Source organism: Marinobacter sp. DUT-1, assembly GCF_050379415.1.
In the GTDB taxonomy this organism is placed as follows: Bacteria; Pseudomonadota; Gammaproteobacteria; order Pseudomonadales; family Oleiphilaceae; genus Marinobacter.
The window spans coordinates 398,245-455,299 of the sequence record NZ_JBNRLS010000004.1 but is presented as its reverse complement, the minus strand read 5'-3'; the positions used below and the strand labels follow the sequence as shown (position 1 = coordinate 455,299).

Genomic DNA, 57,055 nt, shown 5'->3' with positions numbered 1-57,055 from the left:
CCACGGACAGCATTTCGCCCCTGGAAACCCGGTCCGGGTTGTATCGGGTCAGCAACAGGTGCTCCTTCACCGGGTCCATACCCATTTCCGCCCGACGGGACTTGCTCTGGAGAATGCCCAGGATGCGGTCGGAGTCACGCACGGAGGACACTTCCGGGTTGGTCACCACGATGGCCTCGTCGGCATGGTACAGGGCCATGAGGGCGCCGTGCTCAATGCCGGCTGGAGAGTCGCAGACGATGTAGTCGAAGGTTTCCGAGAGCTCGTTGATGACCCTCTGCACGCCTTCGCGGGTCAGGGCCTCTTTTTCCCGGGTCTGGGAGGCGGGGAGGATGTAGAGCGTATCTACCCGCTTGTCCCGGATCAGGGCCTGGTTCAGTGAAGCTTCGCCCTGGATGACGTTGACGAAGTCGTAGACGACCCGGCGCTCGCAATTCATGATCAGATCCAGGTTGCGCAGTCCCACGTCGAAGTCGATAACGACGGTCTTGTGACCGCGCTTGGCAAGGCCGGTGCTGATTGAGGCGCTGGTAGTGGTCTTGCCAACGCCGCCTTTTCCTGAGGTTACGACAATGATTCTAGCCAAGGTTCAGTTCCTGTTTCGCGGTGGATTCGTCGTGTCTTCTTGGTCGTTATTGTTGGATGTAAACATCAGGCCTTGTCCAGTGGCGTTACCACCAGCAGGTCGTCCCTGAGCTGGATCTGCACAGCGTTTTTCCAGCCGTTGTCCTGAAGATCTTCGGAGATTTTATAGTGTCCGGCGATGGACACAAGCTCTGCTTCCAGTGACTGGCAGAAAATCCGGGCGGATTCGCCGCCGTGGATTCCGGCCAGTGCACGGCCCCGAAGCGGGCCGTAGACATGGATGTTGCCGGCCGCCAGGATTTCCGCCCCGGCCTGAACCGGTCCGAGCACGATCACGTCGCCTTCCGGGGCATGGACCTGTTGGCCCGAACGGACTGGATGGTTGATGATCCGGGCCGGTGCCGGGCCGGTGGGCTGCCCGGTCTGCGTTTCGCTCTCGGGTTCGGTAGCCGCCTCCGGTTCCTGGGGTTTTTCCCGCTGGCCGGAGCCCGGCAGCAGTGCCAGTGACGCCCCCCGGGCCAGCCGGCGTTGGTCCTCATTCCCGCCACGCACGCCGATCACCTGGATGTTGTGCCGGCGGCAGGTACCGATGATCTTGAAGAAGTCCAGTTCGCTGTCCAGACCCTCATACTTCTCCAGGCTGATGATCAGCGGGATATCCTTGAAAAACCCCGGGGCCTGGTTGATCTTCTCCCGGAGGTTGGCCTCGAACTCATCGTTATCGAAGTAATAGAGCTCAAGGGCTGTCAGTGAGACGTTCGCGCTCTTGAACTGGAAACTCTGTTGTACCCCGGTGCTGGCGGTATCGGTCATGAAGGTGTCTCTTCCTTGGTATCGGGCGCAGTGTGAGGTCGCAGTGGTTCGCCTTCAAAGCGGATGCCGGACCAGCCGGTGCTGATGAACTGACGGATATTGCCGTGGCTGTCACCGGCGGGTTCATCCAGAACCTGCTGGTAATGCTGGGCAAACAGGCGCAGGGTTTCGGATTCACCGAGATTGCAGTGGCGGCCGAGCCCGAACACCCGGCAGGAACCGGCGTTCTCTCCGGCGGCGTTGAACAGCGGGCCGTTGTAAAAACCGGTCGGCTGGTACTCGAAGTAGCGTTCGATCAGCGCCAGGGTGTCATCGAAATCGCTACGGCCGGCCTCCAGCGCTGCCAGATGGATTCGCACCGCCTCGTTCACGTTCATTACTTGTGATCCTGCTTCGGGCCGACCTGGTAGCGGTCTTTCCATTCCTCATAGGGCATGCCGTAGATTTCTTCCCGGGCGTCCGGATCGGAAATCTCGAAACCGCGGTCCTCGGCCTCGGCCCGATACCATTTTGACAGGCAGTTCCGGCAGAACCCGGCCAGGTTCATCAGATCGATATTCTGCACCTCGGTGTTGTCCCGCAGATGCTTGACCAGACGGCGAAAGGCCGCCGCTTCAATTTCAGTGCGTTCGGATTCGGGGATCGGGTTGCTCATGGAGCCCTCGCGGTAGTCCTGGCTAGTGTTATTGGGGTTCCCTGACATTCTCGGCATGTTAGCGTAATATACAAGGCTGTATATATGTACAGATTGTGGACGCGAGCCCCCTGACCATGCCCCAGCGCAAGATCATCCATGTGGATTGTGATTGCTTTTACGCCGCCGTGGAAATGCGAGACGATCCCGGTCTGCGGGATGTTCCCCTGGCCGTGGGCGGCGAGGGTGGTCGGGGCGTGGTAACCACCTGTAATTACCGGGCCCGCGCCTTCGGGGTCCGCTCGGCCATGCCTGGTAGCGAAGCCCGCCGGCTGTGTCCCGGCCTGGTGACGGTGCCGCCGGACATGGGCAAGTACCGGGCGGTCTCCCGGCAGGTGATGGATATCCTGCGGGAGCTGACCGACCTGGTGGAACCCCTGTCCCTGGATGAGGCCTTTCTGGATGTCTCGGATGTTGCCGACCACAAGGGCAGCGGTACTCTCATGGCCCGTTATCTCAGGGAGCGCATCCACCGGGAAGTGGGCATTACGGTTTCCGCCGGGGTGGCGCCCAACAAGTTCCTCGCCAAGATTGCCAGCGACTGGGAGAAACCCGACGGCCTTTTTGTCATCACCCCGGACCGGGTACAGGAGTTTGTCCGTGACCTTCCGGTGGAAAAGCTGTTCGGGGTGGGGCAGGTGACCGCCGCCAAGCTCCATGCCCTTGGTGTAAAGACCTGCGGTGACATGCAGGCGCTGGGAGCGGATGTCCTGCTGGACCGGTTTGGCAAACAGGGCTATCGCCTGCACGAGATGGCCCATGGCCGGGACGACCGGCCGGTGGTGGTGTCCCGCATCGCCAAGTCGGTGAGTGTCGAGCGTACCTTTTCCCGGGATTTGCCGGACAAGAACGCCTGCGAGTCGGTCATGCCCGCACTGGTGGCAGACCTCAACTTACGGCTCAGCCGCAAGGGCCGCAACAAGCCGATTCACAAGTTGTTTATCAAGATCCGTTACAGTGATTTTTCCACCCATTCCCTGGAGCGGGTCCGTGAGCACGTGGCCGAGCCCGAGGTTGCCGATTATCAGCCTCTGCTGGATGAGTTGGTCACCAATACGGACCGGCCAGTCCGGTTGCTCGGGGTGGGGGTGCGGTTCCGCAATGATGATGCGCCGGTGACCCAGCTCAGGTTGTTCGACTGATCAGCCGGTGATTATTGCCTTGGCCGCCCCCAATAGCTGGTGGACTGACAGGTAACCGATAGTGCCCCCGATCAGCGCGCCGGCAATCACGTCTGTGGGATAATGCAGGCCCAGAACCACCCGCGAGGCGGCAACGCTCAGGGTGAAAGGCAGGATGTACAGCGCCAGTCCCGGCAGCTCGGCCAACAGCATGACCTGGAAGCAGACGGCATGGAGGGTATGGCCGGAGGGGAAACTGTAGCGATCCAGGGGTGGCGTGCCGCAGTTGATGGACGGGAAGGATATGAACGGCCGTTCCCGGATCAGCCAGCGCTTAAGCAGCTTGTAGGTGATTGTGCAGGTCAGGCCGGTTATGGCCATCAGCAGGGCCAGGCCGGGTCCTGCAGCCGGTTCAAGCAGTGGTAGTGACAGGATCAGTGCATACCAGAACCAGCCATCCCCCAACCGGCTGACGGTGCTGAAATAGCCCAGCACCGGCCGGAACCGGACCGATCGGTTGATGGCCTGGCACAGCAGGTATTCCCGCTGGTCGGCCCGCTCAAAGAATCGAGATGCTTTGCTTGTTGATGGCATGGTATCCCGCCTTGTTATCCGGATTCAGGACCAGCTGTTCGAACTGTTCGATCTGGGCTGACCAGTTGAGTTCCAGTGCATCGAGTCGGGCCTGGTTGCGCAGGCGGCCAAGCAGCGTCGGCTGGTCGGCCAGTCTCAGGGCGCAGTCGACAAAGCCCTCATCATCCTTGAGGTCGACTTTTAATCCGTTCTCCTCGTTCCGGATGTGTTCGCTGGCCGCGCCATCGTCAAACGCCACTACCCCGAGGCCGCTGGCCATAGCTTCCAGTACCACGTTGCCGAAAGTGTCGGTTTTGCTCGGGAACAGAAACAGATCGCCGGATGCATAGAATTTCGTCAGCTCCTCACCTCGCCGGATACCGCAGAACAGGTACTCGGGATGACGTTCGCTCAGTTCCCGGCGCAAAGGGCCGTCGCCTACGAGAATGAACCGGGAATTGGGGTGAAGGCCCCGGATCCTTTCGTAGCAGGCCACAGCCAGTCGGAGGTTTTTCTCCGGGGCCAGGCGGCCAACATAGATCACCGCCCGGTCGTTCGGCGCCAGCCCCCATTGTCTGCGTAGCTCGTTATCCCGCTTGTGGGGGGAGAACCGGTGACAGTCAATGCCCCGGCTCCACAGGCCGGTGGCCGGAATCCCCATGGCACGGGTCGCCCGCTGCATCTTGCGGGTAGGCACGAGAGTTACGTCTGTGCGGTTGTGGAACCAGCGGCCGTAGGCGCAAAGCACCCGTTCCAGGGCTCCGATGCCGTAGTAGCGGCTGTACTGGTGGAAGTTGGTGTGAAAACCCGAACTGACCGGGATGCCGATCCGTCTTGCCGCGCTGACGGCCGCCACCCCCAGAGGCCCCTGGGTAGCAACGTAGACCGCATCCGGGCGTTCCTCCTTCCACAGGCGCGTCAGCCGACGGGAACTGCTGATGCCGAAACGGAGGTCGGCATAGCCGGGCAGTGGCAGTCCCGTAACCACGACCTCTTCATTGAACAGGGCATCCCCGGCGCTGGCCACGGAGCCGGTGAGCTCGTGACGCTGCCGGGGCCTGACCACGCTCACCCGGTGGCCCCGCTGCATCAGCCCCTGGCACAGATGTCTCAGCGTATTGGCCACGCCATTGATTTCCGGCGGAAAAGTCTCGGAAACAATGGTAATGTGTTGCTGGCGCCGGTTGGGCTGGGTGGTCTGGGTCACGGTGCTTCCTGTGGTTCCTCTTACATGTGTTCACTATGGGAAGCGCGCATGACAGTTATGCGACACTCCCGTGACATTCCCTTTACCCGTGCAATGAACTGAATCGGAGACGATATGCAGACGCGAAAGTTAGGTAATACCGACATTGATGTGAGCCTGATCTGCCTCGGCACCATGACCTGGGGCGAGCAGAACACCGAGCAGGAAGCCTTCGAACAACTGGATTATGCGACGGGTGAGGGAATCAACTTCATCGACGCGGCGGAAATGTACCCGGTGCCGCCGAAACCGGAGACCCAGGGTCTGACGGAAACCTACCTGGGCAACTGGCTGGCCCGGCGCGGCCGCCGGGACGATCTGGTGATTGCCTCGAAGGTGGCAGGGCCGGGCAATGGCCTGAGCTATCTGCGCAACGGCCCGCGACTGACCCGGGACCATATTCGTCAGGCCTGCGAGGACAGCCTCAAGCGCTTGCAGACGGATTACATCGATCTTTATCAGGTGCACTGGCCGGACCGGAACGCCAACTTCTTCGGCAAGCTCGGCTATGTCCACAAGCAGGATGAAGACGCCACGCCGATCGAAGAAACCCTGTCAGCGCTGGATGAACTGGTCCGGGAAGGAAAGGTGCGTCATATCGGTCTGTCCAACGAGACGCCCTGGGGGACCTCCGAGTACCTGCGCCTGTCCCGGGAAAAAGACTGGCCCCGGGTGGCCAGTATCCAGAATCCCTATAACCTTCTGAACCGTTCGTTCGAGTTGGGGCTGGCGGAGTTCGCCCATCGTGAGCAGACCGGCCTGCTGGCCTATTCGCCCCTGGCTTTTGGCATGCTGTCGGGCAAGTATCTCGGCGGAAAGTGGCCGGAGAAGGGGCGGCTCACGCTCTATGAACGCTTCAGCCGGTATACGTCGGATCGTGGCATGGATGCAACCCGCGCCTATGTCGAGCTGGCCCGCCAGAACGATCTGACGCCGACAGAGCTGGCCCTTGCCTATGTGAATAGCCGGAGCTTCGTCACCAGCAACATCATTGGCGCAACGACGATGGACCAGCTTCGGGAGAACATCGGCTCTGCCAACATCACACTGGGCGAGCAGATTCTGGAGGCAATCGAGGAGATCCACCGGGACTTTACCTACCCCTGTCCCTGACTCTCGATTCAGGCAACGCCAGCTTCGGGCTCGGGCAGAGCTCGAGGCTGCGTTTACATTCTGAAAAATCAGGGATTATTTTTTGACAAAAAAGAGGCTAAAAATTGACAAAAAGTCGGCGTGATTGTGTGCAAAGTCACATCTTTTCCGGGATCATTCATTAGACTTTAGCCTAGGTCATCGAACATTATTTATCCCGGTTTACAGGTCTTTGTCAGTGTCATGATTATTCGCATTTTTGTCGCCCTGCTTGCCCTCAATCTCGTCGCCTTTGTCGTCCGCGCCGATGCAGCGGAGCGTCCTTTTGGCGAGGATCCGGAGCCGGTGAACACCGTTCAGGAGCTCTATCAGATTCAGGAGCGGATGGTGGGAAACTTCGAGGATGACAGTTCCGAGGCTATCACCGAAATCGGCTCCCGACTGCTCAGTCTCTCGCTTACCAGGTCCCGTCCGGACGATAAGCAATACGCGTCCGATCCTGCGCAGGCGGACCATGGTATCGCCCTGCTGAATGAGGGCGCCTGCCTCAATCTGAAGTGGAACTTCTGACTCTGAAGCGCGCCTGAAATTTCCGGTTGCCCTGTCTTTACCTTCCCCGTCTGTCCCTCCTTTCCATCTCCAACTAGTCTGGTTACTGATCTGGCGCATTGTCTGGGCGGCCCTCCCGTGTGATTATCTGCCTATAACCCCGTTGTGGTCCGGAGAACAAGAAGGAGCTTGGTGATGTCGGAAAGCAGTCAACGCCTGCAAGACGTGGATGCCTGTGTGGATGAGGTGATTCGCCGGGTCGGCAAGGAGATAACCCTCGGCCTTCCCCTGGGGCTGGGCAAGCCGGTCCGCTTCGTGAACGCGATGTATGAGAGGGCGAAGCAGGACCCGGAAATCCGGCTGCACATCGTCACCGCTTTGTCGCTTCTCGCGCCGAAGGGTAGCTCCTCCCTGGAGCAGCGGTTCATGGGGCCCTTTGCCGATCGGCTTTATGGTCGGATACCGGAACTGACCTACGCCCGGGACGTGACCAAGAACCGATTGCCGGAAAACGTCACCGTATCCGAGTTCTTCTTCAAGGCCGGCTCCTTTCTCAACAATCGCTCGCAGCAACGGCATTACGTGTGCAGCAATTACACGCATGCCGTTCGGGATCTGATGGGCCAGGGCGTGAATGTTGTGGCACAAATGGTGTCGCCAGGCGACAACGTCGACGCTCCCGGCAAGGTGAGCCTCAGCTGCAACCCGGATCTGACCCTGGATCTCATTCCCCGGTTGCGAGAACTGGAAGCCGGGGGGACACCGGTGGCGCTGGTTGCGGAGCTGAACGCCAACCTCCCGTTCATGGGCCACCATGCAGAGATCGAGGAAAGTCGTTTTGATCTGGTTCTGGATCAGCCGTCGACCGATTATCCGCTCTTCTCCGCGCCACAGATGGCGATCAGCCCCGAAGACCACCTGATCGGGTTCTATGCCAGTTGCCTGCTGAAGGATGGCGGCACCTTGCAGGTCGGTATCGGGTCCCTGGGCGCGGCTCTGGTGCACAGCGCCATTCTCCGCCATCAACACAACGAGGCATGGCGGGCGGTTTTCGACCATCTCCGGGTCAGTGACGAGTTTCCTGTGGTGCATGAGATTGGCGGCTACGGTCGGTTTGATGAAGGGCTCTATGGTTGCAGCGAAATGATGGTGGACGGCTTCCTGTACCTGATGGAGGCCGGCATCCTGTCCCGGGCGGTTTATCACCATGCCGGCCTGCAGGAGCTGATCAATCGGGGCGAGATCAATACCACACCGAGCCTCGCCATGTTGGACACGCTGCGCGAGTCCGGGCTGATTGATTCCCCGCTGCGGGCACGGGATGTGAACTGGCTGGTGAGTTGGGGGATTTTCAGTCCCCGGGTCGAGTTCAAGGGAGGCCGCCTGACGGCTTCGGAGCAGTCGGTGGACGGCGATCTGGACAGCCCCGAAACCCGGCAGGCAATCGAAACCGTGATGCTTGGCGAGCACCTGAAAGGCGGCATCACCATGCACGGGGGCTTCTATGTAGGCCCGGAAAATTTCTACCAGTCGCTCCGGGAGATGCCTAAAGCCGAGCGGGAACGCATCTGCATGACCAGCGTCAACTTCATTAACCAGCTCTACGACCACCCCTTCGGCGACCAGAGACTGAAAGTGGCGCAGCGCAGTCATGGCCGTTTCATCAATTCGGCGATGATGTATACCCTGAACGGGGCGGCGGTCTCTGACGGTCTGGACGATGGCAGGGTAGTCAGCGGCGTGGGCGGACAATACAACTTTGTGGCCATGGCCCACGAGTTGCCCGGAGCCCGCTCGATACTGACGATGAGGGCCACCCGGAAATCGAAAGGCAAAACGCTCTCCAATATTGTCTTCAACTACGCCCACTGCACCATACCCCGCCACCTGCGGGACATTGTGGTGACCGAATATGGCATCGCGGATCTGCGTGGGCTGTCTGACGAACAGGTCTATCTGCGCCTGATCCGCATCGCCGACTCGAGGTTCCAGCAGGAGCTGCTCACGCTGGCCCAGAAGGCTGGCAAGGTGGATCCTTCTTTCAGCTTGCCGGCTTCCTGGTGCAATAACACGCCACAGGCCGTGCGCTCGGCGCTCGCCGCAGCCGGAACCGGTGATTGGTTCCCCGCCTTCCCGTTCGGCCGGGACTTCACGGACGAGGAGCTGACGTTAGGGAAAGCCCTTAAAGGCCTCAAGGCCGCAACGGCCACCCGCCGTGGTAAACTGTCGACCCTTTGGCAGGCTGTCCGGGCCAGTGATGAGGAAGAGCGCTACCAGCACCTTCTGAAGCGAATGGGGCTGCAGAACCCCCGTGGCTTGCGGGAAAAACTGGACCAGCGACTTGTTATTCACGGCCTGCACCAGCTTGAAACACCACCGGATACAGGAAGTTCGAAAACCTGATGCAAGTACCCGATACCAAACCCGATGTCTTTACCGTTCACTACGTCCTGAAAAACAAGGCCGGGGAGCTCGTCGACACCTCCGAGGGGAGTGAGCCCCTGCACTTTGTCTATGGCAGCCCCGAAATCATCAAGGGCATCCAGGAAGCCGTGAAGGACAGAAATGTCGGGGATTGCCTGGAAGTGACCATTCCGCCCGCCATGGCTTATGGCGAGCATCGGGAAGATCTGGTGCGCAAGGTTCCACGCTCTTTGTTCGAGGGCGTGGAGAATCTCCAGGTCGGCATGAAATTTCAGACCAATACCGGTGATGAAGCCCAGGTAGTCCAGGTGGTGGGTATAGACGGCAATCTGGTGAAGGTGGATGCCAACCATCCCCTGGCCGGTTTTACCCTGTATTTCGATCTGGAAATTGTCGGCCGCCGTGAGGCTACCGAAGACGAGATAGCCCAGGGGCGGCCCCTGTTCTGACAGCCTCCATTCCCGGATCTGCCTCGCCGGCGTGCAACAGGCGTAAACCATCGAGGACTGTCTCCTGAAGCTGGCCGGCCAGTTCCGATGACTTGAGGTCACCCGTGGTTGCCAGCGGCTCATGGAACAGAACGTCCACCCGGGAGGGCGGATTTCTGAGCAATCTCACCAGATGACCATGGAAGGTATCGTCGCCAACAAACGGAGCCACATGGTCCGGACGGCCGTCCCGCCGGTAGCAGATGGTCGCCGGCTGGATCATCACGTTTGCCTCCCGCGCGGCGCCCAGTAACAACCCGTGAAAGGGGAGGACAGTGAGGCCGGCACTGGTTGTACCCTCCGGGAAGATCAGCACGGATTCCCCGGACGCCAGGGCAGACCGGATGGTGGACTTCACCTGACGCGCCTGACCGCCTCCGCGCCGAATGAACAGAGTGCCGGCCTGTCTGGCCAGCCAGCCGATCAGCGGCCATTCCGCCACCTCGGCCTTGGACAGGAATCGTACTTGTGCAAGCCCACCGAGGATCGGAATGTCGCACCAGCTGATATGGTTGCTGACCACCAGAGAGTTGGCCTGTGGTGCCGGCCCATGCCAGCGTATGTGCAGACCCAGGCAACGGCAGGCGCCACGGAAACACCGGCCTGCCCAGGGCGTGCGGTCCAGTTGCTTCCCGCTAATGACATCCCCGATCCTGAGTGCCAGGGCGAGGAGGGCAATGGCCGCCAGAAACAGGGTGAAAGTGGCCAGGCGAATAGCCAGCCGCAGTGAGCCGATCATCAGAGTGGTGCTACCCGGCTCACGACGCCCTGCCCATGAAATGGCGGCTGTAGCGGGCGGCCAGTCTGTCCACTTCAAGCAGCACCAGCAGATCAGCACACCGGAATTCCGGATCCCAGCAGGGCGCACCGCAGACCCTCGCGCCCAGCCGCATGTAGGCGCGGATCAGCGGTGGAACATCGACGGGCCGGTCCGTGGTCGGGGTGTTTGTCAGGTGCGGCAGTTCCCGCAGCGGTGTGACCCGGAAAGACTCGTTGGCCAGGTAAGTGTCCTGCAGGTGATTGGCGATGCGCCAAGCCTTGTGGCCGCCGTCGGACATGCCGATGCTGGCGCAGCCAATCAGGTAGTCGATACGATGCTTGATCAGGTACTCCGCCAGGGTCGCCCAGAGCAGGCTGATGGTGGCTCCGTTACGGTAGTCGGGATGGACACAGGTTCGACCCAGTTCGGCCATGCTGCCGGGCAGAGAGGCCAGGGCGGAGAGGTCGAATTCCCCCGATGAGTAGAATTCACTGACGTCCCTGATCCGGCTCTGGGGCAATACCCGGGTGGTGGCAATCAGGTTGCCGGTCCGGCTGTCGGTCACGATCAGATGATCGCAGAGGGGATCGTAGGCGTCGGCGTCAATGCCGGGTGTGGTAGCGCCGAGGTCACTGCCGTATTCTGCGGAGAAAACCTCGTAACGAAGGCGCTGGGCCTGCTCGATTGTTGCCGGGTCACGGGTGATAGCGGTCTTGAGCTGTCGTGAGCCTTGCCGGGCTTTCGCGGTTTGAGCGGTCATGGCGTGGTCTCTTTGTGTCCATTTACCGACAAGGCTATGAACCGGCTGTGACATTGGGGTGACTGTCCAATGACCGCTATATGACAGGCGTTGTCCGTGCGGGCCCATTTGTCACGGGGTGTAACGGCGAGGCGCTTCCATGTATATTTCTGAATTGCATGTATAATTGCTGTTACAGCAGGTTGCCTGTATTGTCAGGGGTTGTAAGCACCCGAAACCGGAATAACAAAACCAGAGATGGATGGCGTGGAACAGACGAACGAAAGTTGGCGAATTCTCATTGTTGAGGACGACGAACGGCTCGCAGAGCTGACCCGTGAATATCTTGAAAGCAACGGACTGATCGTAAGCCTTGAGGCAAACGGTTCGGCTGCTGTTGAGCGGATCCGCAGCGAGCAGCCGGATCTGGTGGTTCTGGACCTGATGTTGCCCGGTGAAGATGGCCTGTCGGTCTGTCGCAAGGTCCGTCCGTTCTATAACGGCCCGATCATCATGCTCACTGCCCGTACCGATGACCTGGACCAGGTTCTCGGGCTGGAGATGGGCGCCGACGACTACATCAGCAAGCCGGTCAAGCCCCGGGTCCTGCTGGCCCGTATCCGTGCCATGCTGAGACGGGTAACCGAGGCCGGTCAGGGTGGTGGTGAAGATGCGGGCGGTGAAGAGCCCGTTCGACTCCAGTTCAATGACCTGATCGTGGACCGCTCCATGCGGGAAGCCTGGCTCAATGACCAGAGCATTGACCTGACCAGCGCTGAATTCGACCTGCTCTGGTTGCTGGCCAGTAACGCCGGTCGCGTGCTGAGCCGTGAAGAGATCTTTACCGCCCTCCGGGGCATTGAATACGATGGTCAGGATCGCTCCATTGACGTCCGGGTGTCGCGGATCCGTCCGAAAATCGGTGATGATCCCATCCATCCGCGTCGGATCAAGACCGTTCGCAGCAAAGGCTACCTGTTTGTGAAGGAAGCCTGACGTTCCTGTTGCCGGCTCCGATTCCCCGGGCAGTAAGGGGTGTGGGACCGGCCTGCCAGGATTCCTGACATGTCCCTGAAGCTTTTCCTCAAACTGTACGCCCGTCTTGCCGGTGTGGCCGCACTGGTCGTTCTCCTGTGCATTGTTCTGTTCAATGGCCTCAATTCGGTCCGGCATCAGTTCTGGCTGGAGCGCTTTCCCGAGCCGCTGATGCGGTGGCTGGCCGCGACACCGTCCCCGGAGCAGCAGTATCACTGGCTGGCTGCCTGGTATAACCTGAAAAACCTCCCCCCCGAAGAAATGGAATTGTCGCCGGTGATCCGCGAGCGCCTGAGCTATGGACAGGTCGTAGCGGAAGAAGCTCCGATTGGCTTCCGGCTGATGGTCGAGACCCCGGCCGGGACGATCCTTCAGATGCGCTTTGAGGAGCCATACCTGGGTGTTTCCAGGGCTCTGGCTCTGGTTGTGAGCTGGCACCTGGAGTCGGTGAACAGGGCAGGGCGGGAGGACATGGCAGTACGCCTGGCCAGTCACCTGGGAGTGTCCATCGCCTGGTTGGATGAGGCCGGGATGTTGCCCACCGATCCGGTGTTGCAGCAGATTACCGAGCAGGATGTGGTGTTGTACGGCCCGGAACACGGAAATCGGCGCGACGCCTTGTTGAGACTGAGTGACGGCGCCCTGGTGAATGTGGGGCTGCCCGGGCCGTTCTCGCCCTATGGATGGCCGGTGATCACTCTCCTGGTATTACTCGTTGGCGGCGTTCTGGCGCTGGCTCTGTGGTTGGCGATCAAGGCCGTGGACAACAATCTTCGGCAGGTGGAATCGGTTGCCATCCGGATTGCCCGGGGTGAGATGGGAGCGCGCGTGGACACAGGCACCGGCACCCTGGTGAGCCGCCTAGCAGCGGCCTTCAACGGGATGGCAGAGCATATCCAGCGCCTGGTGCAGGTTCAGCGGGAAATGATCCATGCCGTCTCCCATGAACTGCGTACACCGGTGGCCCGGATCCGTTTCGGGGTCCAGATGATCGAGGATTGTCAGGATCAGGACATGCTGCAGAAGCAACTGGAGGGGATTGATGGCGACATCCAGGAGCTGGATGAGCTGATCGACGAGATTCTTACCTATGCCCGTCTGGAGCAGGGAGGACCGGTGTTCTCGTTGCGGGAGCACTCGGTAACGGAGGTTGTGCGCCAGGTGGTGTCCGAGCAGCGGTTGATTCGCCCAAGCCTCACCATCGAGAGTGATATAGACGAAGACACTGAGCGTTGTTCCCTGTCGGATATCGAACCAAGGTACATCCACAGGGCGATCCAGAATCTGGTGGGTAATGCCGGACGTTATGCCAACGGCCGCGTGCTGGTTCGTTGCCGGATTGATGAGGACAACTGCCGGGTGGATGTGGAGGATGACGGCCCGGGGGTTCCCGAGGAAGACTGGGAAAAGGTCTTTACCGCGTTTGCCCGGCTCGACGACAGCCGGACACGGACCTCCGGCGGCTATGGTCTGGGCTTGTCCATTGTTCGCCGAATCCTCTACTGGCATGGTGGTCAGGCCTTTGTCAGCCGGAGCGAGGAGCTCGGCGGTGCGCGCTTCAGCCTGGTCTGGCCGAGGCGGAAGCCGGCGGACTCTGTTTTGTGAACCAGGCCTCACTGCCTCACCTGATGTAACAAAGCTGCTACATAACGCCAACTGACGGTGTTTCCCCGGATGCCCATAATTAAAAGTGTAAGGGATGACTTTTGAGGTTGTAGTTCTTACGAACTTTCCTTGTTTCATTCGTCATTTAAGGGCCGGTTTTTCCGGCCCTTTTTTTATGCCCTTCCTCCCGTTTCCGGTCCCTGCGCCTCTCCTTCAATGGTTTCTGCTGGTAGACTTGCGGAAAACAAAGGAGGCTTGCCATGACCCGCTACCTGCTTGCGATTGACCAGGGAACCACCAGCTCGCGCGCGATTATCTTCGATCCATCCGGTACCATCGTGGGCGTGGCCCAGCAGGAGTTCCACCAGTACTTTCCCCGTGACGGCTGGGTCGAGCACGATGCGCTTGAAATCTGGGACAGCACCCTGACTGTCTGTCGCGCTGCTCTGGAAAAGGCAGGGATCAACGCGACAGAGGTTGCAGGCATCGGGATCACTAACCAGCGCGAGACCACGGTTATCTGGGAACGGGCGACCGGAAAGCCCATCCACCACGCCATTGTCTGGCAGGATCGCCGAACCGCCTCCTGGTGTACCAAGCTCAAGGAGGATGACTTTGAGAATGTGGTGGTGGAGCGGACGGGCCTGGTGATTGATCCCTACTTTTCCGCCACCAAGATTTCCTGGATCCTCGATCATGTTGAAGGGGCCCGGCAGCGGGCGGAAGCTGGCGAGCTTGCCTTCGGGACGGTGGACAGCTGGCTGCTCTGGAACCTGACCGGTGGCCGCTCCCATTACACCGATGCCACCAATGCCTCCCGCACCGCTCTGTTCAATATCCACACCCAGAGCTGGGACGACACCCTGCTGGACCTGTTCCGCGTGCCACGTCAACTGCTGCCCGAGGTGCTGGACTGCGCTGCGGATTATGGCACAACCGATAGGGAGTGGTTGGGCGCCGAGCTTCAGGTGGCGGGTATTGCCGGCGACCAGCATGCCGCCCTGATCGGCCAGGCCTGCTTTGAGCCGGGCATGGCCAAGAGCACCTACGGCACGGGTTGCTTCCTGATGCTGAATACCGGCGACAGGGCGCTGCGGTCCGAGAACCGGTTATTGACCACCATGTCGTACCGGCTGGACGGGAAGCCAACCTATGCGGTGGAGGGCAGTATTTTCGTGGCCGGGGCCGCAATGCAGTGGTTGCGGGACGGTCTCGGCCTGATTGGTGATGCCGGCGAGTCCCTGGCTCATGCGGAGCGTGTGGGGGTGGAGAACGCGGTTTATCTGGTTCCGGCTTTCACGGGCCTGGGTGCCCCCCACTGGGATCCCCACGCCCGCGGGGCGATCATGGGGCTGACCCGTGATACCGGCATCGGGGAGATTGTGACGGCAGGGCTTCAGTCCGTGTGCTACCAGACCAAGGATCTGGTGCGGGCGATCCAGAATGACGGTGCCCGCCTGGAATCGCTGCGGGTGGACGGCGGCATGGCAGTGAACGACTGGGTCATGCAGTTCCTGGCGGACATTCTCAATGTCACCGTGGACCGGCCCCGGATTACCGAAACCACTGCCCTTGGCGCCGCCTACCTGGCCGGTTTGCAGACCGGCGTCTACAGCAGTCTGGAGGAGATTTCCCGTCTCTGGGAGTGCGAGCGACAGTTCCGTTCCGACATGAGGCCGTCTCTGCGGGAGTCACTGTACGCCGGCTGGCTGGATGCGGTTGACCGGGTGTGTAACCGCTGAGAAGCCTCAGCCTGTGCGTTCGAAGGCAATCAGGTGGTCGGCTTCGACCCGGACCGGCACCTGCTCACCGAGGTGGAAGTCCAGATGGCTCCGGAACAGGGCTTCGAATTCGGTTTCCTCGGAACAGCGGAAACGGTATAGGGTCGAGGTACCGGCAAAGGTCTTTTCCACCACTTTCGGGCGCAGGTCCGAGGCTTCGTCGTAGACGATGTCGTCCGGCCGGATCAGCACATCCACCAGCGTGCCCGGTTCCCACTTATAAGCCCGGTTGCCGTGGATGATACCCAGCTCTGACTCGATGGTGTCTGGCCCCAGGGCCTTGCCCGGTATGAACCCGCCCTGGCCGACGAAACTGGCCACAAACCGGTTCGCCGGCTCGTGGTACAGGTTATAGGGCACATCCCACTGGAGCAGCTCGCCACCTTTCAGTACCGCGACCTGATCACACATGGCAAAGGCTTCCTGCTGGTCATGGGTCACCAGGATGGCACTGATGCCAAGGGTCTTGAGAATTTCGCGTACATCCAGGCTCAGGCGACGGCGCAGGTCCGCGTCCAGGTTGGAAAAGGGCTCATCCAGCAGGATCAGGGTCGGCTCTGGCGCCAGCGCCCTGGCCAGTGCTACCCGTTGCTGCTGACCACCCGAGAGTTCGTGGGGGTAGCTGTCTGCCAGGTCCTGAAGATGCACCACTTCCAGAAGTTCCATGACTTTTTGGCGCTGTTCCGCCTTGCTCATGCCCTTCAGGCCAAAGCCGACGTTATCGGCAATGGTCAGGTGCGGAAACAGGGCGTAGTCCTGGAACACCATACCGATCCGGCGCTTTTCCGGTGCCAGGGTGCGACCGGGAAGGCTGATGGTCTGTGATTCCAGACGAATCTCGCCGCTGTTCAGGGGCAGAAAGCCGGCCAGTGCCCGCAGGATGGTGCTCTTGCCACAGCCGCTGGGGCCAAGCAGGCAGCCGATATCGCCATGGCTGAGCGCGAAATTGACCCCCTTGACCACGGAGTCAGCACCGTAGCCGCAGGAAAGGTTGTTGACTTCAAGTAACCAGTCCCCGGCGGGGGAAGCGGGCAAACCCATAGATCAGTCCAACCGGTTGAGAATAAGAAACTCGAGCAGGGCTTTCTGGGCATGCAGGCGATTCTCTGCCTCGTCCCAGACCACTGACCCGGGATGTTCCATCATGTCGACGGAAATCTCCTCGCCGCGATGGGCCGGCAGGCAGTGCATGAACAGGGCATCCTTGTCCGCCACCGCCATCAGTCCGGGGTTGATCTGGTAGTCCCGGAAAGCCTTCTCCCGTGCTTTCTGCTCATCCTCCTGGCCCATGGAGGCCCAGACGTCGGTAACCAGCAGGTTGGCACCTCTCGCTGCTTCGGCCGGATCCCGGACGATGGAGACACGGTCCCCGTGCTCTTTCATCAGGGTTTCATCGGGCTCGTAGCCCTCCGGACAGGCCACATTCAGGTGGAAGTCGAAGCGGGTGGCAGCGTTGATGTAGGAATGGCACATGTTGTTGCCATCGCCAATCCAGGCCACGGTTGCGCCGCGAATACTGCCGCGGTGCTCGCGGTAGGTCTGCATGTCGGCCAGCAGCTGGCAGGGATGGAAGTCATCGGTCAGGGCATTGATCACCGGAACACGGGATGCTGCCGCAAAGCGCTCGACCGTCTCATGGGCAAAGGTGCGAATCATCACTGCGTCGACCATGCTGGAGATGACGATTGCAGAGTCCTCGATCGGTTCGCCGCGCCCGAGCTGGGTGTCCCGGGGAGACAGGAACAGGGCTGAACCGCCAAGCTGGGTCATGCCGGCTTCAAACGACACTCGAGTGCGGGTGGAGGACTTCTCGAAGATCATGGCCAACACGCGGTTTTTCAGAGAATCGCGTACCTTGCCCTGCCGCCACTCGTTACGAAGCTTGCTTGCATGGTCCAGCAGCTGCTCGAGCTCGCCGGTGGACATGTCATTCAGTGTCAGAAAATGTCGTGCCGCCATGAAATGGCCCTTACCTCAATGAAACCGCGACTCGCGGGGTTCCTGATGTCTGGTTGATGGAAAGCTGTGCCGGGAAAAACGGGGCATCAAGTCTAGCCCTTCGGGGGAGGGATGACAACGCTGCCTACCCCATCCGGGGTGTTTGGTGGCCGGTCCCGGACACGTGTACAATAGAGCCAGCAGATTGCCCGAGGGCGATTCCGTTTTCAATCAGAGGTGAATGTTCATGGACATCAATGAAACCATCAAGAGCCAGCTCGAAGAAAACCCGATCATTCTGTACATGAAGGGCACCCCGCAGGCTCCGCAATGCGGTTTCTCCGCCAAGACCGTGCAGGCGCTGATGGCCTGTGGCGAGCGTTTCGCATTCGTCAACATTCTGGATAATCAGGAACTGCGCGAAGGGCTGAAGGTCTACTCCAGCTGGCCCACCTATCCGCAGCTCTATATCAACGGCGAGCTCGTGGGCGGTTGCGACATCGTTCTGGAGATGTCCGAAAGCGGTGAGCTGGCCAAGATGGTTAAAGAAGCGGCCAAGCAAGCCGAGGCCTGATTTCCGCCCGGGGACTTAAAGGCGCTTCGGGGAGAACACCAGTTCCACCCCGAAGCGGTCCCCGGTTCCACTGTCCGCAGGCGGTTCCGGATAGGGGCTTGCCGCAAGGGCCGCGCGATAGGCGGCTTCGTCCACCGTCTGAATCCCCGTCGATTTCACCACTCTGGCCCGGGTCAGGGCACCATTCTTCATTAGCTGAAGCTCGATCTCCATCCTGGCGCTGTCTGTCAGCCGGGTAATGGCTGGCAGCCGCAGCCGCTCAAGTTCCTTGGCCAGATGGACCGCGAGCCGGATCAGGTAGGGGTCCTGCTGGCTTGGTGACCGGGTGATGCGGGCCAGCTCCGTGTTTTCAGCCTCTTCCTTTATCCCCTTGGGCTTGCCAGCCTGGCTGTCGACACTGGCAGGCTTCGATGGGGTGGCCTGCTGTTCTGCCGGTTCTTGTCTGGTGTTGTCGGGCGCCGTCGGGTTGTTCCTCTGTGACGGTTCGGGGACAGTCCGGGGCGACAATGTCGAAGTGACCGGCGCGGGCGCTGGCGATGTTGTTTCGGCAGATTCTGGTATCTCGAACCGGGGATTTCGCTCGCCGGGTTGCTCCCGGGGCCGTGTGACGGCGGGTGTCGTCGGCTGGCTGGAAGTGGCCGGGGTAGAGCCGGAAGTCAGTAGCTCAAGCATCAGGCGGTGTTGTTTTTCCGGGGCATCCGGTTGCGGGAACGGGAGCCCGGAAAGGAACAGTGTGTGCAGGAGGAATGCAATGGACAACGCCAGGGCTATCCGGTAGCTGTCCGGTAGCCCTTTTGCCGAAGGTGAGGGCACTGACATTGGCGTCAGGCGGTCTTGCTCCGCAGTGAGCCGACAACGGCGTCGAGTGCCCGGTCAATCAGGGCACCCTGTTCCAGCAGGGTGAGCCGGCCGCGCCGCATCTCGTGGGCCAGTTCCAGACGGGTCTTCTCGATCACCTTGAGGCCCATGCGGTTCACGAAGACAAACGAATCCGCCTCTTCGATAATGGCCGAGAGCTTGCACCGGAAGCTGGCACCGTTAACCAGGCGGAATTCCACCCAATCGCCGATTTCGATGCTGTCGATCTGGGTGACGAATTCGGCGATGGCTGCGTCTTCCAGTTCCTGCTGACGTTCAACCGCGCTTTTCTGGATGCCGGGCAGCTCGTCTTCTTCCCCGTTTTCCGCCGTTGCCTCGGAAAATTCCTGCACGGTCTCCGCGACAGCGTTGGTGCGGAAGGCTTCTGCCAGTTCGTGTTTGAGCTGGGCCATGGTTTCGTCAAGTCGCGACGAGTTGTAGGAGACTTCCTCAAGGCCGGCACGCAGGGTCTTGAGCAGGCCGGGAACGACCCGGACCCACTGGTCGCGTTCGTCATCCCCGTTATGGGGGTGCAGGCACCAGATCAGGTCGTCGACCACCTTGACCGACTCCTGCCACCGGTGCTCCACGTCATCCCGCAGGTAAGCCAGGAACATGAAGCGGCTCCAGCCATGGACGAGGAGATCACGGACGACGTCCGGGAGGCGGTGCCTGGCGAGCTTCTTCCGGAGGATGGTGTCAACGGTATGTTGTGCCTGCTGGGATTTGATCCGTCCACGCTCGGACTCCCGGGTGCGCTGCTCGACCAGGGACGCCTTGCGGTTCTCCCGTTCGAGGAACTGTTCAAACTCCCGGTTCAGGGTGTCGAACAGGCTGATATCACCGTCAAACTCGTTGAGAATTCTCTGGACTGTCTCGTGGATCTGGTTGTAGAGCTTGTCCTTGGCTTTTTCGTCGCTCTTGCTCCAGCCAATGCCGGCCCGGGCCAGCGAGTTGAGCAGCTTCCTGGCCGGGTGGGAGGCCTGGCTGAAGAACGATTTGTCCCGGATAACCACTTTCAGGATAGGAATCTGCAGGCGACTGATCAGCACCTGGACCGGTGCCGAAAGGTTGTAGTCGTCCAGAATGAATTCGAACAGCATCGACACGAGGTTGATGAGATCCTCGTCTACCTCATTAAGGGCGGGTTTGCGACCGTCCTCCGATTCCGTCCTGGCCAGCAGTTGCTCGACGATGGCGCGGAGGTCGACAGTCACCGGCTCGCCCTCGCTCAGGTCCCCATCCGGTGAATAGGAGTCGGCAAGGGGTAGGGCGCTCAGAAGGCTGGCCAGCTCAGTATGGCCGACAACCCGGATCTGGGTATTGGATGAGCGGGAAGGAATGCCGGCATTGGCTCTCTGCTGCGCCAGCATCTGCCGGATCTGCTCGAAAACGGGGCTGGCTTCCTCGCCAGCGGCTGCTCCGCCAGTGCCAGGTCTGTCTGCCGTCGACTGCGAGGCCGTGGTCGATGCCTGGGTGCTTTTCTTCTCCGCCTGTTGTCCGGACTTTCCGTGGTACCGGAAATTGGGAATGATGCCCGCCTGGATCAGAATACGGTTGGCCTCGTCCAGGAGCATGCCGAGGTTTGAAACCACATAGCGGTCGAACTGTTTGAGCAGGATGAGCCGTTCCCGGATCTGGATTTCCAGTGCATGGATGGCCTCGATAAAGGCACCGCAAAGATGCTCCGGGGCCATGGGGTTGACCGGAGCCTCATCGCTGGCGTCCGGGTAAACCTGGCTGAATCGGGCCTGAAGCTGAAGCAGCGGCCCCTGGAAGTGGGCTTTGGCCTTGCCGATCATGGCATTGAGGGCAACTTGTTCTTCGAGGTCTTCGTCACCGACCAGCGACAGCGTATCGGCACTGGTACTGTAAGCCGGGGTTTCCCCTTGGGTCTGGCCAGTGCGGGGGGGATCGGCAAACAATCCGGCGACAGAATTCTGGAACTGGCGCTCCACGCCCTTGCGCTTGATGCGGATTTCCCGCATCGCCTCGAAGTAGCGATTCTGCTCGTTGTTACTGCGGGCATTGTTGGCCAGTTCGAACAGGGAGTCGTCGACGGCGTCAAAGGCTCCCTGCAGCAGATCGCCCAGTCCGGCGACCACCGTGTCACGAATACGCGTAACCTCTGCAGGAACCGGTTTGCTGCTGGCTGCTGGCTTGGGGTCGCGGAGGTAATGTATGCCGGACTGCTTATTCATGGCCTTCTCCTGTCTACGCCTTAACCGGATACATGACCGAGCTGGAACTCCATGTGTTCTCGTTATTGGTTAAATTTACCGCAATTCGCCGTAGATTAACATGAATAAACGTCATCCTGAGAGCCTTGTCAAAAAAATCAGCGACTGCCGAGGTGCAGCGAGCGCTTCTTCCGCTTGCGGGGGTGCACTATAGCCGCTTTGACCACGTTGTCCTTGATCTGGAGCACTTCCACCCGATGGCCATCCACTTTCAGGCATACGTTGGTGTCGGGGATGTTTTCCAGGGTTTCAGTGATCAGGCCATTGAGGGTTTTCGGCCCGTCTGTCGACAGTTTCCAGCCCAGAGTCTTGTTGATCGTCCGGACCGCTGTCGTACCATCGATAATAAAGGTGCCATCGTCCTGGGGAATGATGTCCGGGCTGGTGGCAGCGTAGTCAGTAGTGAATTCCCCGACGATTTCCTCAAGGATGTCTTCCAGTGTTGCCAGGCCGAGCACATCGCCGTATTCGTCGACGACAATGCCGAAGCGGCGCTTGCCTTTCTGGAAGTTGATCAGCTGCGTATTCAGCGGAGTGCTCTCCGGGATGAAGTAGGGTTCCTGGCACAGCTGCATGATCATTGCCTTGTTGATCTCGTCCTGCTGTACCAGCTTGGAAGCGTTGCGCAGGTGCAGGATGCCCTGGATGTTATTGATGTCTCCCTTGAAAACCGGTAGCCGGGTGTGCTGGCTGCTTCGGAGCTGCCGGAGGATGGTGTCGGTGTCATCGTCCAGGTCGACACCAACCACTTCGTTCCGGGGCACCATGATGTCGTTCACGGTCACCTTTTCCAGATCAAGGATGCTGACGAGCATATCCTTGTGCTTGGCGGGAATCAGGGCACCGGCCTCGTTAACGAGGGTTCTGAGTTCTTCCCGGCTGAGATGTTCTGAGGCGGCGTCCTCCGGAGACACTTTGAGCAGTCTGAGAATCAGGCCGGTGAAGAGATTGACGGCCCAGACAATGGGATAGAGTAGCTTCAGCAGCGGGCCAAGCACGTAGCTGGCCGGAAAGGCGATCTTTTCGGGGAACAGGGCGGCCAGAGTTTTCGGGGTCACCTCGGCAAAAATAAGGATGACGATGGTCAGCAGGAGGGTCGCGATGGCAATACCTGCATCCCCCCAGATCCGGATGGCAATAACCGTGGCAATGGAGGATGCCAGGATGTTAACGAAGTTGTTGCCGATGAGGATGACACCGATCAACTGGTCGGTTCGCTGGAGCAGACCCTGGGCGCGTCTGGCGCCTTTGTGGCCGGTCTTCGCCATGTGTTTCAGGCGGTACCGGTTCAGCGACATCATGCCGGTCTCGGAGCTCGAGAAGAAGGCCGACAGGCAGATGAGGGCAACAAGGAGGATAAACAGCGCGGAAAGCGATGTTTCGTTCAAAGGAAAAGGTCCTTAATTTACTGACAAGTTGGGAAAATAGGTTTTGTTCCGGTCAGGTGTCAAGCGGATGGTGCCGGCTGGCCTTTTAACCCCCGCGGTGGAACACCAGTTCAAGGACAAACTTGCTGCCATAAAAGGCCAGCATCAGGAGGATGCAGCCGGCCAGCGTCCAGCGACTGGCAGTCATGCCCCGCCAGCCCTGGGTATAGCGGCCGATCAGCAGGGCCACGAAGACCAGCAGCGACAGCAGGGAGAACACGGTCTTGTGGGCGAGGTCCTGGGCAAAGAGATCCTCGATGAACAGGGCGCCGGTGACGATCGCCAGCACCAGCAGCACGACCCCGGCCCAGACCATCTCGAACAGCAGGGATTCCATGGTTTGCAGCGGTGGCAGATTGCGCACCAGCAGGCTGTTGTAATTGTGTTTGAGCTGGCGGTTCTGGAAGTACAGCAGGATGGCCTGGATGGCGGCCAGCGTAAACAGGCTGTACGCTGTCACGGATAACGCGATATGCGACAGCATGCCGTAGCTTTGTTCTGAGACCAGTCGGGAAGGCGTGTGGGTGATCAGCGCCAGGATGATGGTCAGTGCCGCGAGCGGGTAAACGCCAAGAAACAGACTCTGGACTGGTTTTTTGAGGTTAAGGCCCAATAAAAGGAAGGCGATCAGCCACGAAATCAGGAGTGAGCTTTTGAAAAAGCTGAAGTCAAAGCCGCCATCGTGGTGGACCGTCTGGGCGATCAGAAGGCCGTGACTGGTCAGGGCCAGAATCCCGATAAGGGTGGTGATGGCCAGATTGCTTTGTACCCGTCCACGGAAATGGAGCGCCTGCAGCGCGGTACCAACGCTGTATAAAAAGAGAGAGGTGACCGCGAGAATCAGCGTTCCCATGACTTCCTTATTACTACTCTACTGGCTGGATAAGCGGCTGTTTGTCAGCCGATTTGACCGGGTTGGTCGTTTCAGGGCGATAGTCTGGTTATAATGTCGCGATTATGCAACAGGAATCAAGGAGGCACGTCTGGCTCCTTGATTCGGTATACATTTTATTTCCGGGGTACGGAAGAGACGCATGTTTGAAAATCTCCAGGACCGGCTTTCCGGCAGTTTGCGCAAAATTACCGGTCAGGCGCGACTGACCGATGACAATATCAAGGACACCCTGCGCGAAGTGCGCATGGCCTTGCTCGAGGCGGATGTTGCCCTCCCTGTGGTCAAGGACTTCGTGGAAGGGGTCCGCAAGCGGGCGGTTGGTCAGGAAGTCCAGCGCAGCCTGACGCCGGGTCAGGTCTTCGTCAAGGTTGTCCAGCAGGAACTCGAACGGGTCATGGGCGAGGGCAACGAGTCCCTCAACCTCTCGGTCCAGCCGCCTGCCGTGATCATGATGGCGGGTTTGCAGGGTGCGGGTAAGACCACCACGGTGGCCAAGCTCTCCCGCTTCCTGAAAGAGCGCCAGAAGAAATCGGTCATGGTCGTCAGCGCCGACGTGTACCGGCCGGCCGCGATCAAGCAGCTGGAAACCCTGGCCGGAGAGGTGGGGGTCGAGTTCTTCCCGAGCACGGCGGACCAGGACCCGGTGGATATCGCCGAGGGCGCAATTGGTGCGGCGCGCAAGAAGCATATAGATGTGGTCATTCTCGATACCGCCGGTCGTCTGCACGTTGACGATCAGATGATGGACGAGATTGGTCGCTTGCATCGCGCCGTGAAACCGGTCGAGACCTTGTTCGTGGTTGACTCCATGACCGGTCAGGATGCCGCCAATACCGCCAAGGCTTTCAACGATGCCCTGCCGCTGACCGGTGTCGTACTTACCAAGACTGATGGCGATGCCCGGGGTGGTGCTGCCCTGTCAGTGCGCCACATTACCGGCAAGCCGATCAAGTTCCTTGGTGTCGGTGAGAAATCCGATGCCCTGGAGCCGTTCTATCCGGATCGGGTGGCCTCCCGGATTCTCGGTATGGGCGATGTGCTGTCGCTTATTGAAGAGGCCGAGCGCAAGCTGGACCAGAAGAAGGCTCAGAAGCTCACCAAGAAGATCAAGAAGGGCAAAGGGTTTGATCTCGAGGATTTCCGGGATCAGCTGCAGCAGATGAAGAATATGGGCGGCGTTGGCGGTCTGCTCGACAAGCTGCCGGGAATGGGGCAGATGGCCCAGATGGCACAGCAGCAGGTCAATGACAAGTCGCTGGGTCAGATGGAAGCCATCATCTGCTCGATGACGCCGAAGGAGCGCCGCTACCCGGATGTTATCAACAACTCCCGCAAGCGTCGTATTGCGGCGGGCTCCGGTACGCAGATCCAGGATGTGAACCGCCTGCTCAAGCAGCACAAGCAGATGTCGAAGATGATGAAAAAGTTTGGCAAGAAAGGCGGAATGGCCAACATGATGCGTGGCATGGGTGGTATGATGCCGCCCGGCGGCGGTGGCGGGATGCCCCCGTTTGGCCGTATGTAAAAAGCCTTATGCCGAAAACGGGGAAACAGCTGGTTTCCCTGTTTTCTTTGGCGCTTTTTTAGCATAGAATAGCGCCCCTTTCGAGTATGGGTCTTCGCGTCAGCCGTCTCCGGCGGGCGTGAATCGTACAAAGTTCGTACAACAGAACAGGATATTGGTCGAAATGGTAATAATCCGTTTGGCTCGTGGCGGCTCCAAGAAGCGCCCGTTCTACCATCTGACAGTCACCGACAGCCGCAAATCCCGCGACGGTCGTTTTATTGAGCGCGTTGGTTTCTTCAACCCGGTCGCACGCGGCCAGGAAGAGCGTCTGCGTGTTGATCGTGATCGTGTCGAATTCTGGCTCGGTCAGGGCGCACAGACCAGCGAGCGCGTTGCCCAGCTGCTGAAGGCTGCTGAGTAAGACAGTACTGAAGCCGGGGTTTATGGCATGACACAGAATTCGCAGGAAACTGTGATCGGCCGGATTACCTCGGTGTTTGGGGTCAAGGGATGGCTCAAGGTCTATTCCTACACCGACCCCAGGGAAGGGATCCTCAACTACCGGGACTGGATGCTGGTCCTGGACGGCAAGAGGATTCCGGCCAGGCTTGAGGAGGGTCGCCGCCAGGGGCAGGGGATCGTCGTCAGGCTTAAAGGTATTGATGACCGTGAAGTTGCGCGCACATACAGTGGCGCAGAGATCCTGGTCCCGACGGCAGAGTTGCCGGAGTTGCCCAGTGGCGAATACTACTGGTACCAGCTGGAAGGCCTGGAAGTGTTCACGGTTGAGGGGTTGAACCTGGGCAAGGTTCATCACCTGATGGAAACAGGGTCCAACGATGTCCTCGTGGTGCGCGCCACCCGGGACTCGGCAGACCAGCGCGAGCGGCTGATTCCCTATCTGCCGGATCAGGTCGTCCGGGAAGTGGATCTGGCTGGCAATCGGCTGGTTGTTGACTGGGATCCGGAGTTCTGACGGGTGTGGATTGGCGCTGTCAGTCTGTTCCCGGAAATGTTTCGTGCGGTTACCGATTACGGGATAACCGGTAGGGCGGTTCGGGAAGGTCTGCTGACCTTTGAGAGCTGGAACCCCCGGGAGTTCACCCATGATCGTCACCGCACGGTAGACGACCGGCCATACGGTGGCGGTCCCGGTATGCTGATGAAAATACAGCCGCTGCGGGATGCCATTCATGCGGCTCGGGAGGCGGCACCCGGTAAAGCCTGTGTGGTTTACCTGTCGCCCCAGGGAGAAACCCTGACTCAGTCTGTTGTTGAATCCCTTGCGGAGGAGCAGCAACTGATTCTGGTTTCGGGGCGCTACGAGGGTGTTGATGAACGCCTGATCTCGACGGAAGTCGATCGGGAAGTGTCACTGGGTGATTTTGTTCTTTCCGGTGGCGAACTGGCGGCCATGGTCGTTGTTGATGCGGTGACACGCCTCATCCCCGGAGCGCTGGGTCATGCGCAGTCGGCAGAGCAGGATTCCTTTGCCGACGGATTGCTGGATTGTCCGCACTACACCCGGCCCGAAGTTTACGAAGGTCAGGCGGTGCCGGAAATTCTTTTGGGCGGTCACCACGAGCAGATCCGGCGTTGGCGGCTCAAGGAGTCGTTAAGGCGAACCCGGGAGCGGCGCCCCGACCTGCTGGAGAAGCGGGTGCTTACGGACGAAGAGCGTGAGCTGCTGGAAGAAATTTTGAATGAACCGGGTGTCTCTGAGTGATCAGGGCATTGAGAGATTGGGTATCAGGAGCATTACGATGAGCGGCAAGAACAACATCATCAGTCAAATTGAAGCAGAACAGATGACCAAGGAAATCCCTGCATTCGCGCCGGGTGACACCGTGGTCGTTCAGGTTCGCGTAACCGAGGGTAACCGTGAGCGTCTGCAGGCGTTCGAAGGCGTGGTTATCGGCAAGCGCAACCGTGGCATGAACTCCTCCTTCACCGTGCGCAAGATTTCCTACGGTGTTGGCGTAGAGCGTACTTTCCAGACCTACTCCAAGCTGATCGACAGCATCAGCGTGAAGCGTCGTGGTGACGTACGTCAGGCCAAACTGTACTACCTGCGTGACCTGTCTGGTAAGGCAGCTCGCATCAAGGAAAAGCTGGGCTGATTGACGAATCGTCAAAGGGCCAGTTAAAAAGGCAGCCTCAAGGGGCTGCCTTTTTTGTGCCCGGGAACCGGTACCGTGAGACCTGACGACGACGCTATCATCCGTCGGTTTACCGACGCGCTCTGGCTTGAAGATGGCCTGGGAGAGAAAACCCGCGAAGCCTATCGGGGGGATCTTGCGCGCCTGGCGCAATGGCTGGAGCAGCAGCCGGGCGCCCCGCTGCTCGTGGCCGCCAGGCGCACGGATCTGTTGGCCTGGATGGCCCGTGGCCTGGCTGACGGAGTCAAGACCTCCACCGCAGCACGTCGCCTGTCCGGGGTGCGACGCTTCTACCGTTTCCTGATGCGGGAGGGGCTGATCGCAGAAGATCCGACCCTGAGGATCGACAGCCCCAGACTTCCTCGCCGGCTACCTGACTCCCTGACCGAGGAAGAGGTCGAGGCCCTGCTGTCTGCGCCGGATATTTCAATTCCGCTGGAGCTCCGTGACAAGGCCATGCTTGAGATCCTTTACGGGTGCGGTTTGCGGGTGTCGGAGCTGACCGGATTACGGGTGGACCAGGTCAATGTCCGCCAGGGCGTGACCCGGATCACCGGCAAGGGCGACAAGGAACGGCTGGTTCCCCTGGGGGAAGAGGCGGTGGACTGGTTGCTCCGGTACATGCGGGAAGGTCGTGCCGAACTGCTCAAGGGGCGACCGTGTGATGCCTTGTTCCCGGGTAACCGGGCTGCTGCCATGACCCGGCAGACCTTCTGGCACAGAATCCGTCACTACGCCTTGCGGGCCGGTATCCACAAGCACCTGTCTCCCCACACCCTGCGCCATGCTTTTGCCACCCACCTGCTCAACCATGGTGCGGATCTCCGGGTGGTGCAGATGCTGCTGGGGCACTCGGACCTGTCCACGACCCAGATTTACACCCATGTTGCCCGCCAGCGCCTGCACGCCATGCATCGGGAACATCACCCCCGAGGCTGAGCCTTGGCGAGGCCCGGGTATGTGTTATCCTCGCTGAACTTTTGTACCGGCCCTTTGTCGCAATGAGGGTTAACCCGGTCCGTCAATGCCATGCGGACCCAACGCTATAAGACTGGAATCATTTATGTTCACCACCAAGAGTATCAAGTCACTGGGGGTTGCGGCCGGACTGGTCGCAAGTCTCTTTGTTGCAACCGCAACGGCGGGTGAGGTCGAGGATCGTATTGCCGAGCGTCTGGCTGAAGCCGTGCCGGGACTCAAGGTATCCTCTGTTCGCGCGTCCGAGGCCAAAGGTCTGTATGAGGTGCAAAGCAATAATGGTGAGACCATCTACACCACGGAAGACGGCCAGTACCTTCTGACTGGCGACCTGCTGAAAATTACCGCCAACGGAATTGCCAATGTGACAGAGCAGGGCAGGGCTGGTCAGCGCCTGGCGGCGATGGACGAGTACGGCTCGGAGGGTCTGATAACGTTTCCGGCCAGCGGTGACGAGAAGGCGGTGATCAATGTGTTTACCGATATCGATTGCCCTTACTGCCGCAAGCTGCACGATGAGGTGCCCCAGCTCAACGACTATGGAATTACCGTCAATTACTATGCCTTCCCGCGCTCTGGTCCCGGAACGCCCTCTTTCAAAAAGTATATTTCGGTATGGTGTGCCGAGGATCAGCAGGCTGCCATGAATGCCGCCAAGTCCGGCAAGCCGGTTGAATCGACCAGCTGCGACAACCCCGTGCTTGAGCAATACCGCCTCGGTGGCCGTGTCGGGGTAACCGGTACTCCGGCGATTTTGCTGGAAGACGGAAATATGGTGCGCGGCTATGTGCCGGCGGACAACCTGGCAAAGGGTCTCGGCCTCCTCTAGGCTGCCGGGCCGGGTAACAGGTCCGGCCCTGTTTCTTTTGCATGCCTCCTGACCGATTCAGGGCTTATTCAGCCGCCCCTGAATCGGTATACTATGCCACTTCATTGCAATCCATCAGCACCCCTTCGGGATCAGAGGTGAGAGTTTGAAAGACGTCAGTGTCGGAATCTGCGGACTGGGAACCGTTGGCGGCGGTACATTCAATGTTTTGACCCGTAACGCCGCGCTTATTGCGGGTCGTGCCGGTTGCAACATCCGAATTACCCGGGTGGCCAGCCGTCGCAGTCGCGACGACCTGGCTCTGGGGGATGTGCCGTTCACCACCGACATTTTCGACGTCGTGAATGACCCGGCAGTCGATGTCGTGGTCGAACTGATCGGTGGCTATGACACCGCCAAGGAGCTGGTACTCGCAGCGATCCGCAATGGCAAGCACGTTGTGACGGCCAACAAGGCCCTGATCGCCGTACACGGCAACGAAATTTTCGAGGCGGCGGAAAAGGCCGGCGTTGCGGTTGCATATGAAGCCGGTGTGGCCGGCGGTATCCCGGTGATCAAGGCGGTCCGGGAGGGACTGGCTGCCAACCGGATCGACTGGATCGCGGGTATCATCAACGGCACTGGTAACTACATCCTGACCGAGATGCGAGCCGGCCGGGAGTTCGGTGAAGTGCTCAAGGAAGCCCAGGACCTGGGCTATGCCGAAGCCGATCCGACCTTTGACGTCGAGGGCATCGATGCCGCCCACAAGCTGACGATTCTGGCCTCCTCCGGCTTTGGCGTACCCCTGCAGTTCGAGAAGGCCTACACCGAGGGGATTTCCTCCATCACCCCATACGACATTGCCCACGCCGAGCTGCTGGGCTACCGCGTCAAGCACCTGGGTATTGCCCGGCGCCGTGAAGACGGAATCGAGCTTCGGGTCCACCCCACACTGGTTCCCCGCAGTCACCTGATTGCCCAGGTTGATGGCGTCCTCAATGCCGTTCTGGTGGATGGCGATGCCGTCGGTCAGACCATGTACTACGGCCCGGGTGCCGGTGACGAAGCAACCGCCTCTGCGGTGATTGCCGATATTGTCGATGTGGCCCGTGCTGTATCCACCGAGAGCGCCCTCCGGATTCCATACCTCGGTTTCCAGCCGGATGCCATGGAGGATCTGGGTGTCTTGCCGATGGAGGATATCCAGTCCGCTTACTACCTGCGTATCCAGGCGTTCGATCATCCGGGTGTGCTGGCCAAGATTGCGTCCATCCTGAGCGAACACGGCATCAACATCGAGTCCATCATGCAGAAGGAATCGGAGTTCAAGGACGGCCGGATTCCGGTCATCATCCTGACGCACACCGTCCAGGAGCGCCAGATGAACCTGGCGATCGAGGAAATGGAATCGCTGTCGGACATCGACGGCAAAGTCGTCCGCATCCGCGCCGAAAACTTCAACTGACAGGTACGAAAGTGAGATACATCAGTACACGGGGTGAGGCACCCGCCCTGGGCTTTGAAGACGTCCTTCTGACCGGTCTGGCCAGTGATGGCGGGCTTTACGTTCCGGAGTCCCTTCCGCATTTCAGCCTGGAAGAGATTCGCAGCTGGCGTGGGCTGTCCTACAGCGAGCTGGCGTTCAACGTCATGCACCCGTTCGTGGATGATGCCATCCCCGCAGACGATTTCCGTCAGATGCTGGATGAAACCTACGCCGGTTTCGCCCACCAGGCGGTGGCTCCGCTGGTCCAGCTGGACACCAATGAATGGGTTCTGGAACTGTTCCGGGGCCCGACCCTGGCGTTCAAGGACTTCGCACTGCAACTGCTCGGCCGCCTGCTGGACTATGTGCTCGAGAAGCGCAACCAGCACGTGGTGATCATGGGCGCAACGTCCGGTGATACCGGTTCCGCCGCCATCGAGGGCTGCCGCCGTTGCGAGCACGTGGATATCTTCATCCTGCACCCGTACCAGCGGGTCTCCGAGGTGCAGCGCCGGCAGATGACCACCGTGCAGGGTGACAACATCCACAACATCGCGGTGAAGGGTAATTTCGACGATTGCCAGCGCATGGTGAAGGAGAGTTTTGGCGACCAGTCTTTCCTGGGCGGCAAGACCCAGCTGGCGGCGGTGAACTCCATCAACTGGGCCCGGATCATGGCCCAGATCGTGTACTACTTCCAGGCATCCCTGGCCCTTGGTGGTCCGGATCGGAGTATGGCGTTCTCGGTCCCGACCGGTAACTTCGGCGATATTTTTGCCGGTTATCTGGCAAAGAAGATGGGTTTGCCCATTTCCCAGCTGGTGATCGCCACCAACCGCAACGACATCCTGCATCGCTTCATGAGCGGTAACAAGTACGAGCAGCACAAGCTGGAACATACCCTGTCGCCGAGCATGGACATCATGGTGTCCAGCAACTTTGAGCGACTGCTGTTTGATCTCCATGGCCGCGATGGGGCGGCGGTGAAGGAGCTGCTGGAAAATGCCGCCAGGGGCCCGGTCAGCATTGAAGATTACCGCTGGCGCCATGCCCGCAAGCTGTTCGACAGTGACGCGGTGGACGACAAGACCACCTGTGACACCATCCGCGAGATCTATGAGCGTAACGAATACCTGCTGGATCCGCACACGGCCATCGGTGTCCATGCGGCACGCACCTGCCGCCGTGATCCGGCGGTGCCGATGGTTACCCTGGGTACGGCGCACCCGGCCAAGTTCCCGGATGCGATTGCCGAATCCGGTCTCAGTGTGAAGCCGGAACTGCCGGCCCATATGGCCGATCTGTTTGAGCGGGAAGAGCGTTACACAGTGCTCGACAACGATGTCGCCGGTGTCCAGGCATTCATTGCCAAACACTGGAAAAACGCCTGACCCGGTATGACACCGAAAAAGATCCTGCGTCGCCCCCGGCCGGACACCGCAGCGGCCTGGGGGCAAAACCTGCCTCCCCTGCTGCGCCGCCTCTACGCCGCCCGTGGCGTAACTTCGGATGAACAGCTCAGTTATACCCTGAAGCATCTGGCGTCACCCCTTCAGTTGCGTGGCATTGACCGTGCCGTGGAGCTGCTCGCGGAGGCCATCGGCCAGCAGCAGAAGGTGCTGGTGCTGGGGGATTTCGATGCCGATGGCGCCACCAGTACCGCGGTGGCTATGCTCGGTTTGTCCATGCTCGGGCTTGGCGCCATCGATTTCCGTGTGCCCAGCCGGTTCTCGGACGGTTACGGCCTGACCCCCGGCATCATTGATCGCCTGAAAGAAGAAGGGCAATTGCCCGACCTGCTGGTCACCGTGGACAACGGTATCTCGGCTGTCGAAGGTGTCAAAGCAGCGCGGGACATGGGGGTCCGGGTCGTGGTCACCGATCACCACCTGGCCGGCGAGGTGCTGCCGGACGCAGATGCCATCGTCAATCCCAACCAGCCGGGCTGTCCGTTCCTGAGCAAGAACGCTGCCGGGGTAGGGGTGATGTTCTATGTGCTCACCGCCCTGCGCAAGCACCTGAGGGAGGTTGGCAAGCTGCCACAGCCGGAGCCGAACCTGGGCTGCCTGCTGGATCTGGTGGCCCTGGGCACGGTCGCCGACGTGGTGCCGCTGGACCACAACAATCGCATATTCGTTGAACAGGGCCTACGCCGGATCCGGCAGGGTGAGGCGAGGCCGGGCATTCTCGCGTTGCTGGAAGTTGCCGGACGGGACCATGCCCACATCAGTTCCACCGATCTCGGCTTTGTCGTCGGGCCGCGGCTCAATGCCGCCGGCCGTCTGGACGACATGAGCGTGGGTATTGCCTGTCTGCTGGCGGACAATCCGGACGAAGCCCGGCGCCTGGCCCGGGAACTGGACACCTTCAACCGGGAGCGCCGCACCATTGAGCGGGACATGAAAAGCCAGGCCCAGGAGTTGCTGGCATCCATGTCCCTGGAGATTGAAGGTCTGCCCTGGGGACTGGCCCTGTTCGATCCCGACTGGCACCAGGGCGTGATCGGCATCCTGGCGGCCCGGATCCGTGAGCAGACGCACCGGCCCACCATCGCCTTTGCACCGGATGACGATGGTCAGCATCTCAAGGGTTCTGCCCGCTCCATCCCCGGTCTGCACATCCGCGATGCCCTGGCGGTGGTGGACGCCCGCCACCCCGGATTGCTGAAGAAATACGGGGGCCACGCCATGGCTGCCGGCATGACCATTGCCAGGGAAGACCTGGATGCCTTCAGCGACGCGTTCGACAAGGCCGTGCGCGATGCGCTCACTCCGGAGGACCTGGAGGCGGCTATCATTACCGATGGCCCGCTGGGTAGTGATGAACTGAACCTGGATACCGCCTACCTGCTGAAGCGGGCCGGCCCCTGGGGGCAGCATTTCCCGGAGCCGGTATTTGATGGTGAATTCCGTGTGGTGAGCCAGCGTATCGTCGGGGAAAACCATCTGAAACTGGTGCTGCAACCGGCGGATGGTGGCGGGATCATTGACGGCATTGCCTTCAATACCGGGCGGGAAGTGCCGGATTACACCCGCTCGGGCGCGCGCGTGGTGTACAAGCCGGATGCCAATACCTTTCGGGGGCGGACGAATCTGCAGTTGCTGGTCGACTACATTGAAGCCCTGTGAATGAAAATGGGGTCGGACCCCGTTCGGGGTCCGACCCCTGCGTTATCGTCGCAATTCCCTATCACGGCTGATTTACACTTGGAATTCCGGTAGAATTCCGCCTCTGTTTTACACCCCATTTGCCAAAGCGAGAAAGGGTTTCATGGAAATCAATCCCATAGTGACGAAGATCAAAGAGCTTCGCGAGCGCACTGAAGCGCTGAGGGGGTATCTTTGACTATGATCAGCGTAGTGAACGTCTGGTCGAAGTAGAGCGGGAACTCGAACAACCCAGCGTCTGGGACAATCCCGAGCGGGCCCAGGGCCTGGGTAAGGAGCGGTCGGACCTTGAACTGATCGTCCACACCATCGACAACCTCACCACCGGCCTCAGCGATGCCGAAAGCCTGCTGGAGATGGCGGTTGAGGAAGACGATGAAGGCACTGTTGACGAGATCCAGTCTGATCTGGATGCGCTCGATGGCGAACTGCAGAAGCTGGAATTCCGCCGCATGTTCTCCGGCGAGATGGACGCCAACAATGCTTACCTGGACATCCAGGCCGGCTCCGGTGGCACCGAAGCCCAGGACTGGGCCAACATGCTCCTGCGCATGTATCTGCGGTGGGCCGAGCGCCGTGGCTTCAAGGCGGAAATTGTCGAACTGCAGGAAGGGGAAGTGGCCGGCATCAAGAGTGCCACTGTCCATATCCAGGGTGACTATGCCTATGGCTGGCTGCGCACCGAAACCGGCGTGCACCGTCTGGTCCGCAAGTCCCCGTTCGATTCCGGCAACCGTCGCCACACCTCGTTCTCTTCTGTGTTCGTATCTCCGGAAGTGGATGACAGCTTCGAGATCGAGATTAATCCGGCGGACCTGCGTGTGGACGTTTACCGTGCCTCCGGTGCCGGTGGTCAGCACGTAAACCGGACCGAGTCTGCCGTGCGACTGACCCACAACCCGACCGGTATCGTGGTGGCCTGTCAGGCTGGCCGAAGCCAGCACCAGAACAAAGACCAGGCCATGAAGCAGTTGAAGGCCAAGCTCTTTGAACGCGAGATGCAGCTGCGTAACGCCGAGAAACAGAAGGCGGAGGATGCCAAGGCCGATATCGGCTGGGGTAGCCAGATCCGTTCCTACGTCCTCGATGACAGCCGGATCAAGGACCTGCGCACCAAAGTGGAAACCAGCAACACCCAGGCGGTTCTGGACGGCGATATCGACAAGTTCATTGAAGCCAGTCTGAAGATGGCGCTGTAACCGGCGCCATTCTCGTCCAACCCGACTAAACCGGACAATCCGAATCCTAGTGAGCCAACATGACTGAACACACCCAACACGCCGCACAGCACGAGGACAACAAGCTGATTGCCGAGCGCCGCGCCAAACTGGCTGACATGCGCCGCCACGGCCATCCGTTCCCCAACGACTTCCGTCGCGATGCCACCGCTGCCGAGCTGCAGGAGAAATATGGTGACAGGAGCAAGGAGGAGCTGGAGCAGCTTGATATCAAGGTGGCCATCGCTGGCCGCATGATGCTCGACCGAAAGGCGTTCAAAGTGGTTCAGGACATGACCGGTCGCATCCAGGTCTACGCCACCAAGGATGTCCAGAAGGAGACCAAACACTGGGATCTGGGTGACATCATTGGTGTCCGGGGCACCCTCTCGAAGTCCGGCAAAGGTGATCTTTACGTCACCATGGACGACTACGTGCTGCTGACCAAATCACTGCGGCCGCTGCCCGAGAAGCATAAGGGCCTGACCGACATGGAGGCCCGCTACCGGCATCGCTATGTGGACCTGATGGTCAACGAGGAAACCCGCAAGACCTTCCAGATCCGCACGCGACTGATCAACAGCATGCGCAACTACTTCAATGCCCGTGGTTTCATGGAAGTGGAAACCCCGATGCTGCAGGTAATTCCTGGTGGCGCCACGGCACGCCCGTTCGTGACCCATCACAACGCCCTGGGCATCGACATGTACATGCGCATCGCGCCGGAACTCTTCCTCAAGCGGCTGGTGGTTGGCGGTTTCGAGCGGGTGTTCGAGATCAACCGAAACTTCCGTAACGAAGGCCTCTCCACCCGGCACAACCCCGAGTTCACCATGGTGGAGTTCTACCAGGCGTATGCCGATTACAACGATCTGATGGATCTGACGGAAGACATGCTCCGGCAGATCACCAAGGAAGTGCTGGGCACCACCACGGTGGTCAACACCCGTGAGCTGGCCAACGGCGAAACCGAGACCGTGGAGTACGATTTCGGCATGCCGTTCAAGCGGATGACTGTGGTTGAGGCAATCCTTGAACACAATCCGGACATCCAGGCCGGCCAACTGGGCGATGAAGCCAGTGCCCGCCGGGTGGCCGATGAGCTCGGTATCCAGCTCAAGGACACCTGGGGTCTGGGAAAGGTGCTGGTGGAGATCTTCGAGGCAACGGCCGAGCACCTGCTGGTGCAACCGACGTTCATTACCGATTATCCGAAGGAAGTGTCGCCGCTGGCACGCTGCAAGGACGATGATCCGTTTGTCACCGAACGGTTCGAGTTCTTCGTGGGCGGTCGCGAGCTGGCTAACGGCTTCTCCGAGCTCAATGACGCCGAAGACCAGGCCGAACGTTTCCACGCCCAGGTGGCGGAAAAGGACGCCGGGGATGACGAGGCCATGTTCTATGACGAGGACTACGTCATGGCGCTGGAGTACGGTTTGCCCCCTACCGCCGGTGAGGGCATCGGTATCGACCGCCTGGCCATGCTGCTGACCGATTCGCCGTCCATCCGCGACGTCATCCTGTTCCCGCACATGCGCCCGGAGCACAAGGTCGAGCATCAGCAGGCGGAAGACGAAGAGTAACCGCTCAACCCGGCGGATGTCTTCCAGGACGGGGTCAGATGAAAGCTTTCATCTGACCCCAACTTTAACCAACCCAGCGATTCCCCAGGAGTCGGCCATGCACCCCGCCCAAACCCTGGCCAGCCAACTGAAACCCGGACGTGGCTGGGACGACCATCTCACCGGCGAATTCAGCCAGCCCTACATGCAGCAGCTGGCGGAGTTCCTGGCGGCGGAAGAGCAGGCCGGGAAGGTGATCTACCCGCCCAGCACCCACTGTTTCAATGCCCTGAACAGCACGCCGCTGGGTAAGGTGGAAGTGGTGATCCTCGGCCAGGACCCCTATCACGGCCCCGGCCAGGCGCACGGCCTGTGTTTCTCCGTGCGACCGGAGGTTCCGGTTCCGCCCTCGCTGGTCAATATCTTCAAGGAAATCCGGGATGATCTGGGGATCGAGCCACCAGACCATGGCTGCCTTCAACCCTGGGCGGAGCGCGGGGTGCTGTTGCTGAACAGTGTTCTGACGGTAGTGCAGGGCCAGGCCGGTGCCCATCAGGGCAAGGGCTGGGAAACCTTTACCGACAGGGTGATCGAGACAGTCAACCGGGAACGCGAAGGCGTGGTGTTCCTGCTCTGGGGTAGTTACGCCCGGAAAAAGGGCCGGCACATTGATCGTAACCGGCATCTGGTGCTGGAAGGTCCGCATCCCTCGCCCCTCAGTGCGTATCGGGGTTTCTTTGGTTGCAAACACTTCTCACGGGCCAACGAATGGCTCCAGGGCAACGGACAGTCGCCCATCGACTGGTCGCTGCCCGCCAGGGCGGAGCTGATTGCCCGCTATCGCAAGCCTGCGTCAGCCGGCTGAAGATTCCTGATCACCCCCTTGCTCGCGCTCCGGCACGGCATAGGGCAGGGGCAGGGCAGTCAGGTTGTTGCCCTCCACTGATAATGCCTGGTCTGCGGCATCGTGGCGAATCACCGCCAGCAATTCTACTGAACCATCGCTGAAGGGCACCCGGTTGACCACCGTGCCAACGGTCCGGTCGCCCTTTTTGACATCGGCGCCGGGCGTGACGTCGCCGGAACTGCGGAACCGGAACAGGCTTTTTTTCAGCTGTCCGAGGAAATGCATGCGGGCGATGACCTCCTGACCGGTATAACAGCCTTTCTTGAAATGGATGCCGCCCAGGTGCTGAAGGTTGAGCATCTGTGGCACGAACGCCTCCCAGCCGGCCTCATCAAGGGCCGGAACACCAGCTGCAATCTCGGTTGCGTGCCAGTCTGCCAGTGATAGCTGTGAGGCGGCTCTGAAAACCGGCTGGTTACCGGAGGTCTGCCAGAGTTCGTACCTTTCGATACCACGATCATCGGATTCAACCCGGATCAGTAGGCCTGAGTCGATTCCGAGTGCGTCGCCCGGAGCCCGGAGCCCGGAAATATCCCGGTCGACAGCCGCTCGTGCTGTCTCCTGTCCCAGGATGCCCCAGATGACACCGTCGTCGAGGGTTTCCATGGTCGTACCCCGAAACAGCATCAGGTATTTCCGCAGCTGGCCCAGAGTCTGCTCCGCGAGTGCGGCCGGGAGGTCCAGAATGACGCTGTCCCCGTCGCGGGCCAGTCGGGTCAGGCAATAGGCGCGTCCCTTCGGGCTGCTGGCGGCTGCGCGAAGGGCACGATCAGCAGTGACCTCCTCGAGGTGCTGGCTGAACTGGCCCTGGAGAAACTTGTCGGTTCCGGGGCCTGACACCCGTACCAGGATCCGGTCAGTGAGTCTGACGTAGCCCTGATCGGGCAGCGGCAGGCTGGCGGTTTCTGGTTGTTTGGGAACAGCAGTATCCGTGTCGGTCATGGAAACTCCGGGTCGTGTATCAGTTGGACAACTGCGACTGGCCCAGGCGCAGCCATTGGCGCAACCGTCGGAACTGGTCCGGACAGACATTGCCACCAGGCCATGGCTCAGGGGCCAGGAGAATGAGGTAGTACGCCCCTAATCTGGAGCCTGTCGGACGAAGTTTCAAGAGCGTCAGCATCGGGCCGAGCCGGCTGGCACGGCAGGGCTGGACCGGAATGGCCTCCCGCCCGGGAAGTATCGCCTGCAGCTTCCCGGCTTCGAGCGCCAGGCCGGTAACCGAGCGTTTGCCGCGAAGCAGGCCAAAACGGCGATAGTGCAGGATCGCCCCGGCGCCTGCCACCGGGGCGAGGGCCAGCATCCAGGGCCGGGTCCCGGCGGCTGCGGTCAGGGCGAAGGCGAGTAGTGCCAGCCAGGGCAGAGTCGCAATCAGGCCGGCGCTGACAGAGGGGGACAGCCGGAGATCAATCCGGCTGGACACGGTTCAGGATCATGTCGACGATGCGCTGGAGATCCGGGTCTTCCGGTCGGCTGCGCTGCATGAACCACTCGAACATATCGGTGTCCTCGCAGCTGAGCAGTTTCTGGTAACGGGCCTGGTCTTCGGGCTCAAGGTCGCGGTAGACCTCTTCCACGAACGGCACCAGGAGCACGTCAAGTTCCAGCATGCCGCGGCGGCTGTGCCACCAGAGGCGCTTGAACTCGGGGTTGTCAGACGTAGAGGGAGTGTGGGACATAATGGTATCGCCAGTTTTCCAGAGAATTTGAAGGATCAGGGGGCCTGGGTCCGGTAGGTGGTCGGAACCAGTACCGTATCGCGGGCTTCGTTGAGCAGTCCCGGGTAATCAAGGGTGTAATGCAGACCCCTGCTTTCCCGGCGCTGCAGTGCCGAACAGATTATAAGGTCAGCCACGGTGACCAGATTGCGCAGTTCCAGCAGATCATTGGAGACCCGGTAGTTGCTGTAGAACTCGCTGATCTCCCGGTCCAGCAGGTCGACCCGGTGCTTGGCGCGCTGGAGTCGTTTGGTGGTCCTCACAATGCCGACATAGTCCCACATGAAGTGGCGCAGTTCGTCCCAGTTGTGGGAGATGACAACGTCCTCATCGGAGTCCCGGACCTGGCTCTCGTCCCACTCCGGGGCGTCCGGAGGTGGCGGAATATCCGATTCCCGGCGGGCAATGTCGGCGGCAGCGGCCCGGCCGTATACCAGACATTCCAGCAGAGAGTTGCTGGCCATGCGGTTGGCTCCATGCAGGCCGGTGAAGGCGGCTTCGCCGACGGCGTAAAGCTGGTTGACATCGGTCCGTGCCCGTTCGTCGCTGATGATGCCGCCGCAGGTATAGTGCGCGGCCGGAACCACCGGAATCGGTTCCCGGGTGATATCGATGCCAAACCCGAGACATTTCTCATAGATAGTCGGGAAGTGGTGCTTGATGAAATCCGCCGGTTTGTGGCTGATGTCCAGGTAAACGTGGTCGACACCCAGGCGCTTCATTTCATGGTCGATGGCGCGGGCGACGATGTCCCGGGGAGCCAGCTCGGCCCGTTCGTCAAAACGGTCCATGAAACGGGTGCCGTCGGGCAGCTTCAGCAACCCTCCCTCGCCACGAACCGCCTCGGTGATCAGGAACGACTTGGCGTGGGGGTGGTACAGGCAGGTCGGGTGGAATTGATTGAACTCCATGTTGGCGACCCGGCATCCGGCGCGCCAGGCCATGGCAATGCCATCCCCCGAGGCGCCATCAGGGTTGGTGGTGTAACGGTAGGCCTTCGAGGCACCCCCGGTGGCGATGACGGTGAACCGGGCCCGGAAGAGTTCCACGTGGTTGTCTTCCAGATTAAGTATATAGGCGCCCACACAGCGGTTACCGGGCAGCGACAGTTTGCGGTTGGTGATCAGGTCCACTGCTACCCGCTTCGACATGAGATGAATGTTGGAACGCGCCTGCGCCTGGGAGGTCAGGGTGGTCGACACTGCATGCCCGGTGGCATCGGCGGCGTGGATGATACGCCGGTGACTGTGTCCGCCTTCTCGGGTAAGGTGGTAGTGTTCGCTGTCATCCTCGCGGGTAAAATCCACCCCGGATTCAATCAGCCAGTCGATGCTGTCCTTGCTGTTCTCCACAGTGAAGCGCACAGCGTCCTCGTGGCAGAGACCGCCGCCCGCCGCCAGGGTGTCCTGTATATGGTTCTCGACTGAATCCTTGTCATCCAGCACTGCGGCAATACCGCCCTGGGCCCAAAGCGTGGCGCCACTGCTGATGTCAGCCTTGCTGATGACTCCGATGCTGAGGTGCTTCGGCAGGTTCAGGGCAACAGTAAGACCGGCAGCACCACTGCCGATAATGAGAACATCGTATTCGTAGGACTGTGGCATTGGATCGATATCGCGGGCCATAATGTGGACGTGTATTGAACTAAACTTTACGCCTGCTGTCTATTTGGCCTGACGGCGCGCCCCTGTGGAGGGTGCGCCCAAAATGGACAAAAACGGACGCCGGACAGCAGTGATGACTCAAGCAAATCTCGCAACGGCCGAAAAGCTGGCCACAACATCAGGGAAAACCGGCAAACCGTCCATGACGCCTGAACAGAATCAGACACAGGGTGAGCATTCCGACAGCCAGACGGACCTCCAGCTCGTGCGCAAGGTCCGCAACGGCGATCGGGCGGCTTTCGACCTGCTCGTGGTCAAATACCAGACTCGAGTAGCCTCAATCATCAGTCGTTATGTCTACGATTCCCAGGAAGTGATGGACCTGACCCAGGAAACATTCGTCAAGGCCTATCGCGCCATTGATCGGTTCCGGGGAGACAGCGCGTTTTACACCTGGCTGTATCGGATTGCGGTCAATACCGCCAAGAACTTCCTGGAATCCCGGGGCCGGCGCCCGCAGGCCAGTGCCGATGTCTCAGATGCTGAAAATTTTGATGACGGTATCCGGCTGAGGGATCCGGCTTCACCTGAGCGACTGTTGCAGCGTGAGCAGTTGCAGGAGGAGTTGTCCCGGGCCATTACCGAATTACCGGAAGAATTGCGTTCGGCCTTCCTGTTGCGCGAGTACGATGGTCTCAGTTACGAGGACATCGCCAAGATTCTGGAATGTCCGATCGGAACCGTCCGTTCCCGTATTTTCCGGGCGCGGGATGCCGTGGATCGGCATCTTGGCCCATTGCTCAATCACACAGAGACAACTTGAGGTTGCATCCGATGGATGATCGTCTCAGAGAAACCCTGTCGGCCATGATGGATGATGAAGCGGATGAGCTATCGGTACGCCGGCTGCTGTCCCATCATGACCAGACCCGGGTGCGCGACCAGTGGCAGCGGTGGCAGCAGGTCCGGGATCTGATGCACAGTGGCCATACACCGGCGGAGGGTGTGGATGTCAGTGCCCATGTCCGGGAGGCACTCGATGGCCGCCCGGGAAGCGTCCGTCAGCGTCCGTCGGCAAAAGGCATTTCTCCGGCTGTACGCTGGCGCTGGCCGGCAGTCGCAATGGTTGCGGTAGCCCTGGTCGTGGGATTTGGCGCCGGTGCTGGCTGGGATTCGAGGGAAGGTTCGGCGGCAGCCGGTGCACCGGAAATGGCTGCACAATCTTTCCCTGACCAGGGTGCTGCCACTGCCCCGGTTCGCGAAGTGGCGCTGCAGGGTCTTGATGAAGAACAGTGGGAACAAATGAGTCAGTACCTGCTGGAGCACGCCCAGCACAACAGTGTCGGGGCGGGGCGCGGCGCGGTCGGTTATGCCCGGGTGGTCAGTGCCGGCAATGGATACTGATATCTTGGAGTGCGAATGCGCATGAACAGGCTGTCGTCACACTTGAGAGCTTCTGCCATTCCGGCCCTGTTGCTGGCGGTTCTTGCCTTGACAATTCCCGGCCTGGCGGCTGCGGACAGTGACAGGAGTGAGGTGAACCAGTGGCTGGAGCGCCTGGCGCCGGCCCTCAATATGACGTCCTATCGTGGCGTTTTTGTCTACGCCCGGGGCGATCAGGTGCACTCCATGCAGATCGCTCATCGCTACCGTGACGGCATCGTCGAGGAACGCCTGGTGATGCAGGACGGAGGCAGCGGCGAGATTGTCCGGCGCGGTGTCAATGTGGTCTGTGTGCTGCCGGACCGGGGCCGGATCCGCCTGGATCAGGTCATTCCGTCCGGCCCCTTCGCGGAGGCATTTACCAGCCAGTTGATGCCGGTCAGTCGTTGGTACAGTGCCGAGATGGTGGGCGAGGACCGGGTTGCCGGCTATGAGGCGGTCGAGATCGCGCTCAGATCCCGGGACGAGTACCGCTACAGCCACCGGTTATGGCTGGAGAGAACAACCGGCTTGCTGGTGAAAAGCCATGTCCGGGCCTCGTCGGGAGAGGTAATGGAGCAGTTCCAGTTCACCAGCCTGGAGATTACCGACAATATCCCGGACGAGGAGTTCGAGATCCGGACCGAGGGCCGCGAGATTTCCCGGAGCCTGGCTGCCGATGATGGACTTGCCGAGGCTTCACCGGTTGCCAGAATGAACGGCTGGGAACTGGGGTGGCGTCCCGACGGTTTCGCACCCGCGGCGGCTCCCCGGGCCGGCCGCGGTCAGGTCGTCGCGTTTTCTGATGGTCTGGCGGCATTCTCGGTGTTTGTCGAGCCGGCCGGCCGTCTGAACATGCCCAGGGGCGCTTCCCGTATCGGCGCCACCACTATCTACATGCATGCACTTGAGTCCGGAGGACGCGAATTCCTGGTGACCGTGGTGGGCGAAGTCCCGCCGGCAACGGCCCGGAGGGTCGCCGAGTCGGTCCGGGTGCAGGACAGCCTGGCGCTTGAGGGTAATGGCTCGTGATTACCGAAACCGGCAAAGTCATCGCGATCAAGGGCGATCATGCCTGGGTGCAAACCATTCGGGCGAGTGCTTGCCAGAGCTGTTCGGCCCGCAGTGGTTGTGGTCAGAGAGCGCTGGCGTCAGTGACCGGCGGTCGGGCCAATCAGGTCCTGGTCGCCAATAGCATCAATGCCAGGGTGGGCGATGAAGTGACCATTGGTATCGAGGAACAGGCCCTGCTGGGTGCCTCCGTGGTGGTTTACGCCGTTCCGCTCGTTGCCATGGTGCTGGCAACCATCGCCGGCCACAATCTGTCAGGAGGCAGTGATGGTGGCGCCATGCTGGGTGCTGCTGCCGGCCTCGCTGGCGGCTTTCTCCTGACCAGGTTCCTGCCCGGCCGTCGTGGCGGCTACGAGCCGAAGCTTCTGCGGCGCAATCCGGATCGTGGCCCGAACCTGTCTATAAATCCTACCGATTTGTAAGTTGAAAACGCTTTACCGGGCCTCAAAACTAACCTTATCAGTTGTTAATACATGGGGGTTCAACATGCCGAGAGAGATAACAGTGGCCACCCGGACATTACCCGCGTTCCGGATCGACAAGGTACTGGGTGCCCTGCTGATGATGTCCGTCATGGTGATGGTGTTCTGGAGCCAGGGCGTTGCAGCCCGTAGTCTCCCGGATTTTACCGGGCTGGTGGAGGAAAACTCCGGTGCCGTGGTCAATATCAGCACCACCACCGAACCCAAGGGTGGCAACACCGGTTTCGGAGGCATGCCCTTTGATGAGCGCCAGCTGGAACAGATGCCTGAATTCTTCCAGCACTTTTTCCGCGGTCCCCAGTCACCCTTCGGTGGCTCGCCCGGAGGCGCCCAGCCCCGGCGGTCTATGGGGTCCGGTTTCATTGTCTCCAGTGACGGCTATGTGCTGACCAACAATCATGTGGTCGAGGGTGCCGATGAAATTGTCGTTCGCCTGAATGACCGGCGCGAGTTGCCGGCCAAACTGGTGGGCACCGACCCGCGCTCCGACATGGCCGTACTGAAAATCGAGGACGGTGGCGACCTGCCCGTGGTCAAGGTTGGCAAATCCCGGGATCTGAAAGTTGGCGAGTGGGTTTTCGCCATCGGCTCACCGTTCGGTTTTGATTACACCGTGACCGCCGGCATTGTCAGTGCGTTGGGACGTTCCCTGCCCAGTGAAAACTATGTTCCGTTCATCCAGACCGACGTCGCCATCAACCCGGGTAACTCCGGCGGGCCCCTGTTCAACATGGATGGCGAGGTTGTCGGTATCAACTCGCAGATCTATACCCGCTCGGGGGGATTCATGGGCGTTTCCTTCGCTATCCCCATTGACGATGCCATGAATGTATTCCGGCAGATCCGTGACAAGGGCATGGTGTCCCGCGGCTGGCTCGGTGTCCTGATCCAGGAGGTCAACCGTGACCTGGCTGAATCCTTTGGTCTGAAGCGGCCCCGTGGTGCGCTGATTGCCGAAGTGATGGAAGGTTCTCCGGCCGAACAGGCAGGGCTGCAGTCCGGTGATATCGTGCTCGAGTATGATGGTGATGAAGTCCAATTCTCTTCGGACCTGCCGCCTATGGTTGGTCGTACACCGGTGGGCGAGACGGCCCGACTGACCGTCCTGCGCGGGGGCGAGGAAATAATGCTGGATGTGGAGATCGGACAACTGCCGAACGACGGCCAGGCACAGAGCCAGGCGCCGGCTGGCAAAAACGGAGGTTCCTCTTCAGCACCCCTGGGCATGACCATTGAACCGCTGCCTGCGGAACTGGCTGATTCGCTCGGGGTTCCGGGCGGTGTGGTGGTCACCGACATCGGCCGCGGCCCGGCGTTCGAAGCGGGAATTCGGCCCAAGGATGTGATCACCGAAATCAATCGTCGGGAGGTACGCTCGGTTGCCGACTTCCGGGAGGTAGTGTCATCCCTGCCGGAGGACCGGGCCGTATCGGTACGAATCGTGCGTCAGGGTCGGGCATTGTATCTGGTTATGAAGCCCTGATCCGGCCATCCTGAAACTGTAAACGCAGTCACATAGCCCCCGGGCCGGTCGGAGCGACAGGCCCGGGGGCTTTTGCTATACTCGCGCGAACCGAAAAAAAGAGGCCATGGAACGGACCCGGACCGATGATGAACAACAAGGAACTTCCCCTCCGCAGACTGCTGGAATTTCGCAACGCCTGGGTTGCCTGGCTGGTATTCGCCGTTGGTATCGCCGTAACGATTGTCCTGTGGCAGGTGTCCATCCGTCTGGTTGAAGATCGAACCGAGGCACGATTCCGGACCCAGTCGCTCCAGCTCAAGACCGCAATCGAAGAACGTCTGTTGAATTACGAACAGGTCCTGGCAGGCAGTGCCGGGCTGTTTGCCGTGGCCGGCGACGTCTCCCGGGACCAATGGCGCGAATACGTGGACAAGGTCGATATCAACCGCTATTACCCCGGAATCCAGGGCATCGGTTATGTCCAGCGTATCGGGGTCCGGGAGATGGCGGACCATATTGCCTCGGTCAGGGAGGAGGGTGTTCATGACTATCTGGTGAGCCCCCTGGGCACCGGCCCGTACTATTACCCCATGGTTTATCTGGAGCCGGGCACGGAACAGAACCTGCGTGCGCTTGGTTACGACGCCTTCAGCGACCCCAGTCACCGGCAGGCCATGGAAAGAGCGAGGGATGAGGCCCGACCCACCGTCACGCCAAAGGTGGTGCTGGTGCAGGAAGAGGTGGCCGAGGACCAGGCCAGCTTCCTGATGTACTATCCGGTCTATCAGGGCGGCGCCATTCCCGAGAACCGCGCCGAGCGTCGGATGATGCTGGCGGGCTATGTCTTCAGTGCTTTCCGCATGAACAACCTGCTCGACGGTATTGTCGGGCTGATTGCTCCCTTCCTGGATGTCAGGATCTATGACAACGGCATCATTAGTCGGGACGCGGTCATGTATGGCTCGAATCTGGGCTCCCTGGATAACGAGTTCAGTTTCGATATGAGCCAGACCATCACCCATGGTGGCCGTGACTGGCTGTTGCAGACCCGTTCCACACCGGCCTTCGATTACCTGGCCTCCGATCCCAGACCGCCCATCGTCCTGGGCAGTGGCGTGGTCATAAGTGTTCTGTTGCTCCTGTTCGTGCTGGCCCTGGTCCGTTCCCGCCTGATGGCCCAGATCACGGCCGGCCGTTACCGGGCCATTACCGAGGGTGCTGCCAATGTGACCCTGGTGATGGATCGCAATGGCCAGCCTCTCTATGCCAGCCCATCCAGTCTCGATATCCTCGGGTTCGAGCCGGAGAAAGTGCCTGAAATGGGCTTCGATGAACTGGTTCACAGCGACGACTGGCCACAGCTCCAGCGCGGGTTTGAGGAGTCAGTGAAGTCTCCGGGCAAACAGATGCCGGTCATCCGGGCCCGGATCCGGGATGCCGGCGGCCAGTGGCGGGATATGGAGGGTACCTACACCGCCATGCTGTCGGTGCCGGGGGTCAACGGTGTGGTACTCAGCCTGCGCGACCTCACCCAGCTCAAGGCGGCGCAATCGGAACTGCATCGACTGGCGTTTTACGACCCGCTCACCGGCCTGGCTAACCGTCAGCTGTTCCGGGACCGTCTCAACCATGTGGTTCGCCGTTGTCGCCGCAGCGGAGACTCGGCAGCCCTGATGTTCCTGGATCTTGACGGTTTCAAACGTATTAACGATACCCTTGGCCACGATGCCGGCGACGAGTTGCTGCGCCAGGTAGCCTGTTGGCTGGAAGGGTGTGTCCGGGAGGAAGATTCGGTCGCACGTCTGGGCGGAGACGAGTTCGTGGTGCTGCTGTCCAGAATCAGTGGCCCGGATGCCGCCGGCAAGGTGGCGGATACCATTCTGCGACGGTTGTGCCAGCGCGTTCGCCTCAATGACCATGAGGTTGGCGTCACCGTCAGTATCGGCATCACCATGGTACCCCATGACAGCGAGGATTCCGGCACGCTGATGAAATACGCGGACCTGGCGATGTACCGCGCCAAGGAAGTCGGTCGGAATACCTACCAGTTCTTCACGCCGGCCATGAATATCCAGGCCGCCCGCCGGCTTTTGCAGCAGGAAGAGCTGGCGACCGCATTGGATGAGGACCGCTTTGTCCTGCATTACCAGCCCAAGGTGGACCTGAACACCAACCGGGTGATCGGGGTTGAAGCCTTCCTGCGCTGGCACCATCCGGAGAAAGGTCTGGTGTCGGCCCAGCAGTTTATTGGGCTTGCCGAGGAAACCGGGCTGATCGTGCGCCTGGGTGAGCAGGCTCTGCGCCAGGCCTGTATCCAGGTGCAGGCGCTTGAGCGGGCCGGCTTCGAGTCCCTGAAAATGGCGGTGAACCTCTCGGTGCGACAGCTGACCGACAGCGGTTTCCTGGATATGGTTCGGCAGGTCATCACCGAAACCGGGGTCTCGCCGGAACGGCTGGAGCTCGAAATGCCGGCGGAATTGCTGAATGAGGATCCGCGCATGCTCCGGGAACTGCTGGTGGCCCTCAATGACCTGGGCGTCTGCCTGATCCTCGACGATTTCGGTACCGGTTCCTGCTCACTGGTGGCGTTGCAGCAGTTGCCGCTGGATGTAATCAAGATCGATCATCGTTTCATTCGCGACATTCCCTACAACGTCAGCGCCACCGATGTTGCGTCCGCCGTGATCGCGCTGGCCCGCAAGCTCCACCTGACAGTGGTGGCTGAGGGCGTGGAAACGCTCCAGCAACTGAGTTTCCTGAAAACCGCCGGTTGTGCCCAGTGCCAGGGCAATCTGTTCAGTTATCCCCTGGATGAGGATGCCCTGATCGGCTTCCTGATTCGCCAGTATGAGAAACCGCTGATTTCCTGATCATGGCAATGGCCGGCGGTAACCGGTAAAATCACGCCGTTCCCGGATCCCGGTAGCGGCCCCTCCGGGCTCAATCCTTCGTCTTAATTATGAGTATTCATTTTCTGTGACTGAACTGAGCCGAATCCGTAACTTTTCCATCATCGCCCACATCGACCACGGTAAATCCACCCTCGCTGATCGTTTTATCCAGATCTGTGGCGGCCTGACGGACCGTGAGATGGCCGAGCAGGTCCTGGATTCCATGGACCTGGAACGGGAGCGCGGGATCACCATCAAGGCCCAGAGTGTCACGCTCAACTACAAGGCCCGGGATGGTGAGACCTACAAACTGAATTTCATCGACACCCCGGGGCATGTGGATTTCTCCTACGAGGTGTCCCGTTCACTGTACGCCTGTGAGGGTGCGCTGCTGGTGGTGGATGCCGGGCAGGGCGTGGAAGCCCAGTCCGTGGCCAACTGCTACACTGCCATCGAGCAGGGTCTTGAGGTGGTGCCGGTCCTGAACAAGATGGACCTGCCCCAGGCCGAGCCGGACCGCGTGGCCGCCGAGATCGAGGACATCATCGGCATCGAGGCATCCGATGCCGTGCGCTGTAGCGCCAAGAGTGGCGTGGGCGTGGAAGATGTGCTGGAAGACCTGATTCGCAAGATTCCACCGCCCAAGGGCGACCGTAGCGCGCCGCTCCAGGCACTGATCATCGATTCCTGGTTTGATAACTATCTGGGCGTGGTGTCTCTGGTACGCGTCACCGAGGGCACCCTGCGCAAGGGTGACAAGATTGTAATCAAGTCCACCGGCAAGGCGTGGAATGCCGACAAGGTGGGTATTTTCAATCCCAAGCCCAAGGATACCGATATCCTCGAGGCGGGTGACGTAGGTTTTGTGGTCGCCGGTATCAAGGACATCCATGGCGCCCCGGTGGGCGACACCATCGTGCACCAGAAGTTCGCGGCAGAGACTCCGATGCTGCCCGGCTTCAAGAAGGTCAAGCCGCAGGTCTACGCCGGTCTGTTCCCGGTCAGCGCGGACGACTATGACGACTTCCGTGACGCCCTCGAAAAGCTGACCCTGAACGACGCCTCCCTGTTCTTCGAGCCGGAAAATTCCGACGCGCTCGGTTTCGGGTTCCGCTGTGGTTTCCTGGGCATGCTGCACATGGAGATCATCCAGGAGCGGCTCGAGCGCGAGTACGACCTGGATCTGATCACCACCGCACCGACTGTAATTTATGAAGTGGTGACCAAGCAGGGTGAGACCCTGTCGGTGGACAACCCGTCGAGGCTTCCGGATATTGGCTCCATCGAGGAGATGCGTGAACCGATCGTCGAGGCCAACATCCTCGTGCCGCAGGAGCACCTGGGCAACGTCATCGCCCTGTGCGAGGAGAAGCGCGGCGTCCAGAAGAACATGCACTTCATGTCTACCCAGGTGCAGCTGACCTACGAGTTGCCCATGGCGGAAGTGGTGATGGATTTCTTCGACCGGATCAAGTCGGCCAGTCGTGGCTTTGCCTCCCTGGACTACCACTTTGTGCGTTTCCAGCCGGCGAATCTGGTTCGACTGGATGTGCTGATCAACGGTGAACGGGTGGATGCCCTGGCACTGATCGTTCACAAGGAGCAGGCACACTACAAGGGGCGTCAGCTCATCGACAAGATGAAGGAACTGATTCCCAGGCAGATGTTTGATATTGCCATCCAGGCGGCCATCGGTACCCATGTGGTGGCCCGGGTGACCGTCAAGGCCCTGCGCAAGAACGTGACCGCCAAGTGTTACGGCGGTGACGTCAGCCGTAAGAAGAAACTGCTGCAGAAGCAGAAAGAAGGTAAAAAGCGTATGAAGCAGCTGGGTAATGTCGAGGTGCCTCAGGAAGCGTTTCTTGCCGTTTTGAAAGTCGACAAATAAACAGAAGGCATCCGGATGGATATCGATTTTCCCCTGGTTCTGGTAGTACTGACCTTTGCGACGGGTCTGATCTGGCTGGCGGACAAGCTCTTCCTGCGTGAACGGCGGCTTGCGGCCGCCCGGACCAGCAGCCCGGGCACCGGCCAGGAAGCTGAACCGGTATCCGCTGAAGAGGAACCCAAAGAACCCTACCTGGTTGACCTGAGCCGCTCGTTCTTCCCGGTTCTGGCCATCGTCCTGGTACTTCGGTCGTTCCTGGTTGAGCCCTTCCAGATTCCGTCCGGTTCGATGTTGCCGACACTGGAAGTCGGTGACTTCATCCTGGTCAACAAATACGCCTACGGAATTCGCCTGCCGGTGGCCGGCACCAAGATCCTGGAAGTCGGCAACCCCGAGCGGGGTGATGTCATGGTGTTCAAGTACCCGGAAGACGGCGAGACCAACTACATCAAACGGGTTATCGGGCTGCCGGGGGACCGCATCCGTTATCAGGACAAGCAGCTGTTCATCAACGGCGAACTGGTTGATACCCGGTTTATTGCCCGGCTGCCTCCGATGGAGCTGCGGCGGGAAGACCTCGGCGAGGTGGAGCATGATATCTTCCTCACCCTTGGGCGCCCGGGTAACTCCGGAGAGGGCGAATGGGTGGTTCCCGAGGGCCATTATTTTGTCATGGGCGACAACCGGGACAACAGTAACGACAGCCGCTACTGGGGCACGGTGCCGGACGAGCTGATCGTGGGCAAGGCCTTTGCGATCTGGATGCACTGGAAATCAATCACCAGTCTGCCATCCTTTGATCGTGTCGGTGGTATCGAATAACGCAGACTAATCTGGAGTGCAGTTATAATGAAGAAAAACAATCTCTCCACGATGGGGCGTCAGGGCGGCGCATCCGTCCTGACCATTCTGATCATGGTGCTGTTTTTCGGTAGCCTGTTGACCCTGGTGGTCAAGCTGGGACCGGTTTATATCGATGACATCACCATTCAGGAGGCCCTGGAGAGCCTTGATGGCACGGAGGGTCTCTCGAATATGGGGCCGGCGCAGGTGCTTACCCTGATCAACAAGCGTCTGAGCGTCAACAATGTGCGTGGCTTCGATCCCAAGCACATTTCAGTGGAGAAGAATGGCGAATTTGTCGTGATCAAGGTGGATTACGAGGTTCGTAACAACCTTTTCAGTAACGTGGATACTGTTATCCACTTCAAGCATGAGTATGAGTTGAAGGGCAAGTGAGTTCACAACCGGATCTGGATCAGCTACAGCGGCGCATCGGCTATCAGTTCAAGTCCCCGGAGCGGCTGCTGCTGGCGCTCACACACCGCAGTTACGGCAACCAGAACAATGAGCGGCTGGAGTTTCTGGGGGACTCCATCGTCAATATGGTGATTGCCGAGTACCTGTACCTGAACTTTGACAAGGCCCGGGAAGGGCAGTTGAGCCGGCTTCGGGCCCGCATGGTCAAGGGGGTGACCCTGGCAGAGATCGGCCGGGAGTTCGAGTTGGGGAAATACCTGCGGCTGGGTTCCGGTGAACTCAAGAGTGGCGGATTCCGCCGTGAGTCAATTCTCGCCGATGCCGTGGAGTCGATTATTGGTGCGATCTACCTGGACAGCGATTTCCATACCTGTCGCTCCCAGGTCCTGCGCTGGTTCGAGCAGCGCCTGAGGAACCTGGATCTCCAGGATACCCAGAAGGACCCCAAGACCCGACTGCAGGAGTATCTGCAGTCCCGGCAGTTTCCGCTCCCGCGCTATGACGTCATCTCGGTTGATGGTGAAGCCCATAACCAGACCTTCCATGTATCCTGCGCCCTGCCATCCCTGGACCGCAAGACCACCGGCACCGGCAGCAGCCGCCGTGTGGCCGAGCAACAGGCGGCCCGTAACGCCCTGAAAGAGTTGGGTGTGGAGAATTCCTGATGAATGATATTACCCGTCCCGAGAATCCCGACAGCCGTTGCGGATTCGTGGCCATTGTTGGTCGCCCGAATGTCGGCAAGTCCACCTTGCTGAACCATATTCTGGGGCAGAAGCTGAGTATTACGTCCCGCAAGCCCCAGACCACCCGTCATCAGGTGCTGGGCATCAAGACCGAGGGCCCGGTCCAGGCCATCTATGTGGACACCCCGGGCATGCACGAGGACGAGCCCCGGGCGCTGAACCGCTATATGAACAAGGCGGCTTCATCGGCCCTGATTGATGTCGATGTGGTGGTGTTCGTGGTGGACCAGCTGGCCTGGACCACCGCGGATGAAATGGTGCTGGAGAAACTTTCCAGAGTGAAGTGCCCGGTGATCCTGGCCGTCAACAAGGTCGACAAGCTGGAAAACCGGGACGCCCTGTTGCCGCACCTGGAGATGCTGTCGAAAAAGCGGGAGTTCGCGGAAATCATTCCGCTGTCGGCGCTGCGGGAAACCAACCTTGACCCCCTGGAAGAGGCGGTTGGCCGCTACCTGCCCGAGAGCGTGCACTTCTACCCGGATGACCAGATCACCGATCGCAGCGAGCGATTCATGGCAGCGGAAATTGTCCGGGAAAAGATCACCCGACAGCTGGGTGCCGAGCTGCCCTATTCCGTGGCGGTGGAGATCGAAGAGTTCAAGCATCAGGGCAAGACCCTGCACATTTCCGCCCTGATCCTGGTGGAGCGTGAAGGCCAGAAGAAGATCATCATCGGCGACAAGGGCGAGCGCATGCGTCGCATCGGCCAGGAAGCCCGTACCGACATGGAACGGATGTTCGGAGGCAAGGTCATGCTCCGGTTGTGGGTCAAGGTCAAGCGCGGTTGGGCTGACAGTGACCGGGCACTCAAAAGCCTGGGCATGAACGACTTCTGAGGCGTCTATGAGGGGGCCGGAGCAACAGGAGCCCGCCTATGTCATCCACCGCCGTCCGTGGCGGGAGACCAGCCTCATGGTGGATGTCTTCACGCTGAACCGTGGCCGGATGACCGTCATTGCCCGGGGCGCGAACAGTGCCAGGAGCCCGCTCAAGGCGCAGCTTCAGCCGTTCCAGCCACTTCTGCTGGACTGGACCGGGCGCGGTGACCTCAAGACTCTGACCCAGGTTGAAGTGCGTCCCGGGCCGGAGCTCAAACGCACCGCGTCGCTCTACAGCGGGCTGTACCTGAACGAATTGCTGCAACGTATCCTTCCTGTGGCCGACCCTCATCCGACCCTGTTTGCAGCCTACATTGATGCCATCAACGAACTCTCTGCCACTTCCGACATAGAACCGGTGTTGCGCCGGTTCGAGCAGACCTTCGCCGGTACCCTTGGCTACGATTTTGCCTGGGACCAAACCACCGATACTGGTGAAGCGGTCGAGGCCGGCCAGCGCTACTGCTATGATCCGGAGCAGGGCATCGTCTCTAAACCTTTCCAGGGTGTGCGTTTGCAGGATTTACCGGGTGAGGTTCTGCTGGCCATTGCCGCCGGAGATCTGGAATCTGTCGCGAGCCGCCGGTTTGCAAAACGGATCATGCGAGTCCTGATCGATTATCTGCTGCAGGGCCGCCCATTGAACAGTCGAAGCCTTTTCAGTCACCTTCGGGGAGAACACGATGAATCCTAGAGTCTTGCTTGGCGTTAACATCGACCACGTGGCCACTCTGCGCCAGGCCCGTGGCACCCGTTACCCGGATCCGGTGCAGGCGGCGATCCTTGCCGAGGAAGCGGGGGCCGACGGGATTACCATCCATCCAAGGGAAGACCGGCGCCACATCCAGGATCGCGACGTCCTGTTGCTGCGGGAAGTCCTGCAGACCAAGATGAACCTTGAGATGGCCGTGACCGACGCCATGCTGGCGTTTGCCGAGCAAGTACGGCCGGAGTGTGTCTGCCTGGTGCCGGAGAAGCGGGAAGAGCTGACCACCGAGGGTGGTCTCGACGTCGATGGTCAGGAAGCACGGGTCGCCAAGGCGTGCGAGCGGCTGGGTCGGATCGGAGCTGAGGTCTCCCTGTTCATCGACCCGGATCCGGTTCAGATTGATGCCGCGATTCGCTGCGGTGCGCCGGTGGTGGAGCTGCACACGGGCGAGTATGCCGAGGCAAAAACCGCCGCGGAGGAAGATGAGGCTTTCCAGGTTATCGCCAACGCCGTGGCCTATGCCCGCAAGAAGGGCCTGATAGTGAATGCCGGCCACGGCCTTCATTATCACAACACCGAGCGGGTGGCAGCGACCCCCGGCATCAATGAACTCAATATCGGTCACGCCATCATCGCCCGGGCGGTATTCACCGGCCTCAAGGAAGCGGTCGCCGACATGAAGGCGATTGTGGACCGGGCCTGCGGTCGCGCCTGACCCCGGGGTTCAGGGCGCGGTACCGGTCTGGTACTGGTCCTGCCTGAACAGCTGTTGCCAGTCGGTCTGCTCGCTCCAGGCGTGCAGCCGCTCCATGGCTTCCAGCAAGTGGTCCTTGTGGGCCTCCGTATCCGGGGCCGAGCACTTGAGGGCGGTTTCCAGCTGGTTGGCGGCGGCTCTCAGTTCCGGCACACCGCAGTAGCGGGTAGCGCCGTGGAGCTTGTGGACGCAGTCCAGCAAGCTGTCCATATCGTCCTCTGCCCAGAAGTCCCGGATTTTCTGCATATCCGGATAGAGTTGCTCGAGCAGCATGCTGAACAGCTCTTCCGCCAGGTCTGCCTTGCCGGCTGCCAGCTGGATACTCTCTGACACACTGACGCAATCCTGTTGCACCCTTCGCGAAGAGGGTCTCAGGGGCTGTCGGGTGTCACGGATCTCGGAAAAGTGAGCCTGTGTGCCCCGGTTGCCGCAGTCATACCCCGTGTAGTCCCGGATAATGGTGGTCAGCTCTGCGCTGCTGATGGGCTTGGCCATGTAGCCGTCAAAACCCTGCTTTGCCAGCGCTTCCTGTTCGTCGGCCAGGGCATGGGCGGTCAGGGCAATAATCGGCGTCCGGTGGCTGCTGGTGTCCAGTTCGCGGATTCGGGCCGTGGTTTCGACGCCATCCATGCCAGGCATCTGAAGGTCCATGAACACCAGGTCGAAGGGCTTCTGTCGGGCCTTGCTCAGGGCTTCGAAACCATTGCAGGCGGACTCTGCCTCCAGCTGACAGTCCTCGAGCAGGGTCATGACCAGTTTCAGGTTTGCTTCGTTGTCGTCCACGGCGAGTACCCTGGGGACGTTGGTCCGGGCTTGCCGTCCTGCGCCCCCGGAATAGCTGTCGATTGCCCGCCCGCCGGCGTTGATGCCGTGCACCAGCAACAGCAGTTCGTCATAGAGCGCGTTGCGGCACACCGGCTTGGTCAGGTGGCCACTGGAGAGGGCGGAAAGGCCCGCGTCATGGGTCTCCAGGGTCGGAGTGAGCAGCAGGGTCCGGCAGTCCCGCTCCACTTCCAGGTTGTGCAGCAGGTTGCGGTACTGATTGGAGTTGAGCAGGTTCCGGGTGATGCCGACAATGGCAACGGCGTAGCCGGCCTGGCTTTTCTGGGCTTCCTCGATCTGTTCCTGCATGGCACCGGAGGAGGCAACCCGATCCACCACCATGCCCCAGTCCCGGAGCATATGCTCGACGGCCAGCCCGGTGGTTTTCTGATGTTCCAGGTAGATGACTTTCTCGCCTCGCAGGGCATCCCTGGGGGTGGCGGCCTCGCCAGTGGCTGACAGCTCAGAGTTCAGGGTGAACCAGAAGGTGGAGCCCTTGCCCAGCTCGCTCTCCAGCCCGATCTGGCCACCCATTTCCTCCACCAGGCGTTTGGAGATGGCCAGCCCCAGGCCGGTCCCGCCATATTGCCGGGCGGTTGAGGCGTCCGCCTGACTGAAGGCGTTGAACAGGGACTGCTGCTGGGCCCGGGAAAGCCCGACGCCGGAATCGGTAATGCTGATCTTCACGGTCACCCGGTTGCTCTCCTGGTCCTCGTCCTCAAGGCTGGCCCGCAGCACCACTTCCCCGGTCTGGGTGAACTTGATGGCGTTGTTCACCAGGTTGGTGATGATCTGCTTGACCCTCAGCGGGTCTCCCATGACGTTGTCAGGCACATCGTTATAGACCAGCGGGGCCAGATCCAGGTTCTTGCTGTGGGCCGCCGGCGCCAGCATGACCATGACTTCCTCGATGATGTCGCGGAGCTGGAAGGGCACCCGGTCCAGGATCAGTTTGCCAGCTTCGATCTTGGAGAAATCCAGGATGTCGTTGATGATTGTCAGCAGGATTTCCGAGGATTTCCGGATGGTGCTGAGGTGATCCCGTTGTTGCCGGGGCAGGGGGCTCTTGAGCAGCAGTTCAGTGAAGCCGATAATGCCGTTGAGTGGGGTCCGGATCTCATGGGACATGTTGGCCAGGAACTCCGATTTGATCCGGCTGGCTTCCAGCGCTTCCTTGCGGGCAAAGTCCAGCTCGATGTTCTGGATCTCGATGGTTTCCAGGGTTTCGCGCAGGTCTTCGGTGGCCTGATCAATGTTCTGCTGCATCTCGGCCTGGGCCTTGCTCAGCTCCTCGGCCATGTCATTGAGGCCGGATTCCAGCTGCTCGAATTCCGGGCCGGCGCCGGTATGGACCCGGGTTTCGAGCTTGCCTTCCTTGAGCTTCGCCACCGCCTCGTTCAGCTCGAAGACAGGATCGGTGAAGGCGCGGCTGAGGCGCATGGCGATGGCCAGACTCAGGAGCACGCCGCCGAGTACCAGCAGCAGGGAAATGAGCATGGCCTTGTAGGTTTCTTTCTCGGTGCGCACATGGGACATCTCCACCGACACCCAGCCGAGCGGTTCTTTCAGTTCGCTCATGGACTGGCGGGCGTCGGGATCGAGCATGGTCTCGATCATCAGGTCCTGCAGGTACACCGGCGTCACGAAGCGGGTGCTGTCCTCACTGGCCATGCGGATGGCGTGGTCGGGGGGAAGGGCTTCGGACGCGGGAGCCTGTGAACTGCCCGGTCCGGTGTGCAGCAGCCGACGGCCATCGCTGCCATAAAAGGTGATCGAACGGACATCCTGTTCTTCCAGAAGGGCGTTGGAAAGGCTGCTCAGCAGGCTTCGGTTGGCAGTAAACAGCCCGTACTCGGAACCTGCGGCCAGCTGCCGGGACAGAGACTCCCCGCGATCGCTCAGCAGGCTCTCGATGTTGTTTACCCAGCTGTAGGTGAAGAACAGCCCGAGAATCAGGGTGGTCAGCATGGTGGGGACCAGAGTCACCACCAGCACTTTCTTGCGAATGCCCCAGCGCCGCATACGATTTTCCTGAAAATTGCCCTGCTTCGGGAATGAACCCGCAGTTACTTCCCTGTCAGAATAGATGATCCGGCCGGGACTGACTGTGGTAT

At 60.2% G+C, this 57,055-nt stretch carries 54 protein-coding genes (1 of these 54 cut by a window edge); 35 read left to right on the top strand and 19 right to left on the bottom strand.

The window, feature by feature from the left end; all coding sequences use genetic code 11:
- The 4 genes from minD to ACQUTG_RS15300 all read right to left on the bottom strand — a co-directional run.
- Nucleotides 1–586, bottom strand: partial view of a septum site-determining protein MinD gene (gene minD / locus ACQUTG_RS15315; RefSeq protein WP_428920238.1) — the 5' portion only. 227 nt of this gene lie to the left of the window's left edge; only the first 586 of its 813 coding nucleotides appear in the window; its start codon is at nt 584–586; its stop codon lies off the left edge, out of view.
- A gap of 65 nt (nt 587–651) precedes the next feature.
- Nucleotides 652–1,398, bottom strand: coding sequence for a septum site-determining protein MinC (gene minC / locus ACQUTG_RS15310; protein ID WP_428920237.1), 747 nt, complete (start codon nt 1,396–1,398; stop codon nt 652–654).
- Nucleotides 1,395–1,775: a HopJ type III effector protein gene (locus tag ACQUTG_RS15305; protein ID WP_428920236.1), complete on the bottom strand. Its 381-nt coding sequence runs from the start codon at nt 1,773–1,775 to the stop codon at nt 1,395–1,397. The genes minC and ACQUTG_RS15305 overlap by 4 nt, the downstream gene beginning before the upstream one ends.
- Nucleotides 1,775–2,053, bottom strand: a complete 279-nt coding sequence (locus ACQUTG_RS15300; RefSeq protein ID WP_428920235.1) for a DUF1244 domain-containing protein — start codon at nt 2,051–2,053, stop codon at nt 1,775–1,777. The genes ACQUTG_RS15305 and ACQUTG_RS15300 overlap by 1 nt, the downstream gene beginning before the upstream one ends.
- Before the next feature lie 116 nt (nt 2,054–2,169).
- Between ACQUTG_RS15300 and dinB the strand changes: the two genes are divergently transcribed.
- Entirely contained in the window at nt 2,170–3,234 is a 1,065-nt protein-coding gene (dinB, locus tag ACQUTG_RS15295; protein ID WP_428920354.1) for a DNA polymerase IV, read from the top strand.
- Here dinB and ACQUTG_RS15290 read toward each other — a convergent pair whose 3' ends face one another.
- Together ACQUTG_RS15290 and ACQUTG_RS15285 are read right to left on the bottom strand one after the other, a co-directional pair.
- On the bottom strand, nt 3,235–3,807 hold the full coding sequence (locus ACQUTG_RS15290; RefSeq protein ID WP_428920234.1) for a phosphatase PAP2 family protein: 573 nt from the start codon (nt 3,805–3,807) through the stop codon (nt 3,235–3,237). It abuts the gene before it with no gap.
- Complete coding sequence (locus ACQUTG_RS15285) at nt 3,773–4,993, bottom strand: glycosyltransferase family 4 protein (RefSeq protein ID WP_428920233.1); 1,221 nt, start codon at nt 4,991–4,993, stop codon at nt 3,773–3,775. Before ACQUTG_RS15285 ends, ACQUTG_RS15290 begins: the two co-directional genes overlap by 35 nt.
- A gap of 114 nt (nt 4,994–5,107) precedes the next feature.
- Here ACQUTG_RS15285 and ACQUTG_RS15280 point away from each other — a divergent pair, with 114 nt between their 5' ends.
- The 4 genes from ACQUTG_RS15280 to ACQUTG_RS15265 all read left to right on the top strand — a co-directional run bounded on the left by ACQUTG_RS15280 (nt 5,108) and on the right by ACQUTG_RS15265 (nt 9,546).
- Nucleotides 5,108–6,145: an NADP(H)-dependent aldo-keto reductase gene (locus tag ACQUTG_RS15280; protein ID WP_428920232.1), complete on the top strand. Its 1,038-nt coding sequence runs from the start codon at nt 5,108–5,110 to the stop codon at nt 6,143–6,145.
- 222 nt (nt 6,146–6,367) lie between these two features.
- On the top strand, nt 6,368–6,694 hold the full coding sequence (locus tag ACQUTG_RS15275; RefSeq protein ID WP_428920231.1) for a hypothetical protein: 327 nt from the start codon (nt 6,368–6,370) through the stop codon (nt 6,692–6,694).
- 174 nt (nt 6,695–6,868) lie between these two features.
- The gene (locus ACQUTG_RS15270) at nt 6,869–9,076 is read left to right on the top strand and encodes an acetyl-CoA hydrolase/transferase C-terminal domain-containing protein (RefSeq protein WP_428920230.1); all 2,208 of its coding nucleotides are present in this window, start codon (nt 6,869–6,871) and stop codon (nt 9,074–9,076) included.
- Nucleotides 9,076–9,546, top strand: a complete 471-nt coding sequence (locus tag ACQUTG_RS15265) for an FKBP-type peptidyl-prolyl cis-trans isomerase (protein WP_428920229.1) — start codon at nt 9,076–9,078, stop codon at nt 9,544–9,546. Before ACQUTG_RS15270 ends, ACQUTG_RS15265 begins: the two co-directional genes overlap by 1 nt.
- Here ACQUTG_RS15265 and ACQUTG_RS15260 read toward each other — a convergent pair.
- Nucleotides 9,506–10,324 carry a lysophospholipid acyltransferase family protein gene (locus tag ACQUTG_RS15260; protein WP_428920228.1) on the bottom strand — a complete coding sequence of 273 codons (819 nt, stop codon included), beginning with the start codon at nt 10,322–10,324 and terminating at the stop codon, nt 9,506–9,508. The two genes, ACQUTG_RS15265 and ACQUTG_RS15260, sit on opposite strands and share 41 nt — an antisense overlap.
- 19 nt (nt 10,325–10,343) lie before the next feature.
- The gene (locus ACQUTG_RS15255; protein WP_428920227.1) at nt 10,344–11,105 is read right to left on the bottom strand and encodes a GNAT family N-acetyltransferase; all 762 of its coding nucleotides are present in this window, start codon (nt 11,103–11,105) and stop codon (nt 10,344–10,346) included.
- A gap of 237 nt (nt 11,106–11,342) precedes the next feature.
- Here ACQUTG_RS15255 and ACQUTG_RS15250 point away from each other — a divergent pair, with 237 nt between their 5' ends.
- The 3 genes from ACQUTG_RS15250 (at nt 11,343) to glpK (ending at nt 15,466) form a co-directional block, all read left to right on the top strand.
- Complete coding sequence (locus ACQUTG_RS15250; protein ID WP_428920226.1) at nt 11,343–12,080, top strand: response regulator; 738 nt, start codon at nt 11,343–11,345, stop codon at nt 12,078–12,080.
- Nucleotides 12,081–12,149: 69 nt separating this feature from the next.
- Entirely contained in the window at nt 12,150–13,724 is a 1,575-nt protein-coding gene (locus ACQUTG_RS15245) for an ATP-binding protein (protein ID WP_428920225.1), read from the top strand.
- 260 nt (nt 13,725–13,984) lie between these two features.
- A complete protein-coding gene (glpK, locus tag ACQUTG_RS15240; RefSeq protein ID WP_428920224.1) occupies nt 13,985–15,466 on the top strand; it encodes a glycerol kinase GlpK in 1,482 nt (493 codons plus the stop codon).
- A 6-nt stretch (nt 15,467–15,472) separates the two neighbouring features.
- On the opposite strand, the gene ACQUTG_RS15235 is transcribed toward glpK, so the two are convergent.
- Nucleotides 15,473–16,546 carry an ABC transporter ATP-binding protein gene (locus ACQUTG_RS15235; RefSeq protein WP_428920223.1) on the bottom strand — a complete coding sequence of 358 codons (1,074 nt, stop codon included), beginning with the start codon at nt 16,544–16,546 and terminating at the stop codon, nt 15,473–15,475.
- A 3-nt stretch (nt 16,547–16,549) separates the two neighbouring features.
- Nucleotides 16,550–17,464 carry an ornithine carbamoyltransferase gene (gene argF / locus ACQUTG_RS15230; RefSeq protein WP_428920222.1) on the bottom strand — a complete coding sequence of 305 codons (915 nt, stop codon included), beginning with the start codon at nt 17,462–17,464 and terminating at the stop codon, nt 16,550–16,552.
- Between the two features lie 226 nt (nt 17,465–17,690).
- Between argF and grxD the strand changes: the two genes are divergently transcribed.
- Nucleotides 17,691–18,017, top strand: coding sequence for a Grx4 family monothiol glutaredoxin (gene grxD, locus ACQUTG_RS15225; protein WP_113861021.1), 327 nt, complete (start codon nt 17,691–17,693; stop codon nt 18,015–18,017).
- Between the two features lie 15 nt (nt 18,018–18,032).
- Here the strand turns inward: grxD and ACQUTG_RS15220 are convergent, their stop codons facing one another.
- The 4 genes from ACQUTG_RS15220 to ACQUTG_RS15205 form a co-directional block, all read right to left on the bottom strand.
- On the bottom strand, nt 18,033–18,836 hold the full coding sequence (locus ACQUTG_RS15220) for a TonB family protein (RefSeq protein WP_428920221.1): 804 nt from the start codon (nt 18,834–18,836) through the stop codon (nt 18,033–18,035).
- Nucleotides 18,837–18,841: 5 nt separating this feature from the next.
- A complete protein-coding gene (locus tag ACQUTG_RS15215) occupies nt 18,842–21,076 on the bottom strand; it encodes a DUF1631 domain-containing protein (RefSeq protein ID WP_428920220.1) in 2,235 nt (744 codons plus the stop codon).
- A gap of 137 nt (nt 21,077–21,213) precedes the next feature.
- Nucleotides 21,214–22,503, bottom strand: a complete 1,290-nt coding sequence (locus ACQUTG_RS15210) for an HlyC/CorC family transporter (protein ID WP_428920219.1) — start codon at nt 22,501–22,503, stop codon at nt 21,214–21,216.
- 85 nt (nt 22,504–22,588) lie between these two features.
- On the bottom strand, nt 22,589–23,395 hold the full coding sequence (locus ACQUTG_RS15205) for a cytochrome C assembly family protein (RefSeq protein ID WP_428920218.1): 807 nt from the start codon (nt 23,393–23,395) through the stop codon (nt 22,589–22,591).
- Between the two features lie 181 nt (nt 23,396–23,576).
- Between ACQUTG_RS15205 and ffh the strand changes: the two genes are divergently transcribed.
- The 13 genes from ffh (at nt 23,577) to ung (ending at nt 37,189) form a co-directional block, all read left to right on the top strand.
- A complete protein-coding gene (ffh, locus tag ACQUTG_RS15200) occupies nt 23,577–24,962 on the top strand; it encodes a signal recognition particle protein (protein ID WP_428920217.1) in 1,386 nt (461 codons plus the stop codon).
- Nucleotides 24,963–25,125: 163 nt separating this feature from the next.
- Nucleotides 25,126–25,365, top strand: coding sequence for a 30S ribosomal protein S16 (rpsP, locus tag ACQUTG_RS15195; RefSeq protein WP_343815390.1), 240 nt, complete (start codon nt 25,126–25,128; stop codon nt 25,363–25,365).
- A gap of 27 nt (nt 25,366–25,392) precedes the next feature.
- Nucleotides 25,393–25,920 carry a ribosome maturation factor RimM gene (gene rimM / locus ACQUTG_RS15190; protein WP_428920216.1) on the top strand — a complete coding sequence of 176 codons (528 nt, stop codon included), beginning with the start codon at nt 25,393–25,395 and terminating at the stop codon, nt 25,918–25,920.
- Nucleotides 25,921–25,923: 3 nt separating this feature from the next.
- Nucleotides 25,924–26,670 carry a tRNA (guanosine(37)-N1)-methyltransferase TrmD gene (trmD, locus tag ACQUTG_RS15185; RefSeq protein WP_428920215.1) on the top strand — a complete coding sequence of 249 codons (747 nt, stop codon included), beginning with the start codon at nt 25,924–25,926 and terminating at the stop codon, nt 26,668–26,670.
- Nucleotides 26,671–26,707: 37 nt separating this feature from the next.
- Nucleotides 26,708–27,064, top strand: coding sequence for a 50S ribosomal protein L19 (gene rplS, locus ACQUTG_RS15180; protein WP_092004888.1), 357 nt, complete (start codon nt 26,708–26,710; stop codon nt 27,062–27,064).
- Between the two features lie 75 nt (nt 27,065–27,139).
- Nucleotides 27,140–28,042, top strand: coding sequence for a site-specific tyrosine recombinase XerD (gene xerD, locus ACQUTG_RS15175; RefSeq protein WP_428920214.1), 903 nt, complete (start codon nt 27,140–27,142; stop codon nt 28,040–28,042).
- A gap of 124 nt (nt 28,043–28,166) precedes the next feature.
- Nucleotides 28,167–28,910: a DsbC family protein gene (locus ACQUTG_RS15170; protein ID WP_428920213.1), complete on the top strand. Its 744-nt coding sequence runs from the start codon at nt 28,167–28,169 to the stop codon at nt 28,908–28,910.
- A gap of 145 nt (nt 28,911–29,055) precedes the next feature.
- Complete coding sequence (locus ACQUTG_RS15165; protein WP_428920212.1) at nt 29,056–30,357, top strand: homoserine dehydrogenase; 1,302 nt, start codon at nt 29,056–29,058, stop codon at nt 30,355–30,357.
- 11 nt (nt 30,358–30,368) lie between these two features.
- Nucleotides 30,369–31,769, top strand: a complete 1,401-nt coding sequence (thrC, locus tag ACQUTG_RS15160; protein ID WP_428920211.1) for a threonine synthase — start codon at nt 30,369–30,371, stop codon at nt 31,767–31,769.
- A 6-nt stretch (nt 31,770–31,775) separates the two neighbouring features.
- The gene (gene recJ, locus ACQUTG_RS15155; protein WP_428920210.1) at nt 31,776–33,506 is read left to right on the top strand and encodes a single-stranded-DNA-specific exonuclease RecJ; all 1,731 of its coding nucleotides are present in this window, start codon (nt 31,776–31,778) and stop codon (nt 33,504–33,506) included.
- A 142-nt stretch (nt 33,507–33,648) separates the two neighbouring features.
- Nucleotides 33,649–34,744, top strand: a protein-coding gene (gene prfB, locus ACQUTG_RS15150; RefSeq protein WP_428920209.1) for a peptide chain release factor 2 whose coding sequence is annotated in 2 segments (ribosomal slippage) — nt 33,649–33,720 and nt 33,722–34,744 — 1,095 coding nt in all. Because the reading frame shifts where the segments join, the coding sequence is not laid out codon by codon here.
- A 59-nt stretch (nt 34,745–34,803) separates the two neighbouring features.
- Nucleotides 34,804–36,345 carry a lysine--tRNA ligase gene (gene lysS / locus ACQUTG_RS15145; protein WP_428920208.1) on the top strand — a complete coding sequence of 514 codons (1,542 nt, stop codon included), beginning with the start codon at nt 34,804–34,806 and terminating at the stop codon, nt 36,343–36,345.
- A gap of 97 nt (nt 36,346–36,442) precedes the next feature.
- Entirely contained in the window at nt 36,443–37,189 is a 747-nt protein-coding gene (gene ung / locus ACQUTG_RS15140) for a uracil-DNA glycosylase (protein WP_428920207.1), read from the top strand.
- On the opposite strand, the gene ACQUTG_RS15135 is transcribed toward ung, so the two are convergent.
- The 4 genes from ACQUTG_RS15135 to nadB are packed head-to-tail and all read right to left on the bottom strand — an operon-like array spanning nt 37,178 to nt 40,553.
- Nucleotides 37,178–38,173, bottom strand: coding sequence for a YgfZ/GcvT domain-containing protein (locus tag ACQUTG_RS15135; RefSeq protein ID WP_428920206.1), 996 nt, complete (start codon nt 38,171–38,173; stop codon nt 37,178–37,180). The two genes, ung and ACQUTG_RS15135, sit on opposite strands and share 12 nt — an antisense overlap.
- 19 nt (nt 38,174–38,192) lie before the next feature.
- Nucleotides 38,193–38,654 (bottom strand): hypothetical protein, encoded by a 462-nt coding sequence (locus ACQUTG_RS15130; protein WP_428920205.1) that lies wholly within the window; start codon nt 38,652–38,654, stop codon nt 38,193–38,195.
- Complete coding sequence (locus ACQUTG_RS15125) at nt 38,638–38,910, bottom strand: succinate dehydrogenase assembly factor 2 (protein WP_428920204.1); 273 nt, start codon at nt 38,908–38,910, stop codon at nt 38,638–38,640. Before ACQUTG_RS15125 ends, ACQUTG_RS15130 begins: the two co-directional genes overlap by 17 nt.
- 35 nt (nt 38,911–38,945) lie before the next feature.
- Nucleotides 38,946–40,553 (bottom strand): L-aspartate oxidase, encoded by a 1,608-nt coding sequence (gene nadB, locus ACQUTG_RS15120; RefSeq protein ID WP_428920203.1) that lies wholly within the window; start codon nt 40,551–40,553, stop codon nt 38,946–38,948.
- Between the two features lie 133 nt (nt 40,554–40,686).
- Between nadB and rpoE the strand changes: the two genes are divergently transcribed.
- From rpoE to pdxJ, 13 genes are all read left to right on the top strand, one after another.
- Nucleotides 40,687–41,376, top strand: a complete 690-nt coding sequence (gene rpoE / locus ACQUTG_RS15115) for an RNA polymerase sigma factor RpoE (RefSeq protein WP_428920202.1) — start codon at nt 40,687–40,689, stop codon at nt 41,374–41,376.
- Between the two features lie 11 nt (nt 41,377–41,387).
- Nucleotides 41,388–41,957: a sigma-E factor negative regulatory protein gene (locus ACQUTG_RS15110; RefSeq protein WP_428920201.1), complete on the top strand. Its 570-nt coding sequence runs from the start codon at nt 41,388–41,390 to the stop codon at nt 41,955–41,957.
- 21 nt (nt 41,958–41,978) lie between these two features.
- Nucleotides 41,979–43,007, top strand: coding sequence for a MucB/RseB C-terminal domain-containing protein (locus tag ACQUTG_RS15105; protein WP_428920353.1), 1,029 nt, complete (start codon nt 41,979–41,981; stop codon nt 43,005–43,007).
- The gene (locus ACQUTG_RS15100) at nt 43,004–43,468 is read left to right on the top strand and encodes a SoxR reducing system RseC family protein (protein ID WP_428920200.1); all 465 of its coding nucleotides are present in this window, start codon (nt 43,004–43,006) and stop codon (nt 43,466–43,468) included. Before ACQUTG_RS15105 ends, ACQUTG_RS15100 begins: the two co-directional genes overlap by 4 nt.
- 64 nt (nt 43,469–43,532) lie before the next feature.
- Nucleotides 43,533–45,011 carry a DegQ family serine endoprotease gene (locus ACQUTG_RS15095; protein ID WP_428920199.1) on the top strand — a complete coding sequence of 493 codons (1,479 nt, stop codon included), beginning with the start codon at nt 43,533–43,535 and terminating at the stop codon, nt 45,009–45,011.
- 125 nt (nt 45,012–45,136) lie between these two features.
- A complete protein-coding gene (locus ACQUTG_RS15090; protein ID WP_428920198.1) occupies nt 45,137–47,863 on the top strand; it encodes a bifunctional diguanylate cyclase/phosphodiesterase in 2,727 nt (908 codons plus the stop codon).
- 106 nt (nt 47,864–47,969) lie between these two features.
- Nucleotides 47,970–49,772, top strand: a complete 1,803-nt coding sequence (gene lepA / locus ACQUTG_RS15085) for a translation elongation factor 4 (protein ID WP_428920197.1) — start codon at nt 47,970–47,972, stop codon at nt 49,770–49,772.
- Between the two features lie 15 nt (nt 49,773–49,787).
- Complete coding sequence (gene lepB, locus ACQUTG_RS15080; RefSeq protein ID WP_428920196.1) at nt 49,788–50,594, top strand: signal peptidase I; 807 nt, start codon at nt 49,788–49,790, stop codon at nt 50,592–50,594.
- A gap of 27 nt (nt 50,595–50,621) precedes the next feature.
- On the top strand, nt 50,622–51,011 hold the full coding sequence (locus tag ACQUTG_RS15075) for a DUF4845 domain-containing protein (RefSeq protein WP_113861046.1): 390 nt from the start codon (nt 50,622–50,624) through the stop codon (nt 51,009–51,011).
- Nucleotides 51,008–51,697, top strand: coding sequence for a ribonuclease III (gene rnc / locus ACQUTG_RS15070; protein WP_428920195.1), 690 nt, complete (start codon nt 51,008–51,010; stop codon nt 51,695–51,697). Before ACQUTG_RS15075 ends, rnc begins: the two co-directional genes overlap by 4 nt.
- The gene (era, locus tag ACQUTG_RS15065) at nt 51,697–52,614 is read left to right on the top strand and encodes a GTPase Era (RefSeq protein WP_428920194.1); all 918 of its coding nucleotides are present in this window, start codon (nt 51,697–51,699) and stop codon (nt 52,612–52,614) included. The genes rnc and era overlap by 1 nt, the downstream gene beginning before the upstream one ends.
- 7 nt (nt 52,615–52,621) lie before the next feature.
- Nucleotides 52,622–53,350 (top strand): DNA repair protein RecO, encoded by a 729-nt coding sequence (gene recO, locus ACQUTG_RS15060; RefSeq protein WP_428920193.1) that lies wholly within the window; start codon nt 52,622–52,624, stop codon nt 53,348–53,350.
- Nucleotides 53,340–54,080 (top strand): pyridoxine 5'-phosphate synthase, encoded by a 741-nt coding sequence (gene pdxJ, locus ACQUTG_RS15055; RefSeq protein ID WP_428920192.1) that lies wholly within the window; start codon nt 53,340–53,342, stop codon nt 54,078–54,080. Before recO ends, pdxJ begins: the two co-directional genes overlap by 11 nt.
- 9 nt (nt 54,081–54,089) lie before the next feature.
- Here pdxJ and ACQUTG_RS15050 read toward each other — a convergent pair whose 3' ends face one another.
- Nucleotides 54,090–56,963, bottom strand: a complete 2,874-nt coding sequence (locus tag ACQUTG_RS15050) for an ATP-binding protein (protein WP_428920191.1) — start codon at nt 56,961–56,963, stop codon at nt 54,090–54,092.
- Nucleotides 56,964–57,055 lie beyond the last annotated feature (92 nt).

Excerpts from the sequence above, each read along its gene's own strand:
- minC (WP_428920237.1), bottom strand. The coding sequence starts at position 1,398 with ATGACCGATACCGCCAGCACCGGGGTACAACAGAGTTTCCAGTTCAAG.
- ACQUTG_RS15305 (WP_428920236.1), bottom strand. The coding sequence starts at position 1,775 with ATGAACGTGAACGAGGCGGTGCGAATCCATCTGGCAGCGCTGGAGGCC.
- ACQUTG_RS15300 (WP_428920235.1), bottom strand. The coding sequence starts at position 2,053 with ATGAGCAACCCGATCCCCGAATCCGAACGCACTGAAATTGAAGCGGCG.
- dinB (WP_428920354.1), top strand. The coding sequence starts at position 2,170 with ATGCCCCAGCGCAAGATCATCCATGTGGATTGTGATTGCTTTTACGCC.
- ACQUTG_RS15290 (WP_428920234.1), bottom strand. The coding sequence starts at position 3,807 with ATGCCATCAACAAGCAAAGCATCTCGATTCTTTGAGCGGGCCGACCAG.
- ACQUTG_RS15280 (WP_428920232.1), top strand. The coding sequence starts at position 5,108 with ATGCAGACGCGAAAGTTAGGTAATACCGACATTGATGTGAGCCTGATC.
- ACQUTG_RS15275 (WP_428920231.1), top strand. The coding sequence starts at position 6,368 with ATGATTATTCGCATTTTTGTCGCCCTGCTTGCCCTCAATCTCGTCGCC.
- ACQUTG_RS15270 (WP_428920230.1), top strand. The coding sequence starts at position 6,869 with ATGTCGGAAAGCAGTCAACGCCTGCAAGACGTGGATGCCTGTGTGGAT.
- ACQUTG_RS15265 (WP_428920229.1), top strand. The coding sequence starts at position 9,076 with ATGCAAGTACCCGATACCAAACCCGATGTCTTTACCGTTCACTACGTC.
- ACQUTG_RS15260 (WP_428920228.1), bottom strand. The coding sequence starts at position 10,324 with ATGATCGGCTCACTGCGGCTGGCTATTCGCCTGGCCACTTTCACCCTG.
- ACQUTG_RS15255 (WP_428920227.1), bottom strand. The coding sequence starts at position 11,105 with ATGACCGCTCAAACCGCGAAAGCCCGGCAAGGCTCACGACAGCTCAAG.
- ACQUTG_RS15250 (WP_428920226.1), top strand. The coding sequence starts at position 11,343 with ATGGATGGCGTGGAACAGACGAACGAAAGTTGGCGAATTCTCATTGTT.
- ACQUTG_RS15245 (WP_428920225.1), top strand. The coding sequence starts at position 12,150 with ATGTCCCTGAAGCTTTTCCTCAAACTGTACGCCCGTCTTGCCGGTGTG.
- glpK (WP_428920224.1), top strand. The coding sequence starts at position 13,985 with ATGACCCGCTACCTGCTTGCGATTGACCAGGGAACCACCAGCTCGCGC.
- ACQUTG_RS15235 (WP_428920223.1), bottom strand. The coding sequence starts at position 16,546 with ATGGGTTTGCCCGCTTCCCCCGCCGGGGACTGGTTACTTGAAGTCAAC.
- argF (WP_428920222.1), bottom strand. The coding sequence starts at position 17,464 with ATGGCGGCACGACATTTTCTGACACTGAATGACATGTCCACCGGCGAG.
- grxD (WP_113861021.1), top strand. The coding sequence starts at position 17,691 with ATGGACATCAATGAAACCATCAAGAGCCAGCTCGAAGAAAACCCGATC.
- ACQUTG_RS15220 (WP_428920221.1), bottom strand. The coding sequence starts at position 18,836 with ATGTCAGTGCCCTCACCTTCGGCAAAAGGGCTACCGGACAGCTACCGG.
- ACQUTG_RS15215 (WP_428920220.1), bottom strand. The coding sequence starts at position 21,076 with ATGAATAAGCAGTCCGGCATACATTACCTCCGCGACCCCAAGCCAGCA.
- ACQUTG_RS15205 (WP_428920218.1), bottom strand. The coding sequence starts at position 23,395 with ATGGGAACGCTGATTCTCGCGGTCACCTCTCTCTTTTTATACAGCGTT.
- ffh (WP_428920217.1), top strand. The coding sequence starts at position 23,577 with ATGTTTGAAAATCTCCAGGACCGGCTTTCCGGCAGTTTGCGCAAAATT.
- rpsP (WP_343815390.1), top strand. The coding sequence starts at position 25,126 with ATGGTAATAATCCGTTTGGCTCGTGGCGGCTCCAAGAAGCGCCCGTTC.
- rimM (WP_428920216.1), top strand. The coding sequence starts at position 25,393 with ATGACACAGAATTCGCAGGAAACTGTGATCGGCCGGATTACCTCGGTG.
- rplS (WP_092004888.1), top strand. The coding sequence starts at position 26,708 with ATGAGCGGCAAGAACAACATCATCAGTCAAATTGAAGCAGAACAGATG.
- ACQUTG_RS15170 (WP_428920213.1), top strand. The coding sequence starts at position 28,167 with ATGTTCACCACCAAGAGTATCAAGTCACTGGGGGTTGCGGCCGGACTG.
- recJ (WP_428920210.1), top strand. The coding sequence starts at position 31,776 with ATGACACCGAAAAAGATCCTGCGTCGCCCCCGGCCGGACACCGCAGCG.
- lysS (WP_428920208.1), top strand. The coding sequence starts at position 34,804 with ATGACTGAACACACCCAACACGCCGCACAGCACGAGGACAACAAGCTG.
- ung (WP_428920207.1), top strand. The coding sequence starts at position 36,443 with ATGCACCCCGCCCAAACCCTGGCCAGCCAACTGAAACCCGGACGTGGC.
- ACQUTG_RS15135 (WP_428920206.1), bottom strand. The coding sequence starts at position 38,173 with ATGACCGACACGGATACTGCTGTTCCCAAACAACCAGAAACCGCCAGC.
- ACQUTG_RS15125 (WP_428920204.1), bottom strand. The coding sequence starts at position 38,910 with ATGTCCCACACTCCCTCTACGTCTGACAACCCCGAGTTCAAGCGCCTC.
- nadB (WP_428920203.1), bottom strand. The coding sequence starts at position 40,553 with ATGCCACAGTCCTACGAATACGATGTTCTCATTATCGGCAGTGGTGCT.
- rpoE (WP_428920202.1), top strand. The coding sequence starts at position 40,687 with ATGACTCAAGCAAATCTCGCAACGGCCGAAAAGCTGGCCACAACATCA.
- ACQUTG_RS15110 (WP_428920201.1), top strand. The coding sequence starts at position 41,388 with ATGGATGATCGTCTCAGAGAAACCCTGTCGGCCATGATGGATGATGAA.
- ACQUTG_RS15105 (WP_428920353.1), top strand. The coding sequence starts at position 41,979 with ATGAACAGGCTGTCGTCACACTTGAGAGCTTCTGCCATTCCGGCCCTG.
- ACQUTG_RS15095 (WP_428920199.1), top strand. The coding sequence starts at position 43,533 with ATGCCGAGAGAGATAACAGTGGCCACCCGGACATTACCCGCGTTCCGG.
- ACQUTG_RS15090 (WP_428920198.1), top strand. The coding sequence starts at position 45,137 with ATGATGAACAACAAGGAACTTCCCCTCCGCAGACTGCTGGAATTTCGC.
- lepB (WP_428920196.1), top strand. The coding sequence starts at position 49,788 with ATGGATATCGATTTTCCCCTGGTTCTGGTAGTACTGACCTTTGCGACG.
- ACQUTG_RS15075 (WP_113861046.1), top strand. The coding sequence starts at position 50,622 with ATGAAGAAAAACAATCTCTCCACGATGGGGCGTCAGGGCGGCGCATCC.
- era (WP_428920194.1), top strand. The coding sequence starts at position 51,697 with ATGAATGATATTACCCGTCCCGAGAATCCCGACAGCCGTTGCGGATTC.
- recO (WP_428920193.1), top strand. The coding sequence starts at position 52,622 with ATGAGGGGGCCGGAGCAACAGGAGCCCGCCTATGTCATCCACCGCCGT.
- pdxJ (WP_428920192.1), top strand. The coding sequence starts at position 53,340 with ATGAATCCTAGAGTCTTGCTTGGCGTTAACATCGACCACGTGGCCACT.
- ACQUTG_RS15050 (WP_428920191.1), bottom strand. The coding sequence starts at position 56,963 with ATGCGGCGCTGGGGCATTCGCAAGAAAGTGCTGGTGGTGACTCTGGTC.